Genomic DNA, 57,671 nt, shown 5'->3' with positions numbered 1-57,671 from the left:
ACGCCGGCGCGGGCCGTGCCGTCCGGAGGGTCGTTCACCGTCACCGTCCGTCACACCAGCGATCCGCGGGGCGAGGGCGAAGGCGGCTGGGTGGCCACCAGTGACGGGCTGGTCATGGCCAACCAGGCCGACGCCGGCCACCGCGTCTTTCCCGGCAGCGACCACCCCTCCGACAAGGCGATGTTCACCTTCCGGGTGACCGCCCCCAAGGAGCTGACCGTCGTCGCCAACGGGCTGTCCGCCGGCCACGAGACCTCGGGGGCGAACACCACCTGGACGTACCGGACGCTCCACCCGATGGCCACCGAGCTTGCGCAGGTCGCCATCGGCCGCTCCGCCGTGCCCGAGCGCAGCGGGCCGGGCGGGCTCAAGCTGCGGGACGTGGTGCCGGCCGCCGATCAGAAGGAGCTGGAGCGGTGGACGGCCAGGACGCCGGACCACGTCGCGTGGATGGAGAAGAAGGTGGGGGCCTACCCCTTCGAGAGCTACGGCGTGCTCATCGCCGACGCCTCCACCGGCTTCGAACTCGAGACCCAGACCCTGTCCCTCTTCGAGCGCGACATCTTCACCAAGGCCGGCTTCCCCGCCTGGTACATCGAGTCCGTGATGGTCCACGAGCTGTCGCACCAGTGGTTCGGCGACAGCGTCAGCCCGCGGGTGTGGTCCGACCTGTGGCTCAACGAAGGCCATGCCACCTGGTACGAGGCGCAGTACGCGGAGGAGAGGTCCGGCCGGAAGCTGGTGGACCGCATGCGCGCCGCCTATGAGCTCTCCGACCGGATGCGTACCGACGGCGGCCCGCCCGCCGCCCCGATCAAGCCCGTCCCCGGCAAGAAGATCAGCATCTTCCGGCCGGTCGTCTACGACGGCGGCGCGCTCGTCCTCTACGCCCTCCGCCAGCGGATCGGAGCCCCCGCCTTCGACCGGCTGGAACGCGCGTGGGTCCAGCGGCACCGCGACTCCACGGCGTCCACCGCCGACTTCGTCGCCCTCGCCACCGAGGTCTCCGGCCGGGACCAGTCGGGGTTCCTCAGGCCCTGGCTGTACGGGCAGAAGACGCCGCCCATGCCCGGGCACCCCGACTGGAAGACCGCCGCGAAACCCGCGTGACGACACGGCACGCGCATGGGACGATCGACGGGTCGGCGAGGCCGCTGGCCCCGGGAATCTCCGGGGCGTGCCGGACGTTGTCGACCCTGAGGGCCCCCGGCGCGGGGGCAGGCACGTACCCACGACGTAAGGATCAAATGACCTCCTCTTCTTCCCTTCCCCAGGACCGGCAGGACCGGCAGAGCCTCCCGGAGAGCCTTCGGGCCGACGCCCTGATGGAAGAGGACGTCGCCTGGAGCCACGAGATCGACGGGGAGCGCGACGGCGACCAGTACGACCGCTCCGAGCGCGCGGCCCTGCGACGCGTAGCGGGACTGTCCACCGAGCTGGAGGACGTCACCGAGGTCGAGTACCGGCAGCTGCGCCTGGAGCGCGTGGTGCTGGTGGGCGTCTGGACGTCCGGTTCCGTGCAGGACGCCGAGAACTCCCTCGCGGAGCTGGCCGCGCTGGCCGAGACCGCGGGCGCCATGGTGCTCGACGGTGTCGTCCAGCGGCGCGACAAGCCGGACCCGGCGACCTACATCGGCTCGGGCAAGGCCCAGGAGCTGCGGGACATCGTCCTGGAGACCGGCGCCGACACCGTCGTGTGCGACGGTGAGCTCAGCCCCGGCCAGCTCATCCACCTCGAGGACGTCGTCAAGGTCAAGGTGGTCGACCGGACCGCCCTGATCCTCGACATCTTCGCCCAGCACGCCAAGTCCCGCGAGGGCAAGGCCCAGGTCTCGCTGGCCCAGATGCAGTACATGCTTCCCCGGCTGCGCGGCTGGGGTCAGTCGCTGTCCCGGCAGATGGGTGGCGGTGGCTCCGGTTCGTCGGGCGGCGGCATGGCCACGCGTGGCCCCGGTGAGACCAAGATCGAGACGGACCGGCGACGGATCCGCGAGAAGATGGCGAAGATGCGCCGGGAGATCGCGGAGATGAAGACCGGCCGCGACATCAAGCGCCAGGAGCGCCGTCGCAACAAGGTCCCGTCGGTGGCCATCGCCGGCTACACCAACGCCGGAAAGTCCTCGCTGCTCAACCGGCTCACCGGCGCGGGCGTGCTGGTGGAGAACTCCCTGTTCGCCACCCTCGACCCGACCGTGCGCCGGGCCGAGACGCCCTCCGGCCGGCTCTACACCCTCGCCGACACCGTCGGTTTCGTCCGGCACCTGCCGCACCACCTCGTCGAGGCGTTCCGCTCCACCATGGAGGAGGTCGGCGACTCCGACCTGATCCTGCACGTGGTGGACGGCTCGCACCCGGCGCCGGAGGAGCAGCTGGCCGCCGTGCGCGAGGTGATCCGCGATGTGGGCGCGCTCGACGTGCCCGAGATCGTGGTGATCAACAAGGCGGACGCGGCCGACCCGCTCGTGCTGCAGCGGCTGCTGCGCATCGAGAAGCACTCGATCGCGGTGTCCGCGCGGACCGGCGCGGGCATCGAGGAGCTGCTGGCCCTGATCGACGCCGAGCTGCCGCGGCCCGCCGTGGAGATCGAGGCGCTCGTGCCGTACACGCACGGTGCCCTGGTCGCGCGGGCCCACGCCGACGGCGAGGTGATCTCCGAGGAGCACACCCCGGAGGGCACGCTGATCAAGGCCCGGGTGCACGAGGAGCTCGCGGCGGAGCTCCAGCGGTACGTCCCCGCGGTCCGTTCCTGACCTACGCACGCGAAGGCCCGCCCCGACGTCGTCGGGGCGGGCCTTATGCGTTGCCGCTACGGCTAGCGCTTGTTCGCGAACTTCTGGCTGAGCGCGTCGTAGACGCCCTTGGCCTCCGGACCCAGGCGCGGGCCCGCAAGCCAGGTGCTGTTGGCCGGGCCGATCGAGGTGTTCGAGACCAGCACGGCCTTGCCGTCGGGGCCCTTGGCGAACCAGCCGCCCCCGGACGAACCACCGGTCATGGTGCAGCCGATGCGGTACATCGTCGGCTGCGAGGGTTCGATGGTCAGACGGCCCGGCCTGTCGATGCAGTCGTACATCTTCTGGCCGTCGAAGGGCGCCCCGGCAGGGTAGCCCCAGGCGCCCATGCTCGGGATGGACTTCACCTGCGGGGTGCTGAAGTCGACGGTGAGGGCGTTGCCCACCGTCTCCTCGAGCGACTTGCCGTTGCCGTTCTCCGACTTCACGTGCAGCACGGCGAAGTCGTAGGGGGCACCCGCGCCACCGGTCGCGGCACCCTGGGTGATCCACTGCGAGGACGTCTGCGCCCAGTCCGCCCACCACACGCCGTACGGAGCGACGTCCGTCACCGGCGCGCTGTTGACCTGCGAGCCCGGCAGACCCTTGTCGTTGTACGACGGCACGAAGGCGATGTTGCGGTACCAGCCGCCCTTCTTGCCGGCGTGCACGCAGTGGCCCGCGGTCCACACCATGTTGGACTTGCCGGGGTGTGCCGGGTCCTTGACGACCGTCGCCGAGCAGACCATGTGGCCCTCGGGGCTGTCGAAGAACACCTTGCCCACCGGAGCGGCGTTGTCGTGGTACGGCAGGCCGACGGCCTTGGCCTGGACCGGCCGCGGCTCGGGGTCGGTGACGCCCTGGTCGCTGGCACCGCCGCTGCCCGGCACCGTACCCGGGGCGCCCTGCGTCGCGAGCGTCTTGTCGCTGGCGCGCGCGTCCTTCATCTTGTCGGGCTTCCAGTGGCCCTCGATGATGGGGTTGATGAAGTCGCGGGCCTCACGGAGCCACTGGTCCTTGTCCCAGTTCTTCCAGGCGCCGTCCTTCCACTTCTTCTTCCACTTCTCCAGGTCCTGGGTGGGGATCCCCTTGGGCAGGCTCGGGAAGTCGTCGCCCTTCTGATCCGCGGCCGCGCTGGGCTTGGCTTCGCCCGAGGCCTTGTCGTCGCTCGGGCCGCACGCGGTGGCGGTCAGCGCCAGCGCGGCGGCGAGGGCGGCGGCCGCCAGGGCCGGCCGGCGTTTCGATGGCATGGAGTGGGCTCCCCCTGTGATCTGCACTCGCTCTCGGCGAATGTCCGCTCTGAGCACGGAATGTCGTGAACTTGTCATGCACCGCCCCGGCGTGGGGCAGGGCCCCACTATGCCGGTGCCGGGAGAGACGGACATGGGCGGGTCCGTGGTTCCGGAACGAAGGATCTTGAGCCCGGGCCGTGATCCGCAGCTCTCGGCGTCGTTGGTACGTACGGGGGACGCCCGACCATCGTTCAGCGGCAGGAGGAGGCAACCGAGCCATGGCCCCGACCCGACCACCGCTGCCGGCAGAGTCCGCGGCGTCGCCGCAGGCCCACGAGACCATCGCCCGGCGGCAGTCGTCACGCGAGAGCGCGGCCCGTACGTACGCCCGGTCGCTGCCCGTCGTGCCGGTGCGCGCCCGGGGGCTGACGATCGAGGGCGCCGACGGCCGCCGCTATCTGGACTGCGTCTCGGGGGCCGGCACCTTGGCGCTCGGCCACAACCACCCCGTCGTGCTGGAAGCCATCCGTCGCGTCCTCGACTCCGGCGCTCCGCTGCACGCCCTGGACCTGGCCACCCCGGTGGAGGAGGCCTTCACCGGTGAGCTGTTCGCCACGCTCCCACGCGGCCTGGCCGACTCGGCCCGGATCCGTTTCTGCGGACCGGCCGACGCCGACGCGAGGGAGGCCGCCGTCCGGCTCGTGCGGGCCGCGACCGGCCGCGACGGGCTGCTGGCCTCTTCCGGCTCCTCCCATGCAATGCCGGGCTCCGGCGCGGCGTGGGAGACGCGGGCGGTCAGACTGCCGTTCCCGCAGGACTACCGCTGCCCGTTCGGGGTCGGCGGCGAGGCCGGCGAGAAGCTGTCGGTGCGCTGGACCGAGACGCTGCTCGACGACACCGGCGGCGCGGGAGACCCGGCCGGACTGATCGTCGAACCCGTGCAGGACGAGGGCGGGGTCCTCCCGGCCCCCGACGGCTGGCTGCGCAGCATGCGCGAGATCACCACGGCCCGCGCCATCCCCCTCATCGCCGACGAGACGCAGACGGGGGCCGGCCGGACGGGCGCCTTCTGGGCCGTCGAGCACAGCGGAATCGTCCCGGACGTGATGGTCCTGTCCAAGGCCATCGGCGGCAGCCTGCCGCTCGCCGTCGTCGTCCACCACGAAGACCTCGGGACCGGGCGGTCCGCCGAGCCCGAGGGCACCTTCCGCGGCAACCAGCTCGCCATGGCCGCGGGCACCGCGACCCTGCGCCACATCAGGGAGAACGCCCTGGCCGAGCGCGCGGCCCTGCTCGGCCGGCGCATGCTGGACCGGCTGCGCCCCCTGGCGCGCGAACACGACTGCGTCGGTGACCTGCGGGGCAGAGGGCTGATGATCGGCATCGAGTTCGTCGACCCAGGGGCGGAGGAGCCGACCGCGCATGACACCGGTTCCTGCCGGCCGGGGGCCGCAGTGCCCGGTGCGTACGACCCCGGTCTCTGCGGGGAGCTCGACCTCGCGGCCTTGGGCGCCGGTCCTGATCACCCCGCCGCGGGCATCGGTCCGTCCCCCGCAAGCCCGGCGCTGGCCGCCGCCGTGCAGCGGGAATGCCTCCGGCGTGGCCTGATCGTCGCCCTGGGCGGCCGCGATTCCTGCGTGGTTCGCCTGCTGCCGCCCCTGACCATCACCGACGAACAGACCGAAGCCGTCCTCGACCGGCTGTCCGACGCCATCGCCACGGTCTCCCGCACCGCCCACCGGATCCCCCACCCGAGAACGCCGAAGGAGGAAGGCGTCGCATCCCCGGCCGGAACGCCGTGACATGCCCGCCGCACACCGCATGAACGCACCCCTGCCCGCCGACGCGTCCGCCGTCGGCCCGGACCGGTCCCCGGCAGTGCCCCGCCCGGCGGGCCCACGCGGCGAGGCGCAGGTCCACGGCGCCGGCGGCGCCACCGACCCGCTGGACCACCCCGACCCGCACGCCGCCGCGGAGGCCGCCACCGTGGAGAACCTGCTGCGCTGCTGGGTGCGCGAACACGACATCCCGCGGCCCCACGGCGACATCCTCTACCTGCCGCTCAACGCCAGCGGCATCCCCCTGACCGTCCCCGTGCGCTACTGGTCCGCCACCGGCTGGCACCGCTTCGGCCGGGTCACCCTCACCGGCGGACCCGACGACGCCCCCGCCTTCGACGCCGTCACCCTCGCCGCCCTGCTCGGCCGCGAAGCCGCCCACCGGGCGGCGCAGACCGGCCGGCCTCCCACGGAGGACGGGGCCGAACTCGTCGCCCGGGTCGCGGACTCCGCGCGCCGTACCGCCACGTTCCTCACGGCCCGCCGCGAACGGCCCGCCGACCCGGACGCCGGGGAGCTCTTCCTCTACGGCGAGCAGTCCCTGCTTCTGGGACACCCCCTGCACCCCGCGCCCAAGAGCCGCGAAGGGCTCTCCGATGCGGAAACGTTCGACTACTCCCCGGAGCTGCGCGGCCGCTTCCCCCTGCACTGGCTGGCCGTCCACCGCTCCGTGCTGGCCACGGACTCGGCCTGGACCGAGCGCGGCCGTGCCGTCGACGCCCCCACGCTGGCCGCCCGTCTCGCCGGGCCCGGCCTCGAACTGGAGCTTCCGGCCGACACGGTGGCCCTGCCCGTGCACCCCTGGCAGGCGCGCGACCTCCACCACCGCCCGGCCGTGGCCGCGCTCTTCGAGGCCGGGCTGCTCCACGACCTCGGTGCCCGCGGCGACGCCTGGTACCCCACCTCATCGGTCCGTACCGTGCACCGGCCCGGCGCCCCCGCCATGCTGAAGCTCTCGCTCGGCCTGCGCATCACCAACTCGCGCCGGGAGAACCTCCGCAAGGAGCTGTGCCGCGGCGTCGAGGTGCACCGGTTGCTGCGCGGCGGCCTCGCCGAGCGGTGGCGGGCGGCCTGCCCCGGAGGCCTCGGCTTCGACATCGTCCGCGACCCCGCCTGGCTGGCCGTCGACGCCCCCGACGGCACCCCGCTGCCGGGCGTCGACGTCGTCATCCGGCACAACCCCTTCGGCCCCGGCGACGACGCCGTGTGCGTCGCGGGGCTCATCTCGCCCCGGCCCTGGCCAGGCAGGCAGGGACCGGCCGGGCAGCCGGCCGTCTGCTCCCGCCTCGCCGACACCATCGGCCGGCTGGCGTTCCGCACCGGGCGGCCCACCGGTGCCGTCGCCGCGGAGTGGTTCCTGCGCTATCTGGAAGCCGTCGTACGACCCCTGCTCTGGCTCGACGGCGAAGCGGGCATCGCCCTGGAGGCCCACCAGCAGAACACCCTCGTCCTGCTGGACCCCGACGGCTGGCCGGTCGGCGGTCGCTTCCGCGACAACCAGGGCTACTACTTCCGTGAGTCCCACCGCGCCGCCCTCGGCCAACGCCTCCCCGGAATCGGGCAGGAGAGCGATACTTTCGTAGCCGACGAGGTCGCTGACGAACGTTTTCTGTACTACCTGGGCATCAACAACGTCCTCGGGCTGATCGGCGCGTTCGGCTCTCAGCGGCTGGCCGACGAACAGATCCTGCTCGCCGCGCTCCGCCGCTTCCTCAAGGAAGCCGCCACCGGCTCCTCGCCGACCCGCTCCCCTCTCCCCGAGCGGCTCCTGCAGGCGCCCACCCTGCGCTGCAAGGCCAACATGCTGACCAGGCTGCGAGGGCTCGACGAACTCGTCGGACCCGTGGACACCCAGTCCGTGTACGTCACCGTCGCCAACCCCCTGGCCTCGGCAGCGGGATGACGGCGATGGACGGGACGAGCGGGATGAACAGGATGAACGGGACGGGCGCGGAGTGGAACGGCGGCGGAAGCGCGCCGTCGTTCGACCCACTGACGGATCCGATCCCCGGCTTCCACAGCGAGGACTGCATCGACACGGTCGACCTCCGGCTGACCGAGGAACTCATCGAGTTCATCGCCTGTGACCATCCGGGGAGCGCCACCGCCCCGGGCCCGCCGCTCGGAGCCGACCTCCTGGACGCCCCCGCGGACTGGGGGCCCGTCGGTACGGAGCTGGGGCCGTTCCAGCTCGTACCGGTCCGCGTCGAGCGCGACCTTCGGCTGCTCACGCGGTGGATGAACGATCCGGCAGTCGCGGCGTTCTGGGGGCTGGCCGGGTCCGATGCCGTCATCGAGACCCACCTCCGCGGCCAGCTCGACGGCGACGGGCGCAGCGTTCCCTGCCTCGGCGTGCTCGCCGGGGTCCCCATGAGCTACTGGGAGCTCTACCGCGCCGACCTCGATCCGCTGGCCCGCCACTATCCGGCCCGGCCGCACGACACCGGGATCCACTTCCTCATCGGCAAGATCGCCGACCGGGGCCGGGGGCTGGGCACGCTCCTGCTGCGTACGGTCGCCGACCTCGTCCTGGACCGGCGCCCCTCCTGCAACCGCGTCGTCGGGGAACCGGACCTGCGCAACACCCCGTCCGCCGCGGCCTTCCTCGGCGCGGGCTTCCGGCTGACCGGCGAGGTGGAGCTGCCCGACAAGCGCGCGGCACTGATGATCCGCGACCGGGCGCTGCGGGCTGTGCTGTAGGCGTCACCTGCAGCCGTCACGCGAGTGCTTCCGCTGCTCCTCAGCCCCACGGTCCGTCGATCCGGTCACCGGCACGACCATCAGGGCCCGCGATGTCAGTGCCGCCCCGTAGGCTGGCAACGCTATGACTGCCACCTCCTCGCCCTCCCTCACCGACCTGCTGCACACCGCCGTCACCGCCGTCGGCGGGACCGAGCGGCCCGGTCAGGTCGCCATGGCCGAAGCCGTCGCCGCGGCCATCGACGGCGGCTCCCACCTGCTCGTGCAGGCCGGCACCGGCACCGGAAAGTCGCTCGGCTACCTCGTGCCGGCCCTGGCGCACGGCGAGCGGGTGGTCGTCGCGACGGCCACGCTCGCGCTCCAGCGCCAGCTCGTGGAGCGTGACCTTCCGCGGACGGTCGACGCGCTGCACCCGCAGCTGCGCCGCCGCCCGGAATTCGCCATGCTCAAGGGCCGGTCCAACTACCTCTGTCTGCACCGGCTCCACGAGGGCGTGCCGCAGGAAGAGGAAGAGGGGCTGTTCGACCCCTTCGAGGCCGCCGCGCCCTCCAGCAAGCTGGGCAAGGACCTGCTGCGGCTGCGCGACTGGGCGGACGAGACCGAGACCGGCGACCGTGACGACCTCACCCCGGGCGTCTCCGATCGCGCGTGGTCGCAGGTGTCCGTCACCTCCCGCGAGTGCCTGGGCGCCTCGAAGTGCGCGTACGGCGCCGAGTGCTTCGCCGAGGCGGCCCGCGAGCGCGCCAAGCTCGCCGACGTCGTCGTCACCAATCACGCGCTGCTCGCCATCGACGCCATCGAGGGCGCGCCGGTCCTGCCCAGCCATGAGGTGCTGATCGTCGACGAGGCCCACGAGCTGGTCTCCCGGGTCACCGGGGTCGCCACGGGCGAGCTCACCCCCGGCCAGGTCAACCGGGCGGTGCGGCGGGCCGCCAAGCTCGTCGACGAGAAGGCGGCGGACGCCCTGCAGACGGCGTCGGAGAGCTTCGAGCGCCTGATGGAGCTGGCCCTTCCCGGCCGGCTGGAGCAGATCCCCGAGGATCTCGGCTACTGCCTGATGTCCTTGCGCGACGCGGCGCGCACGGTCATCAGCGCTCTCGGCACCACCCGCGACAAGTCCGTCCAGGACGAGGACGCCGTCCGCAAGCAGGCCCTCGCCTCCGTGGAGAACATCCACGCGGTCGCCGAGCGCATCGTGGAGGGCTCGGAGTACGACGTCGTCTGGTACGAGCGCCACGACCGCTTCGGGGCCTCGCTGCGGGTCGCGCCGATGTCGGTCTCCGGGCTGCTGCGCGAGAAGCTCTTCAGCGAGCGCTCGGTGGTCCTCACCTCGGCCACCCTCAAGCTGGGCGGCGACTTCAACGGCGTCGGGGCCTCCCTCGGCCTCGCGCCCGAGGGTGTTGAGGGGGAGGACTGCCCGGAGTGGAAGGGCGTCGACGTCGGGTCGCCGTTCGACTACCCCAAGCAGGGCATCCTGTACGTCGCCAAGCACCTCGCCCAGCCGGGGCGGGAGGGCAGCCGGACGGACATGCTGGATGAGCTGGCAGAGCTCATCGAGGCCGCCGGAGGCCGCACGCTCGGCCTGTTCTCCTCGATGCGGGCGGCCCAGGCCGCGGCCGAGGAGCTGCGCGGCCGGCTCGACATGCCGATCCTGCTGCAGGGCGAGGAGACGCTGGGCGAGCTGATCCGTACATTCGCCGGGGACACCCGTACGTGCCTGTTCGGCACCCTGTCGCTGTGGCAGGGAGTGGACGTCCCGGGCCCGAGCTGCCAGCTCGTCGTCATGGACCGGGTGCCCTTCCCGAGGCCGGACGATCCGCTGATGAGCGCCCGGCAGCGGGCGGTGGAGGACGCGGGCGGCAATGGCTTCATGGCCGTGGCCGCGACGCACGCGGCTCTGCTGATGGCCCAGGGGGCCGGCCGGCTGGTGCGCGCCTCGGGGGACCGTGGTGTGGTCGCCGTTCTCGACCCCCGGCTGGCGACGGCCCGCTACGGCTCGTTCCTGCGGGCCTCGATGCCGGACTTCTGGTACACCACGGACCGTAATCAGGTGCGCCGCTCCCTGTCCGCGATCGACGCGGCCGCGAAGGCGGAGGGCCACTAAGGCCACCAGGGGCCGGGTGCTCCGGGTGGCACCGGAGCGCACAGAGGCAAATGAAGAGCCCCGGAACCGGCGCAGTGGTTCCGGGGCCCGGCCTTTCGGTGCGGGGCTTCACACGCGCCGCAGCACCGCCACCACCTTGCCCAGGATGGTCGCCTCGTCGCCGGGAATCGGCTGGTAGGCGGCGTTGTGGGGGAGCAGCCAGACATGGCCGTCCTCGCGCTTGAAGCGCTTGACGGTCGCTTCGCCGTCGAGCATGGCGGCCACGATGTCGCCGTTCTCCGCGACGGGCTGGCGGCGTACCGTCACCCAGTCGCCGTCACAGATGGCGGCCTCGACCATGGAGTCGCCGACGACCTTCAGGACGAACAGCTCGCCGTCACCCACCAGTTGGCGGGGGAGGGGGAAGACGTCCTCCACCGACTCCTCGGCCAGGATCGGGCCACCGGCGGCGATCCGGCCGACCAGCGGGACGTAGGAGGCGGCGGGCTTGCCGGTGGTGTCGGTGGGCTGGGTGCTCGGCTGATCGGAGCCGCGCACCTCGTAGGCCCGGGGGCGATGAGGGTCCCTGCGCAGGAAGCCCTTCCGCTCGAGGGCCATGAGCTGGTGGGCGACGGAGGACGTGCTGGACAGCCCCACCGCCTGGCCGATCTCGCGCATGGAAGGTGGGTACCCACGGCGCTGGACGGAGTCCCGGATCACCTCGATCACGCGGCGCTGCCGGTCGGTGAGCCCGGAGCTGTCCGCCCGGATGCCCGGGGGCCGCCCGGGAAGCGAGCGGGCCGGCTTCTGGCCCTCGGTGTTCATGGCTGCGTCGTTCATCGGGTGTGCCTGGTCGAGTCGGTTCTGGGAGCGGTCCTGGGCGGTGATGGTGGCGCTGTCTGCGGTGGTGGTCACGTCGGCCCCTCTCGAGATGTTCTCCCTAGCTGGACAACGGTAGTTGCTTTCGAAAGGTTGCGCCAAACACACGTTCGAGTGAAATATCGCGGATCGGCTGACGTGATCAGGTTGGAGGGTGTACGGACGGAGATCAATTCGCCCCATTACGGTACTCTTCGGTGCTGAGTCGCCCGGGTCGCGCCGACGTCCGTACGGGACGGACAGTAGCCGGTCGGGAGGGCTCGTCCGGTACCGCGCGGGGCCGCCGCGCCATGGTGCCAGTGTGACATCCGCGCACCCGCGGGGGCGTCCTCGGGCCCCTCCCGCAGGGGCGCGCCCGGCTTCCGTGGCTCGACACGCGACGGCCTGGGTTGACTGCCCGGCACCAGATCTAGTGGTTTGATGGCGGCAGCTACCCACAAGTTGTGGTCGATGGCCCCTCCCGGTCATTCGCGGACCCGGGCATCGCCTATGCTGGGGGCTGCTCGGCGAGAGCCCCCGAGGGGCCCGTCGCGCGGAGATCGTGCACAGTTTTTTCGAGGTTCCTCGAGGGTGAAGGAGGGTGGAGAGCCATGCACTGCCCCTTCTGCAGGCACCCCGACAGTCGAGTCGTCGACAGCCGGACCACCGATGACGGCTGTTCGATCCGCAGGCGCCGCCAGTGCCCCGACTGCTCCCGTCGGTTCACAACCGTGGAGACCGCGTCACTCATGGTGATCAAGCGGAGCGGGGTCACCGAGCCCTTCAGCCGCAACAAGGTCATCTCCGGAGTGCGCAAGGCGTGCCAGGGTCGCCCGGTCACCGAGGACGCCCTGGCCCAGCTCGGTCAGCGGGTCGAGGAGGCGGTGCGCGCCACGGGCAGCGCCGAGCTCTCCACGCACGACGTCGGCCTCGCCATACTCGGTCCGCTCAAGGACCTCGACCTCGTGGCGTATCTGCGGTTCGCGTCCGTGTACCAGGCGTTCGACTCGCTCGAGGACTTCGAGGCCGCCGTCGCGGAACTGCGTGACGGTGTCCGTCGCGCCGAGGCCGAGGACGCATCCGCGGCGGACCCGGGCGGTCCCGCCGCCGGCGCCGAAGTCCCGGCGCCCGCCGTGGCCGTCGACTGAGCGGCCGCAATCAGACCTACCCGGCGCGCTGAGCGCAGCCGGGTGACAGAACACATCGCGCCCCGGAAGAATTAGGCGCATTAGGGCGTTTTGCCCGTAGAGGGAGGCGGCATGACCGAGACGACGAGCGGCCTGGCACGAGGTTCCCGCTCCAAGGGAAACAAGGGCGGCAAGGGTCTGCGCATCGAACGCATCCACACGACCCCCGGCGTGCACCCGTACGACGAGGTGGTCTGGGAGCGTCGTGACGTCGTCATGACCAACTGGCGCGACGGCTCGATCAACTTCGAGCAGCGCGGCGTGGAGTTCCCCGACTTCTGGTCGGTGAACGCGGTCAACATCGTCACCAGCAAGTACTTCCGTGGCGCCACCGGTTCCCCCGAGCGCGAGTCCAGCCTCCGCCAGCTCATCGACCGCGTGGTGAAGACCTACCGCGCGGCCGGTGAGGAGCACGGCTACTTCGCCTCTCCCGCGGACGCCGAGATCTTCGAGCACGAGCTCACCTACGCGCTCCTGCACCAGGTCTTCAGCTTCAACTCGCCGGTCTGGTTCAACGTCGGCACCAAGCAGCCGCAGCAGGTCTCGGCCTGCTTCATCCTCTCCGTCGACGACTCCATGGAGTCGATCCTCGACTGGTACAAGGAAGAGGGGATGATCTTCAAGGGCGGCTCCGGCGCCGGCCTGAACCTCTCCCGCATCCGCTCCTCCAAGGAGCTGCTCTCCTCCGGCGGCAACGCCTCCGGTCCCGTCTCCTTCATGCGCGGTGCCGACGCCTCCGCCGGAACGATCAAGTCGGGCGGCGCCACGCGCCGTGCGGCGAAGATGGTCGTGCTGGACGTCGACCACCCGGACGTCGAGGCCTTCATTGAGACCAAGGTGAAGGAGGAGGAGAAGGTCCGCGCCCTGCGCGACGCCGGCTTCGACATGGACCTGGGCGGCGATGACATCACCTCCGTCCAGTACCAGAACGCCAACAACTCCGTCCGCGTCAACGACGAGTTCATGAAGGCCGTCGAGAGCGGCTCGAAGTTCGGTCTGCGCGCCCGGATGACCGGCGAGGTCATCGAGGAGGTCGACGCCAAGGGCCTCTTCCGCAAGATGGCCGAGGCGGCCTGGGCCTGCGCCGACCCGGGCATCCAGTACGACGACACGATCAACCACTGGCACACCTCGCCGGAGTCGGGCCGCATCACCGCGTCCAACCCCTGCAGCGAGTACATGCACCTGGACAACTCCTCGTGCAACCTCGCCTCGCTCAACCTCATGAAGTTCCTGCGCGACGACGACCAGGGCAACCAGTCGTTCGACGCCGAGCGCTTCGCCAAGGTCGTCGAGCTCGTGATCACGGCGATGGACATCTCCATCTGCTTCGCGGACTTCCCGACCGAGAAGATCGGCGAGACCACCCGCGCCTTCCGCCAGCTGGGCATCGGATACGCCAACCTCGGCGCCCTGCTGATGGCCACCGGTCACGCCTACGACAGCGAGGGCGGCCGCGCGCTCGCCGGTGCCATCACCTCGCTGATGACCGGCACCTCCTACAAGCGCTCCGCCGAGCTGGCCGCGGTCGTCGGCCCGTACGACGGCTACGCCCGCAACGCCGACGCCCACAAGCGCGTCATGAAGCAGCACGCCGAGGCCAACGGCGCCGCCCTGCGCATGGACGACCTGGACACCCCGGTCTGGGCCGCGGCGACCGAGGCGTGGCAGGACGTCGTCCGCCTCGGCGAGAAGGACGGCTTCCGCAACGCCCAGGCGTCGGTGCTGGCCCCCACGGGCACCATCGGCCTGATGATGGACTGCGACACCACGGGCGTCGAGCCGGACCTGGCCCTGGTCAAGTTCAAGAAGCTCGTCGGCGGCGGCTCGATGCAGATCGTGAACAACACGGTGCCCAAGGCGCTCAAGCGCCTGGGCTACCAGCCGGAGCAGGTCGAGGCGATCGTCGCGCACATCGCCGAGCACGGCAACGTGATCGACGCCCCGGGCCTGAAGGCCGAGCACTACGAGGTCTTCGACTGCGCCATGGGCGAGCGCGCGATCTCCGCCATGGGCCACGTGCGCATGATGGCCGCCGCGCAGCCGTTCCTGTCGGGTGCGATCTCCAAGACCGTGAACCTGCCCGAGTCGGCCACCGTCGAGGAGGTCGAGGAGGTCTACTTCGAGGGCTGGAAGCTCGGCCTGAAGGCGCTCGCGATCTACCGCGACAACTGCAAGGTCGGCCAGCCGCTCTCCGCCAAGAAGAAGGAGCAGGCCAAGGCCCCCGAGGCCGCCGCTCCCGCCGCCGCGGAGAAGGTCGTCGAGTACCGTCCGGTCCGCAAGCGCCTGCCCAAGGGCCGTCCGGGCATCACCACCTCCTTCACGGTGGGTGGCGCCGAGGGCTACATGACCGCCAACTCCTACCCGGACGACGGTCTGGGCGAGGTCTTCCTGAAGATGTCCAAGCAGGGCTCGACCCTCGCGGGCATGATGGACGCCTTCTCGATCGCCGTCTCGGTCGGTCTGCAGTACGGCGTCCCGCTGGAGACCTACGTCTCGAAGTTCACCAACATGCGCTTCGAGCCGGCCGGCATGACGGACGACCCGGACGTGCGGATGGCGCAGTCGATCGTCGACTACATCTTCCGCCGCCTGGCGCTGGACTTCCTGCCTTTCGAGACGCGCTCGGCGCTGGGCATCCACTCCGCCGAGGAGCGCCAGCGTCACCTGGACACCGGGTCGTACGAAGCGGGCGACGACGAGGTGGACGTCGAGGGCTTGGCCCAGTCGGCGCCGCGTCACCTCGAGGCTCCCAAGCCCGACGTCCCGGCCCAGCCCGCCCCGGCCCCGGCCCCCAAGCAGGTGCACAACTCCACCGAGCTGGTGGAGATGCAGCTCGGCCTGAACGCGGACGCCCCGCTGTGCTTCTCCTGCGGCACGAAGATGCGCCGTGCGGGCAGCTGCTACCTCTGCGAGGGCTGCGGTTCGACCAGCGGCTGCAGCTGATCGCGCGGTCAGCGCCGTACGTCGCTGCCCGTCGCTCCATGTGAGCGGCTGACCGTCGTATGACCGATGGGGGAGCCGGCTTTGTGCCGGCTCCCCCATCGGCGTATCCGGGTCCTGCCCCTGTGTGAATACTGGTGCAGTGATCAACTGAAAGGCGGTGGTAGGGAATGAGTAATTCCATATGGTGCGGTGAGGAATTGGACCTCGATGCCTATCTGGCTCGGATCGGCTGGGAGGGGCCCCTCCGGCCGGACCTGGAGACACTGCGGGCGCTGCACCGCAGACATGTGGCGGCGATTCCCTTCGAGAATCTCGAGGTGATCCTGGGCCGTCCGGTGCTGCTGGACGTCAAGGCGCTGCAGGACAAGATGGTGGCGCAGAAGCGCGGCGGCTACTGCTACGAACAGAACTCCCTGCTGGCCGCCGCTCTCGAACGCATCGGGTTCACCTTCTCGGGGCTCGGCGCGCGGGTGCGTTCGGGCAGCGAGACTCTGCGTCCGGTCACTCACATGGCCTTGAAGGTGGAGGCCGACGGTGAGCAGTGGCTGTGCGACGTCGGGTTCGGCGGCGAGGGCCTGCTGGAACCGCTGCCCCTGAGGGACGGGGCGGAAGCCGGGCAGGGAAAGTGGCGGTTTGGAATCGGGCGTGAAGAGAAGGACGTCTACGTTCTGCGCACGCTCCGGTCGGACGGCTGGCGCGACCTTTACGCCGTCGGTCCGGAGGACCGTTTTCCGATCGACTACGTCCTGATGAACCACTACACCTCGACGCATCCCCGCTCGCCGTTCGTCTCCCGGCCGATCATCCAGCAGACGGAGCCGGGCCTACGGCGGATGTTCGTGGGCTCGACGCTCGCGACCGCACATCCCGACGGCTCGATGGAACAACGGGTGGTCCCGGTGGAGGAGTTGGCCGAGGTGCTGCGGAGCGAGTTCCGGATCGAACTGGACGCCGCGGATTCCTCGACGCTCGCCCGCGTGTACTCCTCCGGTACGTGACCGGGGCCACTGCCTGAGCCGTACGATGGCTCGGTGCTGGTCAAGTGGATTCGCTGCACCGTGGTGGACCGCCGCGGGTTCGAGCGGGGGCAGCGGAAGTGGGCGGGGTTGCTCGGCGAGCCCGGGTTCCGGGGACAGGGGGGAGGCTGGAGCCGGGCGCGCCCCGATGTGGTGCACCTCTTCGGCTTCTGGGAGAGCCGGGCGTTCTACGACTCCTTCATGGCGCGCTCGCACGACCGGCTGGCGGCCTCGCAGGTCGGCACGTTCAGGAACACCCAGGTGCGGCTCTTCGAGCACCGCTTCGATGTGAAGGTCGGATTCCGGCCGCAGTTCACGGATGCGGACGTCGTGCGCTTCGCCCACTGCCGGGTCCGTGAGAACCGGGTCGAGCACTTCACGCTCATGCAGGAGAAGGTGTGGAATCCGGCGATGGCCGGCTCGCCCGGAATGCTGCGCGGCGTCTTCGGCGAAGCGCCCGGCCAGGAGTTCCTCGTGCTGTCGATGTGGAACTCCGAGGCCGAGCACGGGAAATACCGTGCGGACCGGGTGGAGCGGCTCGGTCTTCGGGCGCAGACCGAGGCCGACGTCGCGGCCATCACAGGCGACGTCGTGGAGATAGAGCAGGCGTGGACGGTGTGACGACCGGCCCGGGGCGTTCCCGGGCCGGCGTCAGGGATGCCGTCCGCCGTCAGGCCGCCGGGGCGTAGACCCCCGCCCGGACCCCGGCGAGCACGCTGTCGGCTGCCTGCTCCGCCACAGCCGCGTCGAGGGGTTCGCGGGTGATGAACAGCCGGAAGAACAACGGCGCGGACACCGCCCGCGCGACCGCGCCCGCATCGGTACCGGGCGGGGCCTCGCCGCGCTCGACGGCCCGCTCGACCATCGGCGCGCAGCGCCCGAAGCGCTCGGCGTAGAAGCGGCGCAGCGCCTCCGAGGCGCGTTCGGACTGGAAGGCCGCGCTGATGAAGGCGGTGGGGGCGGCCGCGACCGCCGGGTCGCCGAAGGTGTCGACGACCTCACGGGCCAGGGCCAGCAGGTCTCCTCGCAGGGAGCCGGTGTCCGGAGGGGTCCAGCTGTCCTCGCCCGCCAGATCGAGGGCGTCCGCCACCAGCCCTTCGACGCTGCCCCAGCGGCGGTACAGCGTGGTCTTGTGAACGCCGGAGTGCTCGGCGACGTACTCGACGCTCAGCCCGGGGTAACCGTGCTCCGCCAGTCCGGTGAGGACGGCGTCGCGCACGGCGGCACGGGTGCGGGCGGTGCGGCCGCCGGGGCGCACGGTGCCCGGGGTGCTGGGGGAGGGGGTCTCCGAAGGCAACTGCAACTCCCGTTGCGTTAAGAGGGTGGGCTCTGTCATGCTGAGCGTAACGCAACACCGGTTGCGTTTGCCTTATGGTCGCCTGCCCGTTTTCGGAGGTCCCTCCATGCCTACCCAGCTCTCTCTGCGCGAGGTGTCCCTCTCCCGTGGCGACCGTCTGCTCCTCGACGGCGTGTCCCTCTCGGTGCGGGCGGGCGAAAGAGTCGGTGTCGTCGGGGAGAACGGCGCCGGAAAGTCCACTCTGCTGAAGCTCCTGGCCAAAGCGGAGCGGCCCGATGACGGCACGGTGGTGGCCTCGGCCGACGGCGGCATCGGATACCTCGACCAGACGCCCGACCTGCCCCCGGACGGCACGGTCGCACAGGCGGTCGACGCCGCCCTCGCCGAACTGCGCACCATGGAGGGTCGCCTGCGCGAGCTGGAGACCACCCTGGCCACGGCCGGACCCGGCACGCTCGAGGAATACGGGGACCTGCTCACCGCCTTCGAAGCCCGCGGCGGTTACGAAGCCGACGCACGGGTCGACAAGGCCCTGCACGGCCTGGGCGTCGGCCATCTCGACCGGGACCGCCGCCTGGGCACCCTCTCGGGCGGCGAACAGGCCCGGCTCGGCCTGGCCTGCACCCTCGCCGCCGCACCCGAGGTCATGCTGCTGGACGAACCCACCAACCATCTGGACGGCGCGGCCCTGGCCTGGCTGGAGGACGCCCTGCGCGCCCATCGCGGCACGGTGGTGGCCATCTCCCACGACCGGGTCTTCCTCGAGCGCGTCGCCACCGCCGTGGTCGAGGTCGACGCCGACCGGCGGACCCTGGTCCGCTACGGCGGCGGCTACGCCGGCTACCTCGCGGAGCGCACGGCGGCCCGCCGACGGTGGGAAGAGGCATACGAACGCTGGTGTGCGGAGACCGAGGCGCTCACCGAGACCGCCCGGACCACCGCCCGCGCCGTGGCCCAGGGACGTGCCATCAAGGACGGCAACAAGATGGCCTACGACCGGGACAAGGGGCGTGTGCAGTCCTCGGTCTCCAGCCGCGTGCGCAATGCCCGGGAACGGCTTCGCAGGCTGGAGGAGGCCCCCGTGCCCCGCCCGCCGGAACCGCTGCGTTTCGCCGCCCGGCCGGCCGTGGGAACCGCAGGAGGGGCCCTGGTGACGCTCGAGAACGTACGGGTGGGCGACCGCCTCGCCGTCGACGCCCTGGAGGTACGGGCAGGGGAGCGGCTGCTGGTGCGCGGGGCCAACGGCGCCGGGAAGTCGACGCTGCTGCGCCTGATGGCGGGGGTCGCCCGGCCCGACACCGGCACGGTCCACAGAAGCGGCCGTATCGGCTACCTCGCCCAGGAGATTCCCGTGAGCCGACCGGCCGAGCGGCTGCTGGAGGCCTTCCGCCGGGGGCTGCCGGGGACGGATGAAGAGCAGGAGGCCCTCCTGTTGTCCTACGGACTCTTCCGGGAACGCGATCTTCACGTGCCCGTCGGGTCGCTCTCGGCCGGACAGCGCCGCCGCCTCGCCCTCGCCCGGCTGCTGGCCCGCCCCGCCGACCTGCTGCTGCTCGACGAGCCCGCAAATCACCTCGCCCTCGGCCTGGTCGAGCAGCTCGAGCAGGCCTTGGACGCGTGGGCCGGGGCCCTGGTGATCGTCTCCCACGACCGGGCGCTGCACCGTCGCTTCACCGGCCACCGGTGCGAAATACGCGCCGGCCGGGCGCTGCTCACCCGGGGCCACGAGGCGGCCGCCGACGGCTCGAACTAGGGTTGACGGCATGGCACGGCCCCGGCGCATAGTCCTCCTCCGGCACGGAGAGTCCGAAGGCAATGTCGACGACACCGTCTACGAACGCGAGCCCGACCACGCCCTGTCGCTGACGACGACCGGCCGCAAGCAGGCCGAGGCCGCCGGCCTGCGGCTGCGGGAGGTGTTCGGGGAGGAATACGTCTCCGCTTACGTCTCGCCGTACCGGCGCACCCATCAGACCTTCCATGCCCTCGGCCTCGACCCGAGCCGGGTCCGCGTCCGGGAGGAGCCGCGCCTGAGGGAGCAGGACTGGGGAAACTGGCAGGAGCGGGAGGACGTGCGCCGCCAGAAGGCCTACCGGGACGCCTACGGCCACTTCTTCTACCGCTTCGCGCAGGGCGAGTCGGGCGCCGACGTCTACGACCGGGTCGGCTCCTTCCTGGAGAGCCTGTGGCGCAGCTTCGAGGACCCCGGCCACCCGCCGAACGTCCTGCTCGTCACCCATGGCCTGACCATGCGGCTGTTCTGTATGAGGTGGCTGCACTGGACCGTCGCCGAGTTCGAATGCCTGTCGAATCCCGGCAACGGCGAGACGCGCATGCTGCTGCTCGGACCGGACGGCAGGTATCACCTGGACCGGCCGTTCGACCGCTGGTGCACCCCCGAATCGTATGGCTTCACCGGTTAGAGTTCGCAGCGATGACAGCTGACCGATTCCCCCGAGCCCTGGCGAGCCTGCGAGGGCTGGCCGTGGGCGACGCCCTCGGCTCCCAGTTCTTCGTCCCCGCCAACTATCCGTCGCTCAAGCGCCGCGAGCTGCCGCCCGCGCCCTGGCAATGGACCGACGACACCGAGATGGCCTGCTCCGTGCTGGCCGTCCTCGCCCGGCACGGCCGCATCGACCAGGACGCCCTCGCACAGTCCTTCGCCGAGCACCACGACTTCGACCGCGGCTACGGCCCGGCGGTCAACCGCATGCTGCGCCTGGTCAGGGAAGGCGGCGACTGGCGGGAGCTGGCCGCCGCCCTGTTCAAGGGCCAGGGCTCCTGGGGCAACGGCGCCGCCATGCGCATCGCCCCGCTCGGCGCCTGGTACGCCGACGACCCCGAGCAGGCGACCCACCAGGCGGAGATCTCGGCCTACACCACCCACCAGCACCGCGAAGCGGTGGCCGGCAGCATGGCCGTGGCCGCCGCTTCCGCCATCGCCGCCGGCCCGGCCGGCTCCGTCACCCCCGAGGCCCTGCTGGACGGCGTGATCGCACTCGTGCCGCGCAGCGCGGTCCAGGCGGGGCTGCGCCGCGCCCGCGACATGCTCGACTACGGCGACGCGACCACCGTCGCCGCCGTCCTGGGCTGCGGCCGCCGTACCAGCGCGCATGACACCGTGCCGTTCGCGCTGTGGGCGGCGGCCCGCCATCTCGACTCGTTCGAGGAGGCGTTCTGGACGACGGCGCAGGCCGGCGGCGATGTGGACACCACCTCCGCCATCGCGGGCGGCGTGGTCGCCGCAGCGGAACGAGGCGCTCCGCCGGCGGACTGGCTGCGGCACACCGAGGCGCTCCCCGACTGGCTGCCGCGGGCCGCGCGCTGAGCGCAGGGCGAGGAGTGGGGGCGGGGCGGGACACGCCGGGCGCGGGGGCGTAACCTTACAGGCGCCATGCCCTACCAACCGCCTACCCACAGCGTCGAGCGCTCGCTCCGAGCGACGACCGGAGCAAAGATCGTCGCTGGTGTGGACGAGGTCGGCCGGGGCGCCTGGGCCGGACCCGTCACCGTGTGCGCGGCCATCACCGGCCTGCGCCGTCCGCCCGAGGGCCTCACGGACTCCAAGCTGCTGACGCTCAAGCGGCGCACCGCGCTCGCCGAGACCCTGGAGACGTGGGTCACGGCCTACGCCCTGGGCCACTCCTCCCCGCAGGAGATCGACGAGCTGGGCATGACGGCGGCCCTGCGGCTGGCCGCGACGCGCGCCCTGGAGGCGTTGCCCGTGCGGCCGGACGCGGTGATCCTCGACGGCAAGCACGACTACCTCGGCGACCCGTGGAAGGTCCGTACGGTCATCAAGGGCGACCAGTCCTGTGTGGCCGTGGCGGCGGCCTCCGTGATCGCCAAGGTGCGGCGCGACACGATGATGGCCGAACTGGGCGCGAGCCACACCGACTTCGGGTTCTGCGACAACGCCGGATACCCCTCGCCGGTGCACCGCGCCGCCCTGGAAGAGCTGGGCCCGACCCCGCACCACCGGCTGTCCTGGTCCTACCTGGACGCGCTGCCCAAGTGGCAGCACCTCAAGCGGGCCCGTATCGCCCCGGAAAACGTGGCATTGGAGGCCGGAGGCCAGCTCGGCTTCGACTTCTGAGCGGCCCAAAACGCCACCCGCCGACGCGACTCGCACCGGCGTTTGATAAACATCATTTCATGCCTCTCATCCCCGAGGAGCCTCAGATTCACGAGAGTGTCCCGGGTCCCCGCGCAGTTCCGGCCGCCGGCCGCCCCGCGATGACCCCCCGCCCTGTCCCTGGTCCCCGCCCGGCTCCGACGCGGTCCGGCAGCCCCGGCCCGCGCAGCGGACCCGTTCCCTCCCCGCGCGCCCCGCGTGCCGCGGAGGCGGGCGCGCAGGCGGCCACACCGCAGATCCAGCTGATCCCCGCCTCGGCGCAGGGTGCCCTGGACGCCGCGGACGAGGCCGTCGACCTGCTGCTCGACACCGGCCGGGCGCCCGGCGAGGTGCTGGTCCTCACCACAGGTGAGGCGCACCCGTGGGCCGCGCACGAGCTGTCCTTCGGCGAGGCGTCCTACTGGGCGCAGCACGATGCCGCGGAGGACGTCTTCTACGCGGCCGCCGACGCCGACCGGATCTCGACCCGCCCCGTCGTGGTCGTCGCCGTCAACGGCGGTTCGGACGCGGCGGTGGCCGGTGCGCTTCCCGCGGCCATGGCCCGCGCGGGTGCGCTGCTGATCGTCTGCGGCGATCCGCAGCGCGTCAACGCCCTTCTGTCCACGAGCGCCTGACGGGTGATCGCGGTGGCCGTCCGCTCCTGAGGGAGCGTGTCGGCCGCCGTGTCCTCCCGTGTCACCGGGCGGCCGTGTGGCGGTGTGCTTCGGGTGCCCCGCCGCCGAAGCCGATCGGCGCGGCCGGATGGGCGGAGGAGCGGGGATAGCGCCCGCTGCGCCCCTCGCCCAGGATGTGCCAGCCGGCCGCGGTGAGCGTGATGTAGGCGCCGCAGCGCAGCCCGTGCAGCGTGCAGGCGTCCCGCAGCGCCCACATCCAGGCGCCGTCCTCCTCGGTCCAATGGGCTTCGCCCTCGCGGCAGTAGAGCAGTACGGCCGTACGGGCCGGGGTGCGTCTGCGCAGGTCGTGCGGGATCACCAGACGGAGCTGCGAGAGCAGTGCGTTGCGCAGCTCCCAGCCGTCGGTGGCGCTCGTCCGCATGGCCGGCCGGGTGAAGGAGGCGCTTGCCGCCAGCCGGTCGTCCGGATGGAAGACGGCGGCGACTGCCGTGGACGGAGCCGGCCGGTGCCTGGCGTACAGCCCCCTGACGACCTCGCGCGGACTGCGCAGCAGGGGGACGCCGGACGCGACCCACTCAGCGGGCTCGAGCAGCCTGCCCAGACGGGTGACGGAGTCGGCGGACGGCGGCGAGGCGGTGCCGAAGGCCATGATTCTCCCTTCGTCTGCACGCCCGCTGGTCGGGCGGGATGCCGGCAGGGCGGCACGCCGCGACGGCGGTCCCGGCAGGCCGCCGACGGGCGGGAGTGGGGAGTCGGTCCAATTCTCGCGGTCCCACCGGCCGTGCGGCAACGATCAATTGGCGCCACTGACCGGTATCTGGCGGTCCGCCGACGAAATTCCCCTTCGCCTCTCCTGCCCCTCCGCGCTCACCCCTGAACGGCCAGGACCAGCGGAAACACCTCCTTCGCCCCGGATCGCCGCAGCAGCCGTGCGGCCACGGCGAGCGTCCAGCCCGTATCCGCCAGGTCGTCCACGAGCAGCACCGGACCACCGGCCGAGGCCAGCGCCTCGGCGAGGGCCGGAGGGACGGTCAGCGCTCCGTCCAATGCCCGCAGACGCTGTGCGCTGTTGGTACGCGGCACCCGCGTGTCCACTTCCCCGTGCCCGTACTCGACCGTGCCGAGGAGCGGCATGCGGCCGATCCGGGCGATGCGCTCGCCCAGGGAGCCGATCAGGCGCGGCCGGGTGCGGGAGGCGACGGTGACGACGCCCACCGGCCGGGCGGGAGCGTCCGGTGCCCCCGATGCCCAACCGCCGGGGCCCCGGGCCCAGTCGGCCAGAACGGTGACCACGGCGTCGGCCACATCGTCCGGAATCTCGGCGTCCGGAGCCTGCGGGGCGAGGAGGGGACGCAGCCGGTTGCCCCAGCCGATGTCGGAGAGCCGCCCGAGCGCCCGGCCGGGAGAGGCCTGCTCGCCCGCCGGGATGCGGCCCTTGAGGTCCACGCCGACCGCGGGCATGCCCGTCGGCCACATCCGTCGTGGCTCCACCTCCACTCCGGGGCGGCCCAGCTCGCCCCGGGAGGCGTCCAGCGCCCCGGAGGAGACATCCGCGGTGAACCGGGGAGCGGCGCAGTTGTCGCACCGTCCGCACGGGGCGGCCTGCTCGTCGTCCAGCTGGCGGCGCAGGAACTCCATCCGGCACTGCGTGGTCGTGGCGTACTCGCGCATCGCCTGCTGCTCCGCCTCGCGCTGGCGCGCGACCCATGCGTACCGCTCGGCGTCGTACACCCATGGCTCGCCCGTCGAGGTCCAGCCCCCGCGCACCCGGTGGACGGCTCCGTCCACGTCGAGGACCTTGAGCATGGTCTCCAGCCGGGAGCGTCGAAGGTCCACCTGGGGCTCCAGAGCGGGCAGCGACACCGGGCGCCCGGCGGCGGCCAGTACGTCCAGCGTGCGGCGGACCTGCTCCTCGGGAGGGAAGGCCAGCGAGGCGAAGTACTTCCAGATCGCCTCGTCCTCGCGGCCCGGCAGCAGCAGCACCTCGGCGTGCTGCACGCCACGGCCGGCGCGGCCCACCTGCTGGTAGTAGGCGATGGGGGAGGAGGGCGAGCCCAGGTGGACCACGAAGCCGAGGTCCGGCTTGTCGAAGCCCATGCCCAGCGCGGAGGTGGCCACGAGCGCCTTGACCCGGTTGGCGAGCAGGTCCTCCTCCGCCTGCTGCCGGTCGGCGTTCTCCGTCTTGCCCGTGTACGACGCCACGGTGTGCCCGCGTCGGCGAAGGAAGGCCGTCACCTCCTCGGCCGCCGCGACGGTCAGGGTGTAGATGATCCCGGAGCCCGGCAGGTCGTCGAGGTGGTCGGCGAGCCAGGCCAGCCGGTGGGCGGCGTCCGGCAGGCTCAGCACGCTCAGGCTCAGGCTCTCCCGGTCCAGCGGGCCGCGCAGGACGAGCGCCTCTTCCGCGCCCTCGCCCGTGCCCAGCTGTTCGGCGACGTCGGCGGTGACACGGGCGTTGGCCGTGGCGGTGGTCGCGAGCACGGGCACGCCCGGCGGCAGGTCGGCCAGCATGGTGCGCAGCCGGCGGTAGTCCGGGCGGAAGTCGTGGCCCCAGTCGGAGATGCAGTGGGCCTCGTCGACGACCAGCAGGCCGGTGGCGGCGGCGAGCTTGGGCAGCACCTGATCGCGGAAGTCGGGATTGTTGAGCCGCTCGGGGCTCACCAGCAGCACGTCGACCTCGCCCGCCGCCACCTCGGCCTGCACGGTCTCCCACTCCTCGGTGTTGGAGGAGTTGATCGTGCGGGCGTGGATGCCCGCCCGGGCGGCCGCGTCCACCTGGTTCCGCATGAGCGCGAGCAGCGGGGAAACGATCACCGTCGGGCCGGCGCCGCGCTCGCGTAGCAGCGCGGTCGCGACGAAGTACACCGCGGACTTGCCCCAGCCGGTGCGCTGCACGACCAGCGCGCGGCGGCGGTCGGCGACGAGCGCCTCGATCGCGCGCCACTGGTCCTCGCGCAGTCTCGCCGTGCCCGTGGTGTCTCCGACGAGGCGGGCGAGAACGGTGTCCGCCGAGGTGCGGAGGGCTTCGTTGGTCATGGCCCCATGCAACACGAGGGCACTGACAAAGCGCGAATGGGCCGCCGGACCTGTGGAAAACCCGGGCAGGCGGTTATCCACAGAGTTAGTACGACAAGATGCCTGGAGTTATCCACAGGGCTGGCGGGCTCGCCCGGGGCCGCGGGACTCTCGGGCCATGACGCAGCACAACGAATCCGCCCGCACATCCGCCTCGTCCGCCGCCTCGACGCCCGCGTGGGAATCCCGGACGGAGACCCAGATCACCCTCCGCAGCCCAGCCGAACTCGCCGATGCCCTGCCCTACTTGATGGGGTTTCATCCAACTGACTCGGTCGTCATGCTGGCCCTGCACGGCGAGCGCGGACGCTTCGGAGGCCGGCTCAGGCTCGGGATTCCGGACAACGAAGAGGAGTGGAGCGATGTCAGCGACCAGCTCGCCGAAACCCTCGTCGCGGGCTGCGGTAAGCGGGGCTCCCGGCCCGACGGCATCGTCCTGTTCCTGTGCCAGGACCCTGCGAAGGAAGAGGAGAGCGCACGACAGGTGATGGAGCGGCTCCGCCCGCTCGCCCAGAGCCTGCGCCTGGCGTGCGGCGGGCTGGACGTGCCGGTGTACGAGGCGCTGTGCATCTCCGGCGGCAGGTTCTGGTCCTACTGCTGCCCCGACGAGCGCTGCTGTCCCCCGGAAGGCACCCCCCTGGCCGTGCCCGGCACCTCGGTGATGGCCGCGGCAGCCGCCTACGCCGGCATCCAGGTGCGCGGAACACTACGCGAGATGGAGTCCCGCTACGCTCCGCTCGCCGGCCGGCGGGCCGAGGAACAGGAATCGGCGCTGGACGCGGCCGCCGCGGATCTCATCCCGCGCATCCTCAGGGGAACGGACTGCGAGACGGTCCGCCACGAGACCCTGGATCTCGCGCGCCTGGTCATGGAGCGGTTCCACGACGCCCCGCCCGCCGCGTCCCGGCCGGAGGCCGACGCGAGGGACGACGACCTGCTGGCGTCCGACGAGGCGGCGGCCATCGTCCTCGGCCTCCAGGACCGCACCACGCGCGACCGCGCCGCGGAGTGGATGGAAGGACCGAAGGCCCCGGCGGCGCTGCGCGTCTGGCGCGCCCTGGCCCGCCGCTGTGTGGGGCCGTACGTCGAACACGCGGCGGCACCCCTCACCCTCGCCGGCTGGGTCGCCTGGTCGACCGGTGATCACCCCGAGGCCCGGGTCGCCCTCAGCCGGGCCCTGAGCGCCGACCCCGAGTATCTGTTCGCCCAACTGCTGCACCGTGCGTGCAACGACGGCATGGACCCCGAGCTCCTGCGCCGCTGTCTGCGCCGTGAACGCGCTGACCGCGTAGTGAACCACCGGGCCGTCGGCGCCGGAGCCGACCGGCCCGGAGCCTCGGTGCCGACGGCTTCCGTCGATGCGCCGGAGAACGACGTACTGGAGGTGGCGGCGGAGGCGGAAGCGCCTGGTGACACGCAGGCGACGGACAACGTGGCTACAGGCCAGGCCACCGCCCGGGCCACCGCCCAGGCCGCCACCCCGGCGGGCGGGTCGCGCCGACGCGGAACCAGCCCCGTCGGCCCCGGAGGTGCGAACGGGAAGAGCCGCCCGGACGGGGCGGCCAGTGCGAACGGACCGGCGGGGAAGGCGCGCACGCGGCGGCGCGCGGGGCAACGGGGGGTGCGGGGTCGGCAGTGAGGTTCGCCACGGGCGGGCCCCCGTGACCTCGGCGGGTCCGCCGCCGTTCACCTGAGTGGCCCGCACTCGTTGTCGGTCGTCCAGGTCCGTGACGCCCAAGGGAGCGCAGACACGTGCAAGGCATTGCCCCCAACGGCCCTTCGATCCACCGCCCACCCGAGCAACGGCGCCCCCCGGCCGGACGGGCCCCCGCACCGCAACCCGTTCATCAGGCGCTGATCTGCGTCGCCCTGCCCGCGTTCGCCATCTCCGGGGAGCACGGGCAGCTCACCGGCGACGGACTCGAAGGCTTCTACAGGGGTGGGCGCCGCCTGCTGGCGAGGTGCCGGGTGAAGGTCGCCGGCGCCGAGCCGGTCCCCGTCCAGGGGCGCATGCTCACCGCGGACCGGGCCCGCTTCGTCGGCACGGTGCGGACTCCCGCCGAGGCGGGGCCCGACCCGGCCGTGACCGTCGAGCGGGTGCGGGACGCCGAGGGCATCGAGCGGATCACCGTGCGCAGCGCGGCCGTGCAGGAGCTGCGGCTGGTGGTCGAGGTGTCCCTGGGCACCGACCTCGCCGAGCTGGGCGCGATCGCCGCCGGACGCGCCGGCCCCGAGATCCCGGCCGCCGTGCACGCCTCCGGGCTGCGTTGGTCGGCGCCCGGCCTGCACGCGGTGGTCACGGCCGACCCCCAGCCGGGGGACGTACTCGCCTCGGCCGGGCTGCTGTGCTGGGAGATACAGCTGCCCCCCGGCGGCAGCCGGAACATCGAACTACGGGTCCGGCCTGAACTGCCGGGCAGGCCCCGCACGCCCGAGCCCGTCGCCGCCAGCCGGGGCGGGGCACCGCCTCCCTGGGGCGACGCGGAGGCCGACGGGGACGACACACGGGCGGCCGCACTGCTGGCGGCGAGCCTCGCCGACCTCCGGGCCCTGCTCGTACGCGACCCCGGGCATCCGGGCGACGTCCATCTCGCCGCCGGCATTCCCTGGCGCTGCGGTCAACTCGCCCCCGCCGAGGCGCTGTGGGCCGCCCGCATGACGCTGCCCCTGGGGGTCCGCCTGGCCGCGGGCACGCTCCGCACCCTGGCTCGTATGCAACTGCCCGGGCCGGGGCCCGACCGCGGCCGCATTCCCGGCGCGCTGCGGCACTCGGGGGCCCACCTGCCGCCCGGTTGCACGGGCGTCGAGGCGACGCTGCTGTTCCCCGTCGTCCTCGCGGAGGCCAGGCGCTGGGGCCTGGCCGACCAGGAGACGGAGGGGCTGCTGCCCGCGGCCGAGGGGTGCCTGGAGTGGCTGCTGGCGTCCGTCCGGGACGGGGTGTACCTCCCGGACCCGGCGCCGGGAGGCCCCTACCGCTGTGAGGTCCAGGCGCACGCGCACCGGGCCGCCCTGCTCGGCGCCGACCTGCTCGAGTCCTACGGCCGCCCCGGCGCGGCCGGGCTGCGGGAGTGGGCGGCCGGTCTGCGGCGCCGCTTCCAGGAGGACTTCTGGACCGACGACCTCGGCGGCGGCCGGCCCGTGGCGGCACGCACCCCCGACGGGCGGCGGATACCTCACCTCGGCAGCGCCGCCGCTCATCTGCTCGACACGGGCCTGCTCGGCGGCGGCGCGTACGCCGCTGGACTGCTGGACAGGGTGCAGACCGAGCAGGTGGCCCGGCTCCTGGGTGGCCCCGCCCTCGATTCCGGCTGGGGGCTGCGCAGCCTGGGGGCCAAGGAGCCGGGGCACAACCCGTTCGGCCACCGCAGTGGGGCCGTGCGCGTCCATGAGACGGCCGTCGCCGTGGCCGGGCTCGTGGCGGCCGGTTATGAGAAGGAAGCGGGCGGCCTATTGCGCGGGGCGTTGGACGCGGCCGAGGCCTTCGGCTATCGGCTGCCGGAGATGTACGCGGGGGAGCAGCGCATCACCGGCAGCGCGCCCCTGCCGCATCCCGCGGCCTGCCGGCCCGCGGCCGTCGCGGCGGCAGGCGCGGTCCAGTTGCTGGCCTCGCTCGCCGGGGTGCGCCCCGATGTTCCGGCAGGCAGTGTGGCCGTCCGGCCGCCGCGCACCGCACCGCTGGGCGAGCTGCGGTTCACGGGGCTCCGCGTCGCCGAGCAGCCGTTCGCCGTGAGGATCAGCCGGCTCGGACTGGGCATGGTCGAGGAGGCCGCCGATGGCCTGCAGTTGGGGGCGTGAACGTCATGCGTGTCAGGTTGTCCGACGGCCCCCTGGCGGGCAATGGTCAAGAGCCTGTTTATCGTCAGGAAGACGACTATGATCGCGTCATGCCTTACGACCCGTCGGCTTACCCGCCCTTCGCAGTCACCGTCGACCTGGTCGTGCTCACCGTGCGGCGGCACGCGCTGTGCGCGCTGGCCGTGCGGCGTGGCGAGCCCCCGTTCCAGGGCCGCTGGGCGCTGCCCGGCGGGTTCGTGCGGGGTGACGAGGACCTGGCGACGGCGGCCGCGCGCGAGCTGGCCGAGGAGACGGGGCTGCACGCCCACGACCCGGCGGGGCCGGCGATCGCCAACGCCGCGCACCTCGAGCAGCTCGCCACCTACGGCGACCCCAAGCGCGACCCGCGCATGCGGGTGGTGAGCGTCGCGCACCTCGCGCTCGCGCCCGACCTGCCCGCCCCGCGCCCCGGTGGCGACGCGCGCAGCGTGCGCTGGGCGCCGGTGGAGGACCTGCTGGACCAGGAGGTCGGCTACGGCCGCGAGGACGAACAGGCCGCGCCGTTGGCCTTCGACCACGCCCGCATCCTCGCGGACGGCGTCGAGCGCGCCCGTTCGAAGATCGAGTACTCCTCGCTGGCCACCGCCTTCTGCCCCCAGGAGTTCACCGTCGGGGAGCTGCGCCGGGTCTACGAAGCGGTGTGGGGTGTGGCCCTGGACCCCCGCAACTTCCACCGCAAGGTCACCGGCACCCCCGGCTTCCTGGTGCCGACGGGCGGGACGACGACACGCCAGGGAGGGCGCCCGGCGCAGCTCTTCAGCGCGGGCGGTGCCACCCTGCTCAACCCCCCGATGCTCCGGCCCGAGGCCTAGCCCGGGCCGGGCGGCCGCAGTCGCGGGCCCTGGGGCGTCGCACCCGCACGGATGTGACACGCGTGTCTGAAGATGCCTGCGTTGCGTAGCAAATAGGACATATCGGGTTACGGTGCTGCGGTACGGTCCCGTCGTCCCGCGAGTGAAGCCATGATTCAGGCCATCGGACTGACCAGCGTTCCCCGCCGCCAACAGCCTCCCGTCGTCGACGACCTCACCTTCGAGGCCCGCCCCGGGCGCGTCACCGTCCTGCTCGGCGAGCCCGGAGCGGGCAAGACCACCGCCCTGCGCCTCATGCTGCGCCTCGACCCCGGTCGCGGCGTCGCCCTCTTCCGCGGTCGCACCCTGGACCGGATCCCCCACCCGACCCGCGAGATCGGCGTCCTGCTCGGCGACGTCCCCGGTCATCCCTCCCGCACCGCCCGGGGCCACCTGCGCATGCTCAGCGCGGCCGCAGGGGTCCCCGTCGAGCGCGCCGACGACGTCCTCGAGGTCGTCGGGCTCAGCGGCCTCGCGGACCAGCGCCTCGGCGACTTCTCGCTCGGCATGGACCGCCGCCTCGGCCTTGCCTCCGCCCTCCTCGGCGACCCCCACACGCTCGTACTCGACGACCCCGCCGAGGGGCTCTCCCCGCGCGAGACCGCGTGGCTCCACGGGCTGCTGCGCGGCTACGCGGCCCAGGGCGGCGCCGTACTCGTCACCTCCCGTGACGCCAAGGAGGCGGGCCGCATCGGCGACCGGGTGGTCACCATCGACGAGGGTCGTCTGATCGCCGACCAGGAGGCCGCCGCCTTCGCCGGCTGCCGGCTGCGGCCCCGCGTCGCCGTCCGGTCGCCGCTGGCGAACCGTCTCGCCCACGTCCTCGCCGCGGAGGCCGACAAGGCCGGCGAAGTGACGGGCGGCCCTCCCGTCGAGGTCGTGCACGAAGGCGGCAGCCGCATCTCCGTCTACGGCAGCAGCTGCGCGGCCGTCGGCGAGACCGCCTACCGGCACGGCATCCTCGTGCACCGCCTGACCGAGGAGACCGGCGACACCGGCCCCGTAACCCCCCTGGAGCGGGCCGACGGCCGTCGCACCGACGCCGCGGACCCGCAGGCCGACGAGCCGGACGAGAGCGCTCCGCAGCCCGAAAGCGCCGTCCCCGCCGTCCCCACCGGCCTCAGCGCCCGGCTCACCGCACCCGGCCCCGTCTGGCCGCTGCGATACGAGCTGCGCCGGGCCACGGGCGTCCGCACCGGCTGGAACGTGGCCGCCGCCGCGCTCGCCGCCTCGCTGGTCGCCTCCGTACTGCTCGCCCGGACCGGCGCCCCTCCGGCGCTGCGGCTGCTCACGGGCTGGCCGGTCTGGCTGCCGCTGCCCCCCGCCGCGTTCGCCGCCGGGCTGCTCGGGGCGCTCGCTTTCGGCCAGGAATTCCGTTACCCGGCGCTCGCCCCCGACCAGGGCACCGTGCCGCGCCGCCTCGGCCTGCTGGGGGCGAAGCTCGCCGTCTCGGCCGCGGCCGCGCTGCTCCTGGCCCTCGTCTCCCTGGCCCTCGACGGCGCCGTTCTGCGGCTCCTCTTCGGCCGGTCCGTCGTCCTCTTCCCCGACGGCTGGGTCACCGCGCTCGCCGGCTGGACCGGGCTCACGCTGGGATGTGCCTGGGCGGGCCTGCTCGCCGCGGGTCTCTTCCGGTCCACCGCGCTGGGGCTGGTGGCGGTGCTGGCGGTACCCACGCTGGTGGTGCCCGTCCTGGGCGGACTGCTCTCCCGGCCGGCTGCCCGTTCGCTGATCGGGCTTCCGGAGAGGCTGCGCTCGGCCGCCGTGGTGCAGTGGCCGTCAAGTCTTGATCAGGGGATCTCGGCGGCCCTGCGGCTGATGTCGCAGCCCATCGGCTGGGCCCTGGCCCTGGCGCTGGCGGGGTTGCTCGGCGCCTACGTCCTCACCGTGTTCCGTGGCCGGCCGAGGTGATGGCTGTGCTATTGCGCCATGCCGGACGGCAGCGAACGCAGAGTGACAATCGGTCGGAAGGGGCGGGAGAAAAACACCCAACGCCATTACGCTCCGCAATCGCCCACTCTCGCAAGGTGCCCGATTCTGTCCGTTTGGACGTCAATTGCGAGGTAATGGGCGATCACCCTTTCGTGTGCTTTTCACCAAAGACCTCAAGGGGCTTCGAGGTGTCGCCGACAAAGGAAGCGTGAGTACCCTTGCGCACACCATGATGACCGCGGCTCGCCCCGCCGACTCCGGCCTCGCCGGCCCGGGCGAGCTAGACCGCTACTCCTACGCGGAGGCCCCCGGGCCCGACCGCGTCGCCTCGCCCGCCTGGGACGGCGAGGCGGAGCTGAGCCGCGCCGGCCGCCGCGCCGCCGGCAGCCGTGGCCGAGGGCTGCACGGCCAGCTCGTCCAGCAGCTGGGCCAGATGATCGTCTCCGGTGATCTGGGCGCAGACCGCCCGCTGGTCCCGGAGGAGATCGGACAGCGCTTCGAGGTCTCCCGCACCGTCGTCCGCGAATCCCTGCGCGTCCTCGAGGCCAAGGGCCTGGTCAGCGCGCGCCCCAACGTCGGAACCCGGGTCCGCCCCGTCAGCGACTGGAACCTGCTCGACCCCGACATCATCGAGTGGCGGGCCTTCGGGCCGCAGCGCGAGGACCAGCGCCGTGAGCTCTGCGAGCTGCGCTGGACCATCGAGCCGCTGGCCGCCCGGCTCGCCGCCGGCCACGGCCGCGAGGACGTCCAGCAGCGGCTCGCCGACATGGCCGAGATCATGGGGCACGCCCTCGCCCAGGGCGACTCCCTCACCTTCGCCCGCGCCGACGCCGAGTTCCACTCCCTCCTCCTGCAGGTCGCGGGCAACCGCATGCTCGAGCACCTCTCGGGCATCGTCTCCGCCGCCCTGCACGTCTCCGGCGCCTCGACCGGCGGCTGCGACCGCCCCTCCGAGGCGGGCGTCGGTCAGCACCTGCGGATCGTCGACGCCGTGGCCGCGGGCGACGCCGCCGGGGCCGAGGCGGCGATGCGCCAACTGCTCGTCGCGCACCCGGAGGTCGAGCGCGTGGTGCCCGCACCCCGCGAGCACTGACGGCGGAAGGGCACCGGACGGGGGCGGTACGTGCGGGACCGCTCGTCCAGCGCGCGCGTACGGCCGTACGCGCGAGCCGGATGGGCCGTTCCGCACGGCCGCAGACGGCGACCGAGTCGGCGATCTGTCCGCTTCAGTGGTGATTCACTCCGTTATGTGGTGTGACTCGGGCCACGAGGATTGGGCGTAACGCTCCTTGAGGCAGCGCGATGACTAAAGAGGTGGTGGCTGCGGAGGGAATACAGGCCTCGTTCGAGGTGCTGTGTTGCTCTGCACTATCGCCCGCGCCGTCGGTTCATCCTTTGCCGACGGTCGTCGGAACCGGTCGCCCGTTCAGGGCCGGCCGGGGCCGGAAGCCGTTTCCATCGTTCCGAGAGGTTGTTCGTGTCGGCCAGCACATCCCGTACGCTCCCGCCGGAGATCGCCGAATCCGAGTCTCTGATGGCGCTCATCGAGCAGGGAAAGGCCGAGGGGCAGATCGCCGGCGACGACGTGCGTCGGGCCTTCGAGGCTGACCAGATTCCGCCAACCCAGTGGAAGAACGTTCTGCGCAGCCTCAACCAGGTCCTCGACGAGGAGGGTGTGACGCTGATGGTCAGTGCCGCAGAGGCGCCCAAGCGCACCCGCAAGAGCGTCGCAGCGAAGAGCCCGGCGAAGCGCACCGCCACCAAGGCCGTTTCCTCCAAGACGGTCACGGCCCGGCAGTCGGCTTCCTCGACGTCCGGCACGTCCGCCCAGGGCGCGTACGACGCCGAGGGCGACGAGGCCGTGGCGCCCGCCAAGAAGACCGCCGCCAAGAAGGCGGTCGCCAAGAAGACGGTGGCCAAGAAGGCCACCGCCAAGAAGACGACGGCCAAGAAGACCGCCGCCAAGAAGGACTCCGACGAGATCCTCGAGGACGAGCTCCTCGAAGAGACTCCCACCCCGGGCAAGGGTGACGACGAGGACGAGAGCGGCGAGACCAAGGGCTTCGTCCTGTCCGACGAGGACGAGGACGACGCTCCCGCGCAGCAGGTCGCGGTCGCCGGTGCCACTGCCGACCCGGTCAAGGACTACCTGAAGCAGATCGGCAAGGTCCCCCTGCTCAACGCCGAGCAGGAGGTCGAGCTCGCCAAGCGCATCGAGGCCGGTCTGTTCGCCGAGGACAAGCTGGCGAACTCCGACAAGCTGGCCCCGAAGCTCAAGCGCGAGCTGGAGATCATCGCCGAGGACGGCCGGCGCGCCAAGAACCACCTGCTGGAGGCCAACCTCCGTCTGGTGGTCTCCCTGGCCAAGCGCTACACCGGCCGCGGCATGCTGTTCCTGGACCTGATCCAGGAGGGCAACCTCGGTCTGATCCGCGCGGTGGAGAAGTTCGACTACACCAAGGGCTACAAGTTCTCCACGTACGCCACGTGGTGGATCCGCCAGGCCATCACGCGCGCGATGGCCGACCAGGCCCGCACCATCCGTATCCCGGTGCACATGGTCGAGGTCATCAACAAGCTCGCGCGCGTCCAGCGCCAGATGCTCCAGGACCTGGGCCGCGAGCCCACCCCGGAGGAGCTGGCCAAGGAGCTCGACATGACCCCCGAGAAGGTCATCGAGGTCCAGAAGTACGGCCGTGAGCCGATCTCCCTCCACACCCCCCTGGGTGAGGACGGCGACAGCGAGTTCGGTGACCTCATCGAGGACTCCGAGGCGGTCGTGCCGGCCGACGCGGTCAGCTTCACGCTTCTGCAGGAGCAGCTGCACTCCGTCCTGGACACGCTGAGCGAGCGCGAGGCGGGCGTGGTCTCCATGCGCTTCGGCCTCACCGACGGTCAGCCCAAGACCCTCGACGAGATCGGCAAGGTCTACGGCGTCACGCGTGAGCGGATCCGTCAGATCGAGTCCAAGACCATGTCGAAGCTGCGTCACCCGTCGCGTTCCCAGGTTCTGCGCGACTACCTCGACTGATCCTGGCGTCGCGGTACCGCGCCCATCGATCCTGCAGGGCCCGGTTCCTCTTCGGAGGGGCCGGGCCCTGCGGGCTTCCGGATGCGCGGACGCCCTCCTGGGGTGACGCTGGGTAGACGAACGACTCCGCTGTGTCGGGAGAGTGTATGCGCGCCCTGAGGTACCCGCTGGCCGCGGCCTTCATGCTGCTGGCGGTTTCCGGCCATCCGGTGAGGGCGGTGGACCGCGGGGTCGTCGGGGGTCAGGTCGTAAAGGTGTCCGACGCGCCCTGGATGGTGGCTCTGGCGAGCCGGGAGCGGTTCGGTGGTCTACGGTCCGGGCACTTCTGCGGCGGGGCCGTGGTGGGCCGTACGACGGTTGTGACGGCCGCGCATTGTCTGAGCCGTGAGGTGCTCGGGGTCGATGTGGCGGATGCCAGGGATCTGCTGGTGATCGCCGGTCGGGACGATCTTCGCAGCCGGGCAGGGGCCGAGATTCCGATCCGCGGCATCTGGGTCAATCCCGATTTCGACACGGAGACCAACGCCGGGGATGTGGCCGTCCTCACCCTGGCGGAGCCGGTGCCGGCAGCGCGCGCGATCCCCATGGCCCCGGCGGGCGACGCGGCGTACGAGCCGGGGACGGCGGCCGGCGTCTACGGCTGGGGCGATCTGACCGGCACCGGCACCTATTCGGAGACGCTGCGTGGCGCCCGGGTGCTCGTGCTGGCCGACGCGCTGTGCCGGCGGGCCTATCCGGGCGGACCGGAGGGCACGTACAGCCCCGCGACGATGCTCTGCGGGGGCCTGCCGCTGGGCGGGCGGGACGCCTGTCAGGGCGACAGCGGGGGTCCGCTGGTGGCACGGGGGCGTCTGGTGGGGCTGGTGTCGTGGGGGAGCGGCTGTGCCCAGCCGGGTCGGCCGGGGGTCTATACGCGGATCTCGGCCGTGGCCGGGCTGGTACGGGCGCACAGTAGCGACGCGCTGCCGGAGAAGGCGCCTCCGGCGCGGCAGCCACCTCTTCCGGCGGGCTCACCGCCCGCGGCGCCACCGCCCCAGCAGCCGCATGCGGCGCAGAGGCCCCATCACCGGGGGCCGGGATGAGCTCGCCCGGTGCCCTGGGGTGGCCTGCGATCGCAAGAAGGTACGAGAGCGGGCGGCCTCCCCGGTGGGGGAGCCGCCCGCGGCTGTCCAGCCCTGGATGGCGGGACCTCGCTCGTCGTGGGATGCGATGTGTCAGCGTTCCACTGCGGACTCAGCGGTCCTCGTCGGACGCGGACGCCGGGACGGCGGTCAACCGCTCCGTCTCGTCCTGTATCTCCGCGGCGATCTTCTTGAGTTCTGGCTCGAACTTGCGGCCGTGGTGGGCGCAGAAGAGCAGTTCACCGCCGCTCATGAGAACGACGCGCAGGTAAGCCTGAGCGCCGCACCGGTCGCAGCGGTCAGCGGCCGTCAGCGGGCTCGCGGGGGTCAGAACAGTAGTCACGTCGCCTCTTCTCTAGCTCGACGAGCTGTCGTACCAGGGTCAACATCCAACCAGGCCGAAAACGTTCCCGCTCGTGGCTTTTCCTCGAAACTTCCTTCCGAGTGAGCCGGATCTTGACGTTTGGCGGCGAATGAGCCGTATTGCGTGGGCTTACGGTTTCACGTCGCTGGGGGTTGTCGTCCTCCCCGGCCGGCTTGCCGGGTTGTTCTTGAGGACGTGCCCGGAGCCTAAATGGTTCATGCCTCGAAGGGAACGTGATGTGCACGTCACCCCATCGGGGTATCGAACATGTGATCGAATCTCGATTAGGATGGTTGTTCTCAAGGGTGGCGGCACAAAGGCTCTACCAGGCCTCGGTACCCTCTGAACGGCAACCGAGCCACTCATGTGCCCGCAGTCGGGGCAGCCAGAAATTCAGCGAGGAGCGAACCGCGTGACCGCCGATACGTCCGTGCCGTCCACCGCATTGCTGACCGGGGCAGACCGGGACGGATCCAACTACACCGCGCGGCACCTGCTCGTCCTCGAGGGCCTCGAAGCCGTCCGCAAGCGGCCCGGCATGTACATCGGGTCGACGGACAGCCGCGGCCTGATGCACTGCCTCTGGGAGATCATCGACAACTCCGTCGACGAGGCCCTGGGCGGCTACTGCGACCGCATCGATGTGATCCTCCACGAGGACGGTTCGGTGGAGGTCCGGGACAACGGCCGTGGCATCCCCGTGGACGTCGAGCCCAAGACCGGCCTGTCCGGCGTCGAGGTCGTGATGACCAAGCTGCACGCCGGCGGCAAGTTCGGCGGCGGCTCGTACGCCGCCTCCGGCGGTCTGCACGGCGTCGGCGCCTCCGTCGTCAACGCGCTGTCGTCCCGGCTGGACGTCGAGGTCGACCGGAACAGCAGGACGCACTCGATCAGCTTCCGCCGCGGCGTCCCCGGCATCTTCACCGAGTCCGGCCCGGACGCCCCCTTCGACCCCGCCAACGGCCTCCTCAAGGGCAAGAAGGTCCCCAAGGCCCGCACCGGCACCCGCGTCCGGTACTGGGCGGACCGGCAGATCTTCCTCAAGGACGCGAAGCTCTCCCTGGAGAACCTCTACGGCCGTGCCCGCCAGACGGCGTTCCTCGTGCCGGGCCTGACGATCGTCGTCCGCGACGAGCGCGGCCTCGACGGCCAGGAGAGCACCGAGGAGACCTTCCGCTACGACGGCGGCATCAGCGAGTTCTGCGAGTACCTCGCGCAGGACAAGGCCGTCTGCGACGTGCTGCGGCTGAGCGGCCAGGGCACCTTCAAGGAGACCGTGCCCGTCCTCGACGACCGCGGCCACATGACCCCCACCGAGGTCACCCGCGAGCTCGGCGTCGACATCGCGCTGCGCTGGGGCACCGGCTACGACGCCACGGTGAAGTCCTTCGTCAACATCATCGCCACCCCCAAGGGCGGCACGCATGTGGCCGGATTCGAGCGGTCGATCGCCAAGACCGTCAACGAGGCGCTGCGCTCGACCAAGCTGCTGCGGGTCGCCGAGGACGACGTCGTCAAGGACGACGCCATGGAGGGGCTCACGGCGGTCGTGACGGTGCGGCTCGCGGAGCCGCAGTTCGAGGGGCAGACCAAGGAGGTGCTGGGCACCTCGGCCGCCTCCCGGATCGTGGCCAACGTCGTCGCGAAGGAGCTCAAGGCCTTCCTGACCTCCACCAAGCGCGACGCCAAGCAGCAGGCCCGGGCCGTGCTGGAGAAGGTGGTGGCCGCGGCCCGCACGCGCATCGCGGCCCGCCAGCACAAGGAGGCCCAGCGGCGGAAGACGGCGCTGGAATCCTCCTCGCTGCCGGCCAAGCTCGCCGACTGCCGCAGCGACGACGTCGAGCGCAGCGAGCTGTTCATCGTCGAGGGCGACTCGGCGCTCGGCACCGCGAAGCTGGCTCGCAACTCCGAATTCCAGGCGCTGCTCCCGATCCGCGGCAAGATCCTGAATGTCCAGAAGTCGTCGGTCTCCGACATGCTCAAGAACGCCGAGTGCGGCGCGATCATCCAGGTGATAGGAGCCGGTTCCGGCCGCACCTTCGACATCGACGCCGCGCGGTACGGGAAGGTCATCTTCCTTGCCGACGCCGATGTGGACGGCGCGCACATCCGCTGCCTGCTGCTGACGCTCTTCCAGCGCTACATGCGGCCCATGGTGGAGGAGGGCCGGGTCTTCTCGGCGGTGCCTCCGCTGCACCGGGTGGAGCTCACCCGCCCCAAGAAGGGGCAGGACAAGTACATCTACACCTACTCCGACAACGAGCTGCGGCAGACGCTGCTGGAGCTGGACCGCAAGGGCGTTCCCTACAAGGAGGGCATCCAGCGCTACAAGGGTTTGGGTGAGATGGACGCCGACCAGCTCGCGGAGACCACGATGGACCCGCGCCACCGCACCCTGCGGCGGATCAACATCAGCGACCTGGAGGCGGCGGAGCGCGCCTTCGATCTCCTGATGGGCAACGAGGTGGCGCCGCGCAAGGAGTTCATCACCAACTCCGCGGCCACGCTCGACCGCTCGCGCATCGATGCCTGAGTGACGCCGCGGCTGCTCCACGCCTGGGCCACGCCTGATCTACGAGGTCCATGTCTGATCCACGGCTGAGTCCATGCCTGATCCACGTCTGATCCACGCCTGCCGGGCCGTGGCCGGATTCCCCGGCCGCGGCCCGGCAGCCGTCCACCCCCGGGTGGAGAGAGGCTCTCCACCCGGACTCCACCCCGAACCCACCCGTGCTCCGATCCGGACCGGGAACCGACTCCGTAGCGTCGGATGCGTCGGTCATCCACGCAACTTCGCGGCTCGCCCGCGTTCTCACGGAGGCACTCCCATGTCCGGTCCGCTCGACGCCGCAGTGATCGTCGGGGTCTGCGCGCTCGTCCTCGCGCGGCAGCTGAAGCCGCAGCAGGTGGTCTCCGACGCCAAGAGCTGGGCGGTGCTGCCGGCCGTCCTGATCTTCATGTCCGTGCGCGAGCCCGGGCTGATCGATCCGGATCACCGGCCGGTCTCTCTGGCGCTGCTCGCGGCCGGGGTGCTGGCCGGTCTCGCGGCCGGAGCCGGGTGGGCGTGGACCACCCGAATATGGACGGACGCCTCCGGGGCGGTATGGGCCAAGGGCAGCGCGGCGACGGCGGCGATATGGCTCGGCGGCGCTGCTCTGAGGGTGGGCCTGTACGGTCTGGGTGTGCTGGCCGGGGTCCACCAGGGCGGCCCCGCCACGATGCTGACGATGGCGGCCATGCTGCTCGCCCGCACCGGGGTGGTGGTCTACCGGGCCCAGCACATACGCCCGGCGTACCGTGTGGCTGCCGGTGGCTGAGACCGAGGCCGCGGTGGAGGGAACGCGCGTGCCGATCGAGAACTGGAGCGAGTGGCCCGCCCGTGAGGCGCTGGCCGGGGTGGGGGTTCCCCGGCGGCGCCAGGTGGTGACCTGGGTGGTGCGGACCGCCCTGGTGGGGGTGTTCCTCTGGGGGGTGCTGCGGGAGGGCGTCTTCCATGGGTGGGGGTACGCCGCCCTCGCCGGGGGCTTCCTGCTCTGCGGGGGTGCCGTGTGGCGGTTCTATTTCTCGACGCTCGGGCGGCGGCTGTGGCTGTCGGTGGGGCTGTTGGGGGTGCTGCTGGCGGTGGGGGCAGCGGCGGAGTCCGCCGGTGCGCATGCCGTGGCCACGGGCCTGTGGTGCGTCTGCGCCACCATCGCGGTGGAGCGGCTGCCGCTCGGGTACGGGATGGCGGTCGCGGGGGTGGGCATGGCGGCGTACGTCCTGGTGAACGAGGACAGGTCGTTGACGACGGCGGGGACCGTGGCCGGGGTGCTGCTCATCGGGTATGCGCTGCGGCTGGACGAGGAGGCGCGGGGGGCCGGCTTCCGGCTGCTGGCACAGGAGCGGGCGGCCCGGCAGGCGGAGGCCGAGTCGGCGGCGCTGGCCGAGCGGGCCCGCATCGCCCGGGAGATCCACGACGTGCTCGCGCACAGCCTCTCCGCCCAGCTGGTGCACCTGGAGGCGGCGCGGCTGCTGATCGAGGGCGGGGCGGACAGGCAGCAGATCCTGGAGCGGGTCTCGGCGGCCCGGGGGATGGCCCGCGAGGGACTGGCCGAGACCCGGCAGGCGCTGTCCGCCCTGCGCGGTGAGCTGACACAGGCGGAGGACTTCCTGCGGGAGGCGGCGGCGTCGGAGGGGGCGCGACTGGAGGTGACGGGGGAGCCGCGCAGGCTGCCCGCCGAGGCCGGGCAGGCCGTGCGCAGGGTCGCGCAGGAGGCGCTGACCAATGTGCGCAAGCACGCTCCGGGCGCGCGGGTGGAGATGGGATTCGCCTATCTGGAGGGGGAGGTGGAGTTGTGGGTCCGGGACGGCGGCGGGCGCGGGAGCGTGGGCGTGCCGGCGTTGCCCGGCGCCGGGTACGGTCTGCTGGGCATGCGGGAGCGTGCCGAGTTGCTGGGCGGGACGCTGGAGGCCGGGCCGCCCGGAGATGACCAGGAGGGCTTTGTGGTGCGGCTGCGGGTGCCCGCGTGAGGGGCAGTACGGGCGGGGCGGGCGGCTCCGGTGACCGGCGGGCGGCACGGGTGGTGGTCGCGGACGACCAGACCGTGGTGCGTGAGGGCATTGTGATGCTCCTGGGGCTGCTGCCGGGCATCGAGGTCGTGGGGGCGGCGGCCGACGGCCTGGAGGCGGTGCGGCTGGTGGCCGAACACGCCCCGGATGTGGTGCTGATGGACCTGCGGATGCCGCGCTGCGACGGCGTCGAGGCGACGCGGCGGATCCGGGCGCAGTACCCGGCCACCCAGGTGGTGGTCCTCACCACCTATGCCGACGACGACTCGCTCTTCCCCGCCCTCCAGGCGGGCGCACGGGGATACCTCACCAAGGACGCCGGCGGGGAGGAGATCGTACGGGCCGTGGAGCATGTGATGTCGGGGGAGGCGGGGCTGTCGCCGAAGGTGCAACTGCGGCTCCTGGAGCGGCTCTCGGCTGCCGGGAGCCAGCGCCCGGCCGCCGGGCCCGTGGCCCCCCGGGAGCTGCCCGACGGGCTGACCGCCCGTGAGGCGGAGGTGCTCTCGCTCGTCGCCGAGGGGATGAGGAACGCGGAGATCGCCCGCCGGCTGCAGGTGAGCACGGCGACGGTGAAGACGCATATCAACAACCTGTTCGCCAAGACAGGTGTGCGCGACCGGGCGGAGGCCATGCGATACGCCTTCCGGCATGGCATCGCCCGGCCACCCGGGACGCCTATCACCTGATGGGGTGAACGTCCGCTGGTGGGCGGGGCTGGATCTTTCCGGTCTGTCCATTCTTGGGCACGCGGCCAACGGGGTCGGCGACCAAGGAGAGTTCTGTGAGAGAGAGCGACGGGCGCGTTGCCGTAACGGTTCAGCGGACGGCCGGGGCGGAGCAGGCACGGGACGCGGCCGGAATCTACCGGGAGGTCCAGCGCAGCGCGGCGTTCCGGGAAGTGCGTCGTCGCTACCGCCGCTTCGTCTTTCCCATGACCGCCGCGTTCCTCGGCTGGTACCTGGCGTATGTGCTGGCGGCGATCGCCGCGCCGGGGGTGATGGCCAGGCCCGTGGCCGGTGCGCTCAATGTGGCGATGGCCGCCGGGCTCGCCCAGTTCGCCACGACCTTCCTGCTGACCTGGGCCTATGCCCGCCATGCCCGGCTGCGCCGCGACCCGGCGGCGATGGAGCTGCGCTGGGCGGTCACCATGGAGACGCTGCAGGGCGGGGTGCGGCCGCAGCGGCTCGCGATCACCGCCGGGGAGGGCCGGGAGCAGGGCTCGCCGCAGGGCCGGGGTGAGATCCGTTGACCGGGTCCCATCAGGGCCTCGCGCTCATCCTGTTCTGTGCGTTCGTCGTCGTCACGCTCGCCATCGCCACCTGGGCGGGGCGTGAGCGGCGGGGCTCGCCCGAGGAGTTCTATGCGGGCGGGCGGCTGTTCTCCCCTCTGGAGAACGGTTTCGCCATCGCCGGCGACTATATGTCCGCCGCTTCCTTCCTCGGCATCTCCGGCCTCATCGCCCTCTACGGATACGACGGCATGCTCTACTCCGTCGGCTTCCTTGTCGCCTGGCTCGTGGTGCTGTTCCTCGTCGCCGAACTCGTGCGCAACTGCGGACGGTTCACCCTCGCCGACGTTCTGGTCGCCCGGCTGCGCGAGCGTCCGGTCCGTATCGCCGCCGGCATCTCCTCCATCACCGTCTCCGTCCTCTACCTCGTCGCCCAGATGGTCGGAGCGGGCAGCCTGGTGGCCCTGCTGCTGGGCGGTACCGGAGCGGGCCCGCGGCTGGACGGTGATCTTCGTCGGGGCCCTGATGGTCGTCTACGTCACGCTGGGCGGGATGCGGGCCACCACCTGGATCCAGATCGTCAAGGCCGTGCTGCTGATGGGCGGCACGATCGCGCTGACCGTCCTCGTCCTCGTCCGCTTCCACGGTGACTTCTCCGCGCTGCTGACCACGGCCGCCGACCGCAGCGGCCACGGCCGTGACTTCCTCGCGCCCGGCCTGAAGTACGGCCACGACCTGACCTCACGGCTGGACTTCATCAGCCTCGGTCTCGCGCTCGTCCTCGGCACCGCCGGGCTGCCGCACATCCTCGCCCGCTTCTACACCGTGCCCACCGCCCGCGCCGCCCGCCGGTCGGTCGTCTGGTCCATCGCCCTCATCGGCGGCTTCTACCTGATGACCATCGTCCTCGGCTTCGGCGCGGCGGCGGTCCTCGGCAGCGAGGCGGTGCGCGCAACCGGAGCGGCCGGGAACACGGCCGTGCCCCTGCTCGCCCTCGAGCTGGGCGGCGGCGCCGGTTCCACCGGAGGAACGATCCTGTTCGCCGTGGTCGCCGCCGTCGCCTTCGCCACCATCCTCGCCGTCGTCGCCGGGGTCACCCTGGCCTCCTCCGCCTCGGTCGCCCATGACCTCTACGCCACACTGAGCCGCCGCGCGGACCGGACGCACCAGACGCGCCGCGCCCGGGCGGGCCATGGGCCCCGCGGTGAGGTCGCCGTCGCACGCCTCGCCGCGGCCGGCACCGGACTGGTCGCCATCGGGCTCGGACTGCTCGCCCAGAACCTCAACGTCGCCTTCCTGGTCGGCCTCGCCTTCGCCGTCGCCGCCTCGGCCAACCTCCCGGTGCTGCTCTACTCGCTCTTCTGGGGGCGCTTCACGACCCGGGGTGCGGTCTGGTCGGTCTACGGAGGGCTGATCCCGGCCGTGGCGCTCGTGCTCGTCTCCCCGGTCGTCTCCGGCACCCCCGACGCGATCTTCCCCGGCCTCGACTTCCGGCTCTTCCCCCTGGAGAACCCCGGCCTGGTCTCCGTGCCGCTGGGCTTCCTCGCCGGCTGGCTCGGTACCGTCACCTCCCCCGAACCCGCCGACGACGCGGGTCACGCGGAAGCCGAGGTGCGCTCCCTCACCGGCGCCGGGGCCGCCTGAGCACCGGGCGGCGGCACCCCTCGCGGACGGCCACAGGAGATGGCCGGTTCCGGCCGGGCGGAAGCCCGGCCACCGGCTTACCCCCGGGAGAAGCCCGGTGATAGACGTGAGGCACGCCGAGCGAAGGAGCCATCCATGCGCAAGCTTGTCGCACCGTTCGCCACCCTCCTGCTGACCTGCGTGGCAGGACTCACCTTCAGCGCCCCCGCCCACGCCGCCTCACAGGCCCCACAGGCCGAGGTGGCCGAGGTGGCCGCAGTGTGCCCCGACGTCTGCGCCACCGTGTACGAGCCGGTGCGCTGCAGATTCTCCGACGGCTCCACAGCAACGTTCAGCAACAAGTGCTTCGCGATGGTCCACGCGTGCAAGCGGGGCATACAGATCGTGCATTGCGCCCGTATCTGACCGACCGCCGCCCGGGGGCGGTCAGTTGCGCCCCGACCAGGCATAGCGGTGCTCCGGGCGGCCCGTCTCGCCGTACTTGAGCGTCAGGCTGAGCCGGCCCGACTCCTCCAGCCGTTTGAGATAGCGCTGGGCCGTCGACCGGCTCAGCCCCGATCGCTGCGCCACCTCGTGCGCCGACAGTGGCTGCGCCGCGTCCGAGAGGACCCGCCGGATCAGCTCCGCGGTCGGCGCGGAATGGCCCTTGGGCAGGGGCGTGGCGGCCGAGGCGGTGCGCAGGGCGCCGAAGATCCGGTCGACCTGGTCCTGCTCCGCCTCCTCGGCGCCCTCGAACGTCCGGCGCAGCCGCGCGTACGCCTCCAGCTTCACCCGCATGCCCGCGAAGGAGAACGGCTTCACCAGATACTGCAGGGCTCCGTAGCGCATCGCCGTCCGCACGGTCGTGATGTCGCGGGCGGCGGTGACCATGATGACGTCCGTGTGATGGCCCTGCTGCCGGATGCGGCGGACCAGCGACAGCCCGGTCTCGTCGGGCAGATAGTGGTCGAGCAGCATCAGATCGATGCCGCCGCGCTCCAGCAGCGCCAGCGCCTGCGCCGCGTTGTGGGCCGTGGCCCGCACCCGGAAGCCGGGCACCCGGGCCACATACGCCGCGTTGATCTCGGCGACGCGGAAGTCGTCGTCCACGACCATGACGTCGATCACCTGCTCACTCCTTCGAGGGATCGTGAGGCCTTCGGTGTCCGGCTCGCCGGACGCAGCGCCTCCGGCAGCTCCACCGTGAACACCGCTCCGCCTCCGTCCCGTTCGGCCACCCGGGCCGAGCCTCCGTACCGTTCCGCCAGCCGCCGCACGAGGGAGAGGCCCAGGCCCCGGGGGCGGTGCGGGGCCTCGGCCTTCTTGGTGGACCAGCCGTCGGCGAACACCAGCTCCCGCACCTCCGCCGGAACACCCGGGCCGTTGTCCGCGACGCTCACCACGGCCGTGGTGCCCACCGTGCACACGTCGACCTCCACGAACGCGTCCGCCCGGTGCCGGCCGGCCGCGTCGAGTGCGTTGTCGACGAGGTTGCCGAGGACTGTGACCAGGTCCCTCGGGTCCACCACCCCGTCGGGCAGGTGCGTCCGAGGGCTCACCCGCAGGGCCACGCCGCGTTCCGCCGCGACCGCGCTCTTGCCCACCAGCAGGGCGCTGACCAGCGGTTCGTGCACCCGCTCGGTGACCTGCTCGGCGGTGGCCCGGTGGGCTCCCGTCACTTCCGCCACGAACTCGACGGCCTCCTCGTACAGTTCCAGCTCGAGCAGGCCGACGATGGTGTGCAGCCGGTTGGCGTGCTCGTGGTCCTGGGCGCGCAGGGCCTCGGTCAGCCCGCGCGTACCGTCCAGTTCCCGGGCGAGCTGCTCGAGTTCCGTGCGGTCGCGCAGCGTGGCGACGGTACCGCCGTCGGTCGTGTCCATCCGGTTGGCGACCAGCACCCGCCCGTCCCGCACGGTGAGCAGGTCCGTGCCGGTCACGCGCCCCGTCAGGACGTCCGTGGTCCGGCCGGGCGGCAGGACCGCGTCCAGCGACTGCCCGATGGCGTCCGGGCCGAGGCCCAGCAGTCGCTGGGCCTCGTCGTTGACCAGCCGTACGCGGCCGCGCCGGTCGAGCGCGACGACGCCCTCGCGGATGCCGTGCAGGATCGCCTCGCGCTCGTCGAGGAGCGCGGAGATCTCGGAGAGTTCGATGCCGTGGGTGCGCTTGCGCAGCCGCAGCGAGACGGCGAACGCCGCCAGCGCGCCGGCCGCGAGCGCGGCGCCGGCGTACAGGAGCAGGCCGGGCAGGGCGTGCAGCAGGACGTCGCGCACGTCGTCGTAGGCGATGCCGACGGAGACGGCGCCGACGATGGCGCCCTCCGTGTCGCGCAGGGGTACCTTGCCGCGGGCGGAGCGGCCGAGGGTGCCGTTCTCGATGCCCGTCCACTCGTGTCCGGTCAGGGCGGGGCCGGGGTCGGTGCTGACGTGCCGGCCGATCCGGCCGGGGGTGGTGTGGGAGTAGCGGATGCCGCGGGTGTCGACCACCACGACGTAACTGGCGTCCGTGGCCAGGCGGATGCGCTCGGCGGCGGCCTGGACCGGCCCGTCGGGGCCGGGGCGGCCGGCGAGCACGGCGTGGGCGATGCCGGGCTGGGCGGCGGTGGCCTGGGCGATGGCCAGCGCCCGGTGCTGAGCCTGCTCGTCGAGCTGGGCGCCCAGCGGCCGCAGGAAGAGCCCGGCGGTGAGGGCGATGACGCCCGTGGTGATCAGGAGCTGGACGGAGAGCACCTGCGCGAAGACGCGGCGGGGCCACCAAAGGCGCATGCGTGTCCCTTTCGTCTTCGATTCCTCGTCCGGGGGCCGCCGGCCGACGCGAACGCCCCTCACCGACGAACGGCGGCTCGCCCTCAGCACACAGACCGCTGCATGATCGCGAACGCCGTTGATGTGTACCGAACGTAGCCGGACGATGGCCTCTTGTGTCGCCCTCGTGTCGCATTTGTTGTTCTATCGCGAGCAAAACGAGCAGAACAGGTTTCGTGCGCTCAAGTCGCACAGCGCTCACAAGACTGCCCCTGTGGCCTGCGCCACTCCTAACCTCCAGCACCGGTTGCCCCGCACGGGACCGCGGGGCCGAAACACCCGGGCACCGGAGGCAAGACGGATGAACAGCGGCACCCCACGCGGCAATTCCCCGGCGAACTCACCGGACATCCCACCGGGCGGCGTCGCGGCGATCGAACTGCGGGGCGCGAGCAAGGTGTTCCGTACGCCCTCCGGGGCGTCGCACACGGCCGTGCGCGATCTCGATCTGACCGTCGCCCGGGGCGAGTTCGTGGCCGTCGTCGGCCCGACCGGATGCGGGAAGTCCACCACGCTCACGCTGGTCAGCGGCCTGGAGGAGCCCACCGAGGGTGAAGTCCTGGTCGGCGGCGAGGCGGTGCGGGGTATCAGGCCCGAAGTCGGCTTCGTCTTCCAGCAGGACGCGGTCTTCCCCTGGCGCACGGTGCTGTCCAACGTCATGGCCGGACCGCGCTTCCGCGGCGTGCCGAAGGCGCAGGCGCGCGAGCGGGCCCGTGACTGGCTCGGGCGGGTGGGGCTCGCGGCGTTCGAGGACCGCTATCCGCATCAGCTCTCCGGAGGGCAGCGCAAGCGCGTGGCGCTCGCGCAGACCTTCGTCAACGAGCCGGCGATCCTCCTGATGGACGAGCCGTTCTCGGCGCTCGACGTGCAGACCAGGGCGCTGATGTCGGACGAACTGCTGGAGCTGTGGGGCGGCGGCACCGCCTCCGGCGCCACCTCCGCCGCCTCCGTCGTCTTCGTCACCCACGACCTGGAGGAGGCCATCGCGCTCGCCGACAAGGTCGTGGTGATGACCGCCGGCCCGGCCACCGTCAAGGAGATCTTCCCGATCCCCCTTCCCCGGCCGCGCAGGGTCGAATCCGTGCGCCTGGAGCCGGAGTTCATCGAGATCTACCGGGAGATCTGGTCCTCCCTCGGCGAGGAAGTCCGCATCACCCGTGAGAGGGGTGCCTCCCATGTCGCTTGAGTCCGCCGGTGCCTACACCGCCCTGAAGAAGAACACCGGCCGGACCCAGGCCCGTGCGAAGGCCGCCCGCAACCGCCGCCTCATGGTGCTCGGCGCGCGCGTGCTGCTGCTCGCCGCGCTGCTGGCGGCCTGGGAGATCCTCGCCCGCACCAAGGCCATCGACCCGTTCAACTTCTCGATGCCGTCGAAGATCTGGGACCAGATCGCACAGTGGACGCTGCACGGCACCCCGCAGGGCTCGCTCGGGGAGCAGATCTGGTGCACGCTCTACGAGGCCCTGCTCGGCTGGGTCGTCGGTGTGACGGCCGGCGTGGTGCTCGGCATCGTGCTGGGCCGGGTCCGCTTCCTCGCCGACGTCCTGGGCCCGTTCATCAAGGTGCTCAACGCGGTGCCGCGGATCGTCCTCGCGCCGATCTTCCTGATCTGGTTCGGGCTCGGGCCGGCGTCCAAGGTCGCCTCGGCCGTGGTGCTGGTGTTCTTCCCCGTCTTCTTCAACGCCTTCCAGGGAGCGCGCGAGGTCGACCGCAACCTCGTCGCCAACGCCCGCATCCTGGGCGCGAGCAACCGCCGGGTGACGCTCCAGGTCGTCGTCCCCTCCGCCACCTCGTGGATCTTCACCAGCCTGCACGTCAGCTTCGGCTTCGCCCTCATCGGTGCCATCGTCGGCGAGTTCATCGGGGCGGAGCAGGGCATCGGCCTGCTCGTCGCCCAGTCGCAGGGAACGTTCAACTCGGCCGGGGTGTACGCGGCGATGGTCATCCTCGCCGTCGTCGCCCTCCTTGCCGAGGGGCTGCTGACCTTCGCGGAGAAGCGCCTCTTCCGCTGGAAGCCCGGCGGGTCCGGCGGCGGGCACTGACGCCCGTACGGCCGTCCCGTCCCGCATGTCTGACCACCCCCACCACCCCCACACCCCCCCGCTTGTGCCCTACTTCGATCGTAAGGAACGGATCCATGCGTACGTTCGGCAAGATCGCCAAGATTTCCGCGGCGGCCGTCGCGGGGGTGATGTGCCTGTCCCTCGCCGGCTGTGCCGACGACTCCTCCGTCGACAGCTCCAGAACCGAGGCGCTCAAGGGTGAGCAGGTCAAGATCATGGTCGGTGGCCTGGACAAGGTCATCTACCTGCCCGCGGTGCTCACCCAGCGGCTGGGCTACTTCCGGGAGGAGGGCGTGTCGGTCAAGCTCCTGAGCGAGCCCGCGGGCGTGCAGGCCACCACCGCGCTGGTGTCCGGGGACGTCCAGGGCGTCGTCGGCTTCTACGACCACACGCTCGACCTGCAGGCCAAGGGCAAGCAGGTGGAGTCCGTGGTCCAGCTGGCCCAGACGCCGGGCGAGGTAGAGATCGTCTCCAAGCAGGCCGCGTCCGGCCTGGCCTCGCCGAAGGACTTCAAGGGCAAGAAGCTCGGCGTCACCGGGCTCGGCTCCTCCACCGACTTCCTGACGAAGTACCTGGCGGTGAAGAACGGCGTCCAGGTCAGCGACTTCACACCGGTGGCCGTCGGAGCCGGCCAGACCTTCATCTCCGCCCTCGAGAAGGGGGCCATCGACGGCGGCATGACCACCGACCCGACCGTCGCCCAGGTCCTCGCCAAGGACCTCGGCAAGGTGCTCGTCGACATGCGCACCCCCGAGGGGTCCAGGGCGGCGCTCGGCGGCCTCTACCCCGCGTCGAGCCTGTACATGAACACCGAGTGGGTCAACAGCCACAAGGAGACCGTGCAGAAGCTCGCCAACGCCATGGTCAAGACCTTGAAGTGGATGTCGGAGCACACGCCCGAGGAGATCGTGGAGCAGATGCCCGCCGACTACGCGAAGGGCGGCAAGGAGCTCTACGCGAAGTCCATCGAGAACACCCTGCCCATGTTCACCAAGGACGGCGTGATGCCCGCCGACGGGCCGAAGACGGTCCTGGAGGTCCTCAAGGCCTTCAACCCCAACCTCAAGAGCGCCTCGGTGGACCTGGGGAAGACCTACACCACCGAGTTCGTGAAGAACGTGAAGAAGGGCTGACGGCCCCGCGGGGCGCGGCGTCCGCGGTTCACACCAGCGCGGTGATGGCGGCGACGTCCATGCGGGCGGGCGTGCCCAGCGCCCTGCCGCAGCTCTCGGGGCGGGGCGGCTCCGCCGCGCCCTGCTCGACCTCCACCCGCCAGGCGCGCCCGTCGGCGTGCGAGACGGTCACCGTCCAGCGGGGCGCCGCACCCTCGGCCGCGGTGACGTCCAGGGCGTCCGCGCCCTCCTCGCCGGTCAGGGCGCGCACCGCCAGCTCGGCGGCCTGGCCGGGGCGCTCCCACGCCGAGCGGCCCCGGCAGTTGGCGGTGGCGACGCGGCCGTCGCGCGCCGCCTCCAGCGCGTCCTTGACCGCGTGCGCGGTGGCCCGCCCGTAGGCGTAGCCGTAGGGCAGGACGAACAGGGTCGGCGAGAAGCGATGACCACCGATATGGGTGACCTCCCAGACCTCGGTACCGCCCGAGGCCACCAGCTCCGCCGCGAGGGGACGGCCCAGGAGCGCACAGCAGCGGTCGCGCTTGCCGTTGGTGCACACGAGGGCGAGGGGATCCCCGTCGTACTCCTCCCACAGCCCGGCGTGCTCGCCCGCGCCCAGTACCGCGAGGTCCAGCTCGAGCAGCGCGGCGGGGTCGCCGAGCACGGCCGTACGGATCCAGGAGCGGCCCGGCGCGGTGTGGGCGGCGAAGACCCGCTGGGTGGACGGACCGTGGCAGTCCGCGTGCCGTCCCGGGCGGCGGATCAGCGCGACGCGTACGCCGGTGCCCGCGGCCGCCTCCTCCAGGGCGCGGCCGACGGCGGGATCGAGATGGCTGGAGGTGAGCGCGTCGGCGCCCCACGGACCCGGCTGCTCGATCAGCAGCCATGTCCGCGCGGTCGCGGCGGTGCCGGCCAGCGGCTCGGTCAACAGGCGGGAAGCAGTCGCGCACGTGCTCACGTAGGTAAGCCTAACCTGACTGGTTGCCCGTGGCGCGCGGAGTGGGTGCATGCGGTGCGGTGGACGGGTGCCCGGGGGCCGGTGCGCCGCCCGCCCCTATCCTGGGACGGGCGAACGACCCGCTCGACCGACGATGGAGGCGCCCCCCTTGGCCAAGCGACAGATCCCGGTCATCGTCCTCGCCGGCTTCCTGGGCTCAGGCAAGACGACCCTGCTCAACCACCTTCTCGGGCGGAGCGGGGGCAGTCGGATCGGGGCGATCGTCAACGACTTCGGCAGCATCGAGATCGACGCGATGAACGTCGCCGGACAGGTCGACTCCATGGTCTCCCTCGGCAACGGCTGCCTGTGCTGCGCCGTCGACACCAGCGAGCTGGACGGCTTCCTGGACCGGCTGGCCCGCCCGGCGGCACGGATCGACGTCATCGTCGTCGAGGCCAGCGGGCTCGCCGAGCCGCAGGAGATCATCCGGATGATCCTGGCCAGCGAGAACAAGGCCATCGTCTACGGCGGCCTGGTCGAGGTGATCGACGCCGCGGAGTTCTCCGGCACGCGGGCGCGGCACCCGGAGCTCGACCGGCACGTGGCCATCGCCGATCTCGTGGTCCTCAACAAGACCGACCGGATCGGGGACGAGGCGCGCGAGAGCCTCACGGCGACACTCGCGGAGCTCGCCCCCGGTACGCCCGTCGTGACGGCGTCCTACGGGCGCGTCGACCCGGACCTGCTGTTCGACCGCAAGCCGAAAGAGGAACGGAACGAGGCGATCCGGCAGCTGTCCTTCGAGGACCTGTGCACGGGCGACGAGGACGACGACCACCACGGCCACCTGCACGCCGCGTATGAGAGCGTCGAGTTCATATCCGACGACCCCATGCATCCGCGCCGGCTGATGGAGTTCCTCGACAGCAGGCCTGAGGGCCTCTACCGCATCAAGGGCTTCGTCCACTTCGGCGTGGCCGGGCACAGGAACAAGTACGCGGTGCACGCCGTCGGCGACTTCCTGCGCTTCTACCCCTCGGCATGGGCGCGCTCCGAGAAGCGCGCCACCCAGCTCGTCATGATCGGCAGCGGCATCGACGCCCGGGCCCTGTGGGACCGGCTCGACGCCTGCCGGGACACCGCGTTGTCCACCGAGGGGGAGGACGCCGGACACAGCATGTGGGGTGTCCTGCGGTACGCGCAGTCCTGAGCCGGCCGGCGGGGCCGGCCCGGACCGCGCACCGGGCCCGCGACCTACACCGGCCCCGCCACCGCAGCCACCGGCTTGGGCAGCGGCGTGCCCGAACCGTCACGGCGCGGATCGGCGTCCGGCAGCTCGACGGGGGTGCCGTTGGCGGCCGCCGCGCGGCCCGGTGCGGCCCCCGCCCAGGCCAGGACCAGGCAGTCCTCGCCCTTGAGGAACCGCTGGCAGCGCACGCCGCCCGTCGCCCGGCCCTTGCGCGGGTACTGGTCGAACGGCGTCAGCTTCGCCGTCGCCTCCGATGCCGCCCCCGGCAGGCCGCCGCGGGCCCCGGCCACCGTGAAGACCACCGCGTCCTCCGCGGGGTCGACGGCCGTGAAGGAGATGACCTTCGCGCCGGACGACAGCTTGATGCCCGCCATGCCGCCCGCCGGCCGCCCCTGCGGGCGCACCTGGGAGGCCTGGTAGCGCAGCAGCTGGGCGTCGTCGGTGACGAAGACGAGGTCCTCCTCGCCCGTGCGCAGCTCGACCGCGCCGACGATCGCGTCGCCGTCCTTGAGGGAGATGACCTCCAACTCGTCCTTGTTGGCCGGATAGTCGGGGACCACGCGCTTGACGACGCCCTGCTCCGTGCCGATCGCCAGACCGGGCGAGGACTCGTCCAGCGTCGTCAGGCAGACCACCCGCTCGCCGTCCGCCAGGGTGGTCAGGAACTCCGAGACCGGCGCACCGCCCGACAGGTTCGGGGCCGCCGCCGTCTCCGGCAGCTGCGGCAGGTCGATCACCCGCAACCGCAGCAGCCGCCCGGCCGACGTCACCGCGCCCACCTCGCCCAGGGCCGTGGCCGGGACCGCCGAGGCGATCACGTCGTGCTTGACGCGCTTGGTCTCGCCCGCCCCCGGCGGGAACGGCTCGCCCGTGGCCGTACGGGCCAGCAGCCCGGTGGAGGAGAGCAGCACCCGGCAGGGGTCGTCCGCGACCTGCAGCGGGACCGCCGAGGCCGGGGCGCCCGCCGACTCCAGCAGCACCGTGCGCCGGTCGGTGCCGAACTTCTTCGCCACGTCCGCCAGTTCGGAGGAGACGAGCTTGCGGAGCTCGGTGTCGGACTCCAGGATCCGGGTGAGCTCCTCGATCTCCTTGTTGAGCTTGCCCCGCTCGGACTCCAGCTCGATCCGGTCGAACTTCGTCAGGCGACGCAGCGGGGTGTCGAGGATGTACTGCGTCTGCACCTCGGAGAGCGTGAAGCGCTCCACGAGTGACGCCTTGGCCGCCGCCGCGTTCTCACTCGATCGAATGATTCGGATGACCTCGTCGATGTCGACGAGCGCCACCAGCAGACCCTCGACCAGATGCAGCCGGTCCTGCCGCTTGCCGCGCCGGAACTCGCTGCGCCGGCGTACCACCTCGAAGCGGTGGTCGACATAGACCTCCAGCAGCTCCTTGAGGCCCAGCGTCAGCGGCTGGCCGTCCACCAGCGCGACGTTGTTGATGCCGAAGGACTCCTCCATCGGCGTCAGCTTGTAGAGCTGCTCCAGCACGGCCTCGGGGTTGAAGCCGTTCTTGATCTCGATGACCAGACGCAGGCCGTGCGAACGGTCGGTGAGGTCCTTCACGTCGGCGATGCCCTGGAGCTTCTTCGAGCCGACCAGGTCCTTGATCTTGGAGATCACCTTCTCCGGGCCGACCGTGAAGGGCAGCTCGGTGACCACCAGGCCCTTGCGGCGGGCGGTCACGTTCTCCACCGCGACCGTGGCCCGGATCTTGAAGGTGCCGCGGCCCGTCTCGTACGCGTCGCGCACCCCGCCCAGGCCGACGATCCGGCCGCCCGTGGGCAGGTCGGGGCCCGGGATGTACTTCATCAGCGTGTCGAGGTCGGCGCCCGGGTGCTTGATCAGGTGCCGGGCGGCGGCGATGACCTCGCCGAGGTTGTGCGGCGGCATGTTCGTCGCCATGCCGACCGCGATGCCGGTCGTGCCGTTGACCAGCAGGTTCGGATACGCGGCCGGGAGGGCGACCGGCTCCCGCTCGCTGCCGTCGTAGTTCGGCGAGAAATCGACGGTGTCCTCGTCGATCGACTCCGTCATCAGCGACGTCGCCGCCGCCATCCGGGCCTCGGTGTACCGCATGGCCGCGGGCGGGTCGTCGTTGCCCAGCGAACCGAAGTTGCCGTGCCCGTCGACCAGCGGCACCCGCATGGAGAACGGCTGCGCCATGCGTACCAGGGCGTCGTAGATCGAGGCGTCGCCGTGCGGATGGAGCTTACCCATCACCTCGCCGACGACCCGGGCGCACTTCACATACGAACGCTCGGGGCGCAGCCCCATGTCGTTCATCTGGAACAGGATGCGGCGCTGGACGGGCTTGAGCCCGTCCCGGGCGTCGGGCAGGGCGCGGGAGTAGATGACCGAGTAGGCGTACTCGAGGAAGGAGCCCTGCATCTCGTCGACGACGTCGATGTCGAGGATGCGCTCCTCGAACTCTTCCGGCGGCGGGGTCTTCGTGCTGCGGCGGGCCATCGCGGCTGCTGCTCCTTCGATCGATTGCCGAGGCGGGTCTGACGCCGACCATTGTGGACCGCGCCACTGACAACCCCGACCGCGACCCGTCCGGTACGGGTTACGAGGGCCCGGGAACTTCGCCAGATGTCAGCGCGCTTGCATACAGTGACAGCACTGTTCATCACGCGAGTCGTCGCGAGGCACCGCGAGATCTCAAGAGATCGAAGGGACGTACATGCCCATGGGTCACACGGCCACGCAACAGGCCGGTTCCGGCGGCCTGACAGCGACCGAGCACCGCCTGGCCAATGGCCTCCGGGTCGTGCTCTCCGAGGACCATCTGACCCCTGTCGCGGCCGTCTGCCTCTGGTACGACGTCGGCTCGCGCCACGAGGTCAAGGGCCGCACGGGCCTCGCCCACCTCTTCGAGCACCTGATGTTCCAGGGCTCGGCGCAGGTCAAGGGCAACGGCCACTTCGAGCTGGTGCAGGGCGCCGGCGGTTCGCTCAACGGCACCACCAGCTTCGAGCGCACCAATTACTTCGAGACCATGCCGGCCCACCAGGTGGAGCTGGCCCTGTGGCTGGAAGCCGACCGGATGGGCTCGCTGCTCACCGCGCTCGACGACGAGTCCATGGAGAACCAGCGCGACGTCGTCAAGAACGAGCGCCGCCAGCGGTACGACAATGTGCCCTACGGCACGGCCTTCGAGAAGCTGACGGCCATGGCCTACCCCGACGGCCACCCGTACCACCACACCCCGATCGGCTCGATGGCCGACCTGGACGCCGCCTCCCTGGAGGACGCGCGCGCCTTCTTCCGCACGTACTACGCGCCCGGCAACGCCGTGCTCGCGGTCGTCGGCGACATCGACCCCGAGCAGACGCTCGCCTGGATCGAGAAGTACTTCGGCTCCATCCCCTCCCACGACGGCAAGCAACCCCCGCGCGACGGCTCCCTGCCCGACACCATCGGCGAGGAGCTGCGCCAGGTCCTGCGCGAGGAGGTGCCCTCCCGTGCGCTGATGGCCGCCTACCGCCTCCCGCACGACGGCACCCGTGAGGCCGACGCCGCCGACCTCGCCCTGACCATCCTCGGCGGCGGCGAGTCCTCCCGCCTGCACAACCGTCTGGTCCGCCACGACCGCTCGGCCGTCGCCGCCGGCTTCGGCCTGCTGCGCCTGGCCGGCGCGCCCTCCCTCGGCTGGCTGGACGTCAAGGCGTCCGGCGGCGTCGAGGTGTCCGCGATCGAGGCCGCCGTCGACGAGGAGCTGGCCCGCTTCGCCGTCGACGGGCCGACCCCGCAGGAGATGGAGCGCGCCCAGGCCCAGCTGGAGCGCGAGTGGCTGGACCGGCTCGCCACCGTCAGCGGCCGGGCCGACGAACTGTGCCGCTTCGCCGTCCTGTTCGGCGACCCGCAGCTCGCCCTGACCGCCGTGCAGCGCGTCCTGGAGGTCACCCCCGAGGAGGTGCAGGCCGTCGCCAAGGCCCGCCTGCACCCCGCCAACCGGGCCGTGCTGGTGTACGAGCCGACCTCGCCCCAGTCCGACGGCGACGCCGACCAGAACGAAGAGGAGATGGACCGGTGAGCGACGCCGCATCCGCCAGCACCACCGCGACGATGGAATTCCACCCGCAGCCCGAGCCCGAGCAGGCCACCCCCTGGGCGTTCCCGGCCCCCGACCGCGACCGGCTGCCCAACGGCCTGACCGTGCTGCGCTGCCACCGCCCCGGCCAGCAGGTCGTCGCCGTCGAGATCAGCCTGGACGCGCCCCTGGAGGCCGAGCCCGAGGGCCTGGACGGCGTGGCCACGATCATGGCGCGCGCCTTCTCCGAGGGCACCGACAAGCTCAGCGCCGAGGACTTCACCGCCGAGCTCGAGCGCTGCGGCGCCACTCTCGACGCGCACGCCGACCACCCCGCCGTGCGCATCTCCCTGGAGGTCCCGGCCTCCCGGCTGGCCAAGGCCCTCGGCCTGCTCGCCGACGCCCTGCGCGCCCCGGCCTTCCCGGAGAACGAGGTCGAGCGCCTCGTGAACAACCGGCTGGACGAGATCCCGCACGAGCTGGCCAACCCCGCCCGCCGGGCCGCCATGGCGCTGTCCGCCGAGCTCTTCCCGGCCGGCTCCCGGCTCTCCCGCCCCCGCCAGGGCGGCGAGGAGACCGTCAAGCGCATCGACGCCGCCGCCGTGCGCGCCTTCTACGAGGACCACGTCCGCCCCGCCACGGCGACGGCCGTCATCGTCGGCGACTTCACCGGCGTCGACCTCGACCAGGCCCTCGCCGAGTCCCTCGGCGCCTGGACCGGATCGAGCGCCGAGCCCCGGCCCGTCCCCGCGGTCACCGCGGACGACACCGGCCGCGTCGTGATCGTGGACCGCCCCGGCGCCGTCCAGACCCAGCTGCTCATCGGCCGCGCCGGATCCGACCGGCACGACCGCGTCTGGCCCGCCCAGGTGCTCGGCACGTACTGCCTCGGCGGCACCCTCACCTCCCGCCTGGACCGCGTCCTGCGCGAGGAGAAGGGCTACACCTACGGCGTCCGCGCCTTCGGCCAGGTGCTGCGCTCGGTGCCCCCGTCGCAGGGCGCCGCGGGCACGGGCATGCTCGCCATCAGCGGCTCCGTGGACACCCCCAACACCGGCCCGGCGCTGGCGGACCTGTGGGCGGTGCTGCGGACGCTGGCCGCCGAGGGCCTGACCGAGGCCGAGCGCGACGTCGCCGTGCAGAACCTGGTCGGGGTCGCACCGCTGAAGTACGAGACGGCGGCGGCCGTCGCGGCCACC

The 57,671-nt window shown here is 72.0% G+C and carries 44 protein-coding genes and 1 pseudogene (2 of these 45 only partly in view); 35 read left to right on the top strand and 10 right to left on the bottom strand.

Annotated elements, in window-relative coordinates; genetic code table 11:
- Both ACIGXW_RS18780 and hflX read left to right on the top strand, forming a co-directional pair.
- Positions 1 to 1,110, top strand: partial view of a M1 family metallopeptidase gene (locus ACIGXW_RS18780; RefSeq protein WP_399573988.1) — the 3' portion only. 363 nt of this gene lie to the left of the window's left edge; only the last 1,110 of its 1,473 coding nucleotides appear in the window; its start codon lies beyond the left edge, outside the window; its stop codon occupies positions 1,108 to 1,110.
- Between the two features lie 137 nt (positions 1,111 to 1,247).
- Positions 1,248 to 2,750, top strand: a complete 1,503-nt coding sequence (hflX, locus tag ACIGXW_RS18775) for a GTPase HflX (RefSeq protein WP_071964647.1) — start codon at positions 1,248 to 1,250, stop codon at positions 2,748 to 2,750.
- A gap of 62 nt (positions 2,751 to 2,812) precedes the next feature.
- On the opposite strand, the gene ACIGXW_RS18770 is transcribed toward hflX, so the two are convergent.
- A complete protein-coding gene (locus ACIGXW_RS18770; protein WP_399573987.1) occupies positions 2,813 to 4,018 on the bottom strand; it encodes a trypsin-like serine peptidase in 1,206 nt (401 codons plus the stop codon).
- Between the two features lie 260 nt (positions 4,019 to 4,278).
- Here ACIGXW_RS18770 and ACIGXW_RS18765 point away from each other — a divergent pair, with 260 nt between their 5' ends.
- The 4 genes from ACIGXW_RS18765 to ACIGXW_RS18750 all read left to right on the top strand — a co-directional run bounded on the left by ACIGXW_RS18765 (position 4,279) and on the right by ACIGXW_RS18750 (position 10,642).
- Positions 4,279 to 5,802, top strand: a complete 1,524-nt coding sequence (locus ACIGXW_RS18765; protein WP_399573986.1) for an aminotransferase class III-fold pyridoxal phosphate-dependent enzyme — start codon at positions 4,279 to 4,281, stop codon at positions 5,800 to 5,802.
- A gap of 1 nt (position 5,803) precedes the next feature.
- Positions 5,804 to 7,741 (top strand): IucA/IucC family protein, encoded by a 1,938-nt coding sequence (locus ACIGXW_RS18760; RefSeq protein WP_399573985.1) that lies wholly within the window; start codon positions 5,804 to 5,806, stop codon positions 7,739 to 7,741.
- Between the two features lie 32 nt (positions 7,742 to 7,773).
- Positions 7,774 to 8,538: a GNAT family N-acetyltransferase gene (locus ACIGXW_RS18755; protein ID WP_177337466.1), complete on the top strand. Its 765-nt coding sequence runs from the start codon at positions 7,774 to 7,776 to the stop codon at positions 8,536 to 8,538.
- A gap of 124 nt (positions 8,539 to 8,662) precedes the next feature.
- Complete coding sequence (locus ACIGXW_RS18750; RefSeq protein ID WP_399573984.1) at positions 8,663 to 10,642, top strand: ATP-dependent DNA helicase; 1,980 nt, start codon at positions 8,663 to 8,665, stop codon at positions 10,640 to 10,642.
- A 108-nt stretch (positions 10,643 to 10,750) separates the two neighbouring features.
- Here ACIGXW_RS18750 and lexA read toward each other — a convergent pair whose 3' ends face one another.
- Entirely contained in the window at positions 10,751 to 11,536 is a 786-nt protein-coding gene (gene lexA, locus ACIGXW_RS18745) for a transcriptional repressor LexA (protein ID WP_071961841.1), read from the bottom strand.
- Positions 11,537 to 12,090: 554 nt separating this feature from the next.
- Between lexA and nrdR the strand changes: the two genes are divergently transcribed.
- The 4 genes from nrdR (at position 12,091) to ACIGXW_RS18725 (ending at position 17,249) form a co-directional block, all read left to right on the top strand.
- Complete coding sequence (gene nrdR / locus ACIGXW_RS18740; RefSeq protein WP_071961840.1) at positions 12,091 to 12,627, top strand: transcriptional regulator NrdR; 537 nt, start codon at positions 12,091 to 12,093, stop codon at positions 12,625 to 12,627.
- Positions 12,628 to 12,738: 111 nt separating this feature from the next.
- Entirely contained in the window at positions 12,739 to 15,612 is a 2,874-nt protein-coding gene (locus ACIGXW_RS18735; RefSeq protein ID WP_399573983.1) for a vitamin B12-dependent ribonucleotide reductase, read from the top strand.
- Positions 15,613 to 15,779: 167 nt separating this feature from the next.
- On the top strand, positions 15,780 to 16,610 hold the full coding sequence (locus tag ACIGXW_RS18730; protein WP_399573982.1) for an arylamine N-acetyltransferase: 831 nt from the start codon (positions 15,780 to 15,782) through the stop codon (positions 16,608 to 16,610).
- A 33-nt stretch (positions 16,611 to 16,643) separates the two neighbouring features.
- Complete coding sequence (locus tag ACIGXW_RS18725) at positions 16,644 to 17,249, top strand: YdbC family protein (protein WP_071961837.1); 606 nt, start codon at positions 16,644 to 16,646, stop codon at positions 17,247 to 17,249.
- 49 nt (positions 17,250 to 17,298) lie between these two features.
- On the opposite strand, the gene ACIGXW_RS18720 is transcribed toward ACIGXW_RS18725, so the two are convergent.
- On the bottom strand, positions 17,299 to 17,964 hold the full coding sequence (locus ACIGXW_RS18720) for a TetR/AcrR family transcriptional regulator (protein WP_399573981.1): 666 nt from the start codon (positions 17,962 to 17,964) through the stop codon (positions 17,299 to 17,301).
- A gap of 67 nt (positions 17,965 to 18,031) precedes the next feature.
- On the opposite strand from ACIGXW_RS18720, the gene abc-f reads away from it, so the two are divergent.
- From abc-f to ACIGXW_RS18695, 5 genes are all read left to right on the top strand, one after another.
- The gene (gene abc-f, locus ACIGXW_RS18715) at positions 18,032 to 19,678 is read left to right on the top strand and encodes a ribosomal protection-like ABC-F family protein (protein WP_399573980.1); all 1,647 of its coding nucleotides are present in this window, start codon (positions 18,032 to 18,034) and stop codon (positions 19,676 to 19,678) included.
- A 10-nt stretch (positions 19,679 to 19,688) separates the two neighbouring features.
- Positions 19,689 to 20,348 carry a histidine phosphatase family protein gene (locus ACIGXW_RS18710; RefSeq protein ID WP_071961831.1) on the top strand — a complete coding sequence of 220 codons (660 nt, stop codon included), beginning with the start codon at positions 19,689 to 19,691 and terminating at the stop codon, positions 20,346 to 20,348.
- Positions 20,349 to 20,359: 11 nt separating this feature from the next.
- Positions 20,360 to 21,253 (top strand): ADP-ribosylglycohydrolase family protein, encoded by an 894-nt coding sequence (locus ACIGXW_RS18705; protein ID WP_399573978.1) that lies wholly within the window; start codon positions 20,360 to 20,362, stop codon positions 21,251 to 21,253.
- 66 nt (positions 21,254 to 21,319) lie between these two features.
- Entirely contained in the window at positions 21,320 to 22,021 is a 702-nt protein-coding gene (locus ACIGXW_RS18700; protein WP_071961829.1) for a ribonuclease HII, read from the top strand.
- 59 nt (positions 22,022 to 22,080) lie between these two features.
- A complete protein-coding gene (locus ACIGXW_RS18695) occupies positions 22,081 to 22,674 on the top strand; it encodes a hypothetical protein (RefSeq protein ID WP_071961828.1) in 594 nt (197 codons plus the stop codon).
- Positions 22,675 to 22,735: 61 nt separating this feature from the next.
- Here ACIGXW_RS18695 and ACIGXW_RS18690 read toward each other — a convergent pair whose 3' ends face one another.
- A complete protein-coding gene (locus tag ACIGXW_RS18690; protein ID WP_399573977.1) occupies positions 22,736 to 23,323 on the bottom strand; it encodes a hypothetical protein in 588 nt (195 codons plus the stop codon).
- A gap of 218 nt (positions 23,324 to 23,541) precedes the next feature.
- Positions 23,542 to 25,707 carry a RecQ family ATP-dependent DNA helicase gene (locus ACIGXW_RS18685; protein ID WP_399573976.1) on the bottom strand — a complete coding sequence of 722 codons (2,166 nt, stop codon included), beginning with the start codon at positions 25,705 to 25,707 and terminating at the stop codon, positions 23,542 to 23,544.
- 157 nt (positions 25,708 to 25,864) lie between these two features.
- Between ACIGXW_RS18685 and ACIGXW_RS18680 the strand changes: the two genes are divergently transcribed.
- From ACIGXW_RS18680 to ACIGXW_RS18650, 7 genes are all read left to right on the top strand, one after another.
- The gene (locus ACIGXW_RS18680; RefSeq protein WP_399573975.1) at positions 25,865 to 27,385 is read left to right on the top strand and encodes a DUF4192 domain-containing protein; all 1,521 of its coding nucleotides are present in this window, start codon (positions 25,865 to 25,867) and stop codon (positions 27,383 to 27,385) included.
- Positions 27,386 to 27,498: 113 nt separating this feature from the next.
- Positions 27,499 to 29,541: a glycogen debranching N-terminal domain-containing protein gene (locus ACIGXW_RS18675; protein WP_399573974.1), complete on the top strand. Its 2,043-nt coding sequence runs from the start codon at positions 27,499 to 27,501 to the stop codon at positions 29,539 to 29,541.
- A gap of 89 nt (positions 29,542 to 29,630) precedes the next feature.
- Complete coding sequence (locus tag ACIGXW_RS18670) at positions 29,631 to 30,392, top strand: NUDIX hydrolase (protein ID WP_071961825.1); 762 nt, start codon at positions 29,631 to 29,633, stop codon at positions 30,390 to 30,392.
- A gap of 150 nt (positions 30,393 to 30,542) precedes the next feature.
- Complete coding sequence (locus tag ACIGXW_RS18665) at positions 30,543 to 32,339, top strand: ATP-binding cassette domain-containing protein (RefSeq protein ID WP_399573973.1); 1,797 nt, start codon at positions 30,543 to 30,545, stop codon at positions 32,337 to 32,339.
- Positions 32,340 to 32,514: 175 nt separating this feature from the next.
- The gene (locus ACIGXW_RS18660) at positions 32,515 to 33,453 is read left to right on the top strand and encodes an FCD domain-containing protein (protein WP_360910737.1); all 939 of its coding nucleotides are present in this window, start codon (positions 32,515 to 32,517) and stop codon (positions 33,451 to 33,453) included.
- Between the two features lie 384 nt (positions 33,454 to 33,837).
- Positions 33,838 to 35,391, top strand: coding sequence for an RNA polymerase sigma factor (locus ACIGXW_RS18655; protein WP_399573972.1), 1,554 nt, complete (start codon positions 33,838 to 33,840; stop codon positions 35,389 to 35,391).
- Between the two features lie 146 nt (positions 35,392 to 35,537).
- Positions 35,538 to 36,473: a S1 family peptidase gene (locus tag ACIGXW_RS18650; RefSeq protein WP_399573971.1), complete on the top strand. Its 936-nt coding sequence runs from the start codon at positions 35,538 to 35,540 to the stop codon at positions 36,471 to 36,473.
- Between the two features lie 151 nt (positions 36,474 to 36,624).
- On the opposite strand, the gene ACIGXW_RS18645 is transcribed toward ACIGXW_RS18650, so the two are convergent.
- Complete coding sequence (locus tag ACIGXW_RS18645; protein ID WP_071961820.1) at positions 36,625 to 36,855, bottom strand: hypothetical protein; 231 nt, start codon at positions 36,853 to 36,855, stop codon at positions 36,625 to 36,627.
- Between the two features lie 433 nt (positions 36,856 to 37,288).
- On the opposite strand from ACIGXW_RS18645, the gene ACIGXW_RS18640 reads away from it, so the two are divergent.
- The 7 genes and pseudogenes from ACIGXW_RS18640 (at position 37,289) to ACIGXW_RS18610 (ending at position 44,701) form a co-directional block, all read left to right on the top strand.
- Positions 37,289 to 39,409, top strand: coding sequence for a DNA topoisomerase IV subunit B (locus ACIGXW_RS18640; RefSeq protein ID WP_071961819.1), 2,121 nt, complete (start codon positions 37,289 to 37,291; stop codon positions 39,407 to 39,409).
- A gap of 295 nt (positions 39,410 to 39,704) precedes the next feature.
- Positions 39,705 to 40,193, top strand: a complete 489-nt coding sequence (locus ACIGXW_RS18635) for a DUF1453 family protein (RefSeq protein WP_071961818.1) — start codon at positions 39,705 to 39,707, stop codon at positions 40,191 to 40,193.
- Entirely contained in the window at positions 40,186 to 41,385 is a 1,200-nt protein-coding gene (locus tag ACIGXW_RS18630) for a sensor histidine kinase (RefSeq protein ID WP_399573970.1), read from the top strand. The genes ACIGXW_RS18635 and ACIGXW_RS18630 overlap by 8 nt, the downstream gene beginning before the upstream one ends.
- Positions 41,382 to 42,110 carry a response regulator gene (locus ACIGXW_RS18625; RefSeq protein ID WP_399573969.1) on the top strand — a complete coding sequence of 243 codons (729 nt, stop codon included), beginning with the start codon at positions 41,382 to 41,384 and terminating at the stop codon, positions 42,108 to 42,110. Before ACIGXW_RS18630 ends, ACIGXW_RS18625 begins: the two co-directional genes overlap by 4 nt.
- 95 nt (positions 42,111 to 42,205) lie before the next feature.
- Positions 42,206 to 42,673 carry a DUF485 domain-containing protein gene (locus ACIGXW_RS18620; protein ID WP_399573968.1) on the top strand — a complete coding sequence of 156 codons (468 nt, stop codon included), beginning with the start codon at positions 42,206 to 42,208 and terminating at the stop codon, positions 42,671 to 42,673.
- Positions 42,670 to 44,296, top strand: a pseudogene (locus tag ACIGXW_RS18615) (cation acetate symporter). The gene ACIGXW_RS18620 and the pseudogene ACIGXW_RS18615 overlap by 4 nt, the downstream one beginning before the upstream one ends.
- A gap of 135 nt (positions 44,297 to 44,431) precedes the next feature.
- Complete coding sequence (locus ACIGXW_RS18610; RefSeq protein ID WP_399573967.1) at positions 44,432 to 44,701, top strand: hypothetical protein; 270 nt, start codon at positions 44,432 to 44,434, stop codon at positions 44,699 to 44,701.
- Positions 44,702 to 44,722: 21 nt separating this feature from the next.
- Here ACIGXW_RS18610 and ACIGXW_RS18605 read toward each other — a convergent pair whose 3' ends face one another.
- Positions 44,723 to 45,403 (bottom strand): response regulator, encoded by a 681-nt coding sequence (locus tag ACIGXW_RS18605; protein ID WP_360910720.1) that lies wholly within the window; start codon positions 45,401 to 45,403, stop codon positions 44,723 to 44,725.
- Positions 45,400 to 47,037 (bottom strand): ATP-binding protein, encoded by a 1,638-nt coding sequence (locus tag ACIGXW_RS18600; RefSeq protein ID WP_399573966.1) that lies wholly within the window; start codon positions 47,035 to 47,037, stop codon positions 45,400 to 45,402. Before ACIGXW_RS18600 ends, ACIGXW_RS18605 begins: the two co-directional genes overlap by 4 nt.
- A gap of 340 nt (positions 47,038 to 47,377) precedes the next feature.
- Here ACIGXW_RS18600 and ACIGXW_RS18595 point away from each other — a divergent pair, with 340 nt between their 5' ends.
- The 3 genes from ACIGXW_RS18595 to ACIGXW_RS18585 all read left to right on the top strand — a co-directional run bounded on the left by ACIGXW_RS18595 (position 47,378) and on the right by ACIGXW_RS18585 (position 50,272).
- Entirely contained in the window at positions 47,378 to 48,262 is an 885-nt protein-coding gene (locus tag ACIGXW_RS18595) for an ABC transporter ATP-binding protein (RefSeq protein ID WP_399573965.1), read from the top strand.
- Entirely contained in the window at positions 48,252 to 49,118 is an 867-nt protein-coding gene (locus ACIGXW_RS18590; RefSeq protein WP_399573964.1) for an ABC transporter permease, read from the top strand. Before ACIGXW_RS18595 ends, ACIGXW_RS18590 begins: the two co-directional genes overlap by 11 nt.
- Before the next feature lie 95 nt (positions 49,119 to 49,213).
- Positions 49,214 to 50,272, top strand: a complete 1,059-nt coding sequence (locus ACIGXW_RS18585; protein WP_399573963.1) for an ABC transporter substrate-binding protein — start codon at positions 49,214 to 49,216, stop codon at positions 50,270 to 50,272.
- A 28-nt stretch (positions 50,273 to 50,300) separates the two neighbouring features.
- On the opposite strand, the gene ACIGXW_RS18580 is transcribed toward ACIGXW_RS18585, so the two are convergent.
- Positions 50,301 to 51,206, bottom strand: a complete 906-nt coding sequence (locus tag ACIGXW_RS18580) for a sucrase ferredoxin (RefSeq protein WP_399573962.1) — start codon at positions 51,204 to 51,206, stop codon at positions 50,301 to 50,303.
- 148 nt (positions 51,207 to 51,354) lie between these two features.
- On the opposite strand from ACIGXW_RS18580, the gene ACIGXW_RS18575 reads away from it, so the two are divergent.
- On the top strand, positions 51,355 to 52,398 hold the full coding sequence (locus ACIGXW_RS18575; protein WP_399573961.1) for a CobW family GTP-binding protein: 1,044 nt from the start codon (positions 51,355 to 51,357) through the stop codon (positions 52,396 to 52,398).
- Positions 52,399 to 52,442: 44 nt separating this feature from the next.
- On the opposite strand, the gene ACIGXW_RS18570 is transcribed toward ACIGXW_RS18575, so the two are convergent.
- Positions 52,443 to 54,905 (bottom strand): DNA topoisomerase (ATP-hydrolyzing) subunit A, encoded by a 2,463-nt coding sequence (locus tag ACIGXW_RS18570; RefSeq protein ID WP_399573960.1) that lies wholly within the window; start codon positions 54,903 to 54,905, stop codon positions 52,443 to 52,445.
- A 223-nt stretch (positions 54,906 to 55,128) separates the two neighbouring features.
- Here ACIGXW_RS18570 and ACIGXW_RS18565 point away from each other — a divergent pair, with 223 nt between their 5' ends.
- Positions 55,129 to 56,475 (top strand): M16 family metallopeptidase, encoded by a 1,347-nt coding sequence (locus ACIGXW_RS18565; protein WP_399574069.1) that lies wholly within the window; start codon positions 55,129 to 55,131, stop codon positions 56,473 to 56,475.
- A 32-nt stretch (positions 56,476 to 56,507) separates the two neighbouring features.
- Positions 56,508 to 57,671, top strand: the 5' portion of a protein-coding gene (locus ACIGXW_RS18560; RefSeq protein WP_399574068.1) for a M16 family metallopeptidase. Its footprint extends 213 nt past the window's final position; 1,164 of the gene's 1,377 nt are visible here — the first part of the coding sequence; the start codon lies at positions 56,508 to 56,510; its stop codon lies off the right edge, out of view.

It is taken from the genome of Streptomyces sp. NPDC053079 (assembly GCF_044546695.1).
Classification (GTDB): Bacteria; Actinomycetota; Actinomycetes; order Streptomycetales; family Streptomycetaceae; genus Streptomyces.
The sequence above is the reverse complement of the archived record's forward strand: the minus strand, read 5'-3'. Positions and strand labels throughout refer to the sequence as shown.

What these genes read in the sequence shown, in the direction of transcription:
- hflX (WP_071964647.1), top strand. Translation starts at nt 1,248, where the DNA reads ATGACCTCCTCTTCTTCCCTTCCCCAGGACCGGCAGGACCGGCAGAGC.
- ACIGXW_RS18770 (WP_399573987.1), bottom strand. Translation starts at nt 4,018, where the DNA reads ATGCCATCGAAACGCCGGCCGGCCCTGGCGGCCGCCGCCCTCGCCGCC.
- ACIGXW_RS18765 (WP_399573986.1), top strand. Translation starts at nt 4,279, where the DNA reads ATGGCCCCGACCCGACCACCGCTGCCGGCAGAGTCCGCGGCGTCGCCG.
- ACIGXW_RS18760 (WP_399573985.1), top strand. Translation starts at nt 5,804, where the DNA reads ATGCCCGCCGCACACCGCATGAACGCACCCCTGCCCGCCGACGCGTCC.
- ACIGXW_RS18755 (WP_177337466.1), top strand. Translation starts at nt 7,774, where the DNA reads ATGAACGGGACGGGCGCGGAGTGGAACGGCGGCGGAAGCGCGCCGTCG.
- ACIGXW_RS18750 (WP_399573984.1), top strand. Translation starts at nt 8,663, where the DNA reads ATGACTGCCACCTCCTCGCCCTCCCTCACCGACCTGCTGCACACCGCC.
- nrdR (WP_071961840.1), top strand. Translation starts at nt 12,091, where the DNA reads ATGCACTGCCCCTTCTGCAGGCACCCCGACAGTCGAGTCGTCGACAGC.
- ACIGXW_RS18735 (WP_399573983.1), top strand. Translation starts at nt 12,739, where the DNA reads ATGACCGAGACGACGAGCGGCCTGGCACGAGGTTCCCGCTCCAAGGGA.
- ACIGXW_RS18730 (WP_399573982.1), top strand. Translation starts at nt 15,780, where the DNA reads ATGAGTAATTCCATATGGTGCGGTGAGGAATTGGACCTCGATGCCTAT.
- ACIGXW_RS18720 (WP_399573981.1), bottom strand. Translation starts at nt 17,964, where the DNA reads ATGACAGAGCCCACCCTCTTAACGCAACGGGAGTTGCAGTTGCCTTCG.
- abc-f (WP_399573980.1), top strand. Translation starts at nt 18,032, where the DNA reads ATGCCTACCCAGCTCTCTCTGCGCGAGGTGTCCCTCTCCCGTGGCGAC.
- ACIGXW_RS18710 (WP_071961831.1), top strand. Translation starts at nt 19,689, where the DNA reads ATGGCACGGCCCCGGCGCATAGTCCTCCTCCGGCACGGAGAGTCCGAA.
- ACIGXW_RS18705 (WP_399573978.1), top strand. Translation starts at nt 20,360, where the DNA reads ATGACAGCTGACCGATTCCCCCGAGCCCTGGCGAGCCTGCGAGGGCTG.
- ACIGXW_RS18700 (WP_071961829.1), top strand. Translation starts at nt 21,320, where the DNA reads ATGCCCTACCAACCGCCTACCCACAGCGTCGAGCGCTCGCTCCGAGCG.
- ACIGXW_RS18695 (WP_071961828.1), top strand. Translation starts at nt 22,081, where the DNA reads ATGCCTCTCATCCCCGAGGAGCCTCAGATTCACGAGAGTGTCCCGGGT.
- ACIGXW_RS18690 (WP_399573977.1), bottom strand. Translation starts at nt 23,323, where the DNA reads ATGGCCTTCGGCACCGCCTCGCCGCCGTCCGCCGACTCCGTCACCCGT.
- ACIGXW_RS18685 (WP_399573976.1), bottom strand. Translation starts at nt 25,707, where the DNA reads ATGACCAACGAAGCCCTCCGCACCTCGGCGGACACCGTTCTCGCCCGC.
- ACIGXW_RS18680 (WP_399573975.1), top strand. Translation starts at nt 25,865, where the DNA reads ATGACGCAGCACAACGAATCCGCCCGCACATCCGCCTCGTCCGCCGCC.
- ACIGXW_RS18670 (WP_071961825.1), top strand. Translation starts at nt 29,631, where the DNA reads ATGCCTTACGACCCGTCGGCTTACCCGCCCTTCGCAGTCACCGTCGAC.
- ACIGXW_RS18665 (WP_399573973.1), top strand. Translation starts at nt 30,543, where the DNA reads ATGATTCAGGCCATCGGACTGACCAGCGTTCCCCGCCGCCAACAGCCT.
- ACIGXW_RS18650 (WP_399573971.1), top strand. Translation starts at nt 35,538, where the DNA reads ATGCGCGCCCTGAGGTACCCGCTGGCCGCGGCCTTCATGCTGCTGGCG.
- ACIGXW_RS18635 (WP_071961818.1), top strand. Translation starts at nt 39,705, where the DNA reads ATGTCCGGTCCGCTCGACGCCGCAGTGATCGTCGGGGTCTGCGCGCTC.
- ACIGXW_RS18610 (WP_399573967.1), top strand. Translation starts at nt 44,432, where the DNA reads ATGCGCAAGCTTGTCGCACCGTTCGCCACCCTCCTGCTGACCTGCGTG.
- ACIGXW_RS18600 (WP_399573966.1), bottom strand. Translation starts at nt 47,037, where the DNA reads ATGCGCCTTTGGTGGCCCCGCCGCGTCTTCGCGCAGGTGCTCTCCGTC.
- ACIGXW_RS18595 (WP_399573965.1), top strand. Translation starts at nt 47,378, where the DNA reads ATGAACAGCGGCACCCCACGCGGCAATTCCCCGGCGAACTCACCGGAC.
- ACIGXW_RS18590 (WP_399573964.1), top strand. Translation starts at nt 48,252, where the DNA reads ATGTCGCTTGAGTCCGCCGGTGCCTACACCGCCCTGAAGAAGAACACC.
- ACIGXW_RS18585 (WP_399573963.1), top strand. Translation starts at nt 49,214, where the DNA reads ATGCGTACGTTCGGCAAGATCGCCAAGATTTCCGCGGCGGCCGTCGCG.
- ACIGXW_RS18570 (WP_399573960.1), bottom strand. Translation starts at nt 54,905, where the DNA reads ATGGCCCGCCGCAGCACGAAGACCCCGCCGCCGGAAGAGTTCGAGGAG.
- ACIGXW_RS18565 (WP_399574069.1), top strand. Translation starts at nt 55,129, where the DNA reads ATGGGTCACACGGCCACGCAACAGGCCGGTTCCGGCGGCCTGACAGCG.